Genomic DNA, 57,671 nt, shown 5'->3' with positions numbered 1-57,671 from the left:
CCACTTCCCGCAGATGTATCCGCAGCAGCTCTAGGCCTGCCCGGTTGTCGAGGATGATCTTCAGCCCCGCCTTGACGTCGGTCATGGCCCCGAATTCCAGAACTACGCACAGGTGGTCTGGCAACTGGTCGTCGGTCAACGTCAGGCCGGCCTTCACATAGACCTGTTTGATGCGCAGGAGCGCCAGGCCCCGCTTCCGGGTCTCCCCATTGGAGAAATAGGTCAGGAATAAACACCCCCGACGGCGGGTATCGAAGGTGTCGACATACTCACTCTGGATCTCGCGCAGCGTCCCCTGCTGTAGATGACGGATCGTCTTCTGCAAGCCGGCACCGACCTTGGCGGGCAGGCCGGCGGCCACTTCACTGAGCAGTTCCAGCCGCGAGAACAGTTCCTCATCGGGATAGTCCAACAGGATGGATGCTGACTGCCAGATCCCGGTGAGCTGTTCGGCGGAATATTTGAGTGCTGGGGCCTTGGGCGGTGTCATGACGAGGTTCCTCCCTGCGTGGAAGCCGCCGAACCCGACGGTGTTTCGGGGAACAAGCCCTCGGGTGTGCCTTGACCGTCCCAGTTCAACAGATTGATCCGCACTCCTTCGGGACGTCCCGGTACGTCGGGGGAACCGATGCCTGGATCCTTGCCCTGATCTGGGTCTTGGGCGAAAGAACCGTCCATGCCGCCCATGCCCGGACCGCCGTCGACGTCGAGCGAGCACTCGGTGGCGATGTTCTCCAATTTATGGGCGTCTTCGTAGTGGGCTGACGGGATGACATAGCGTTCTTCGTATTTCGCGATGGCCAGCAGACGGTACATGTCCTGGATTTCCTGGCCGGTCATGCCCACCGATTCGGCAATGGACTCCTTGGGTTCCCATCCCATGTTGATATCGCGCATATAGGAGCGCATGGCCGCCAACTTATGCAGCACCAGATCCACCGGTTGGGTGTCCCCGGCCGTGAAGAGACCCGCGAGATATTCGACGGGAATCCTGAGCTTGTCGATGGCCGCGAACAGGTTGTCCTGCTTTTCGGCGTCTTCGCCGGTGTCGCTGACCGCGTCCACCACCGGTGAGAGCGGCGGGATGTACCAGACCATCGGCATGGTGCGGTACTCCGGGTGCAACGGCAGGGCCACCTTGTACTTATTGATCAGCGCGTAGATCGGAGAACGTTGGGCGGCCTCGATCCAGTCCTCCGGAATCCCGGCCAGCGCCGCCTCGCGCATGACCTCGGGATCGTTCGGATCCAGGAACACCTCGCGTTGGGCTTCATATAGGCCGTGCTCGTCCGGGGTCGACGCGGCTTCGAGCACGCGATCGGCGTCGTAGAGCATCAGGCCGAGGTAGCGCAGGCGCCCAACACAGGTTTCCGAGCAGATCGTGGGTTGGCCGATCTCGATGCGCGGATAGCAGAACGTACACTTCTCGACCTTGCCGGTCTTGTGGTTGAAGTACATCTTCTTATATGGGCAACCACCCACGCACTGCCGCCAACCGCGGCAACGATCCTGGTCCACCAGCACGATACCGTCCTCTTCACGCTTATAGATGGCGCCGGTGGGGCAGGAGGAAACGCAGGAGGGGTTCAGACAGTGTTCACAGATGCGGGGCAGGTAGAACATGAACGTCTGTTCATATTCGAATTTGATCTTGTCCCCGACCTTCTGCAGGATCGGGTCGTTATGCGTGTTCTCCACCGAACCTGCCAAGTCGTCGTCCCAGTTGGACGACCACGTGACGGTGGTGTCCTGCCCGGTGAGTAACGATTTGGGCCGTGCCACCGGCATATGGTCCTGGGCGGGAGCCGTGGTCAGGTTCTCGTAGTCGTAGGTCCACGGCTCGTAGTAGTCCTTGATGCCTGGCAGATTGGGTGCGGCGAAGATGGTCATCAGGTTCTTCAGCCGGCCTCCAGCCTTGAGCTTGAGCCGACCACGTTTGGTCAGCGTCCAGCCGCCTTTCCACTTTTCCTGGTCCTCGTAGGTGCGTGGATACCCCTGACCGGGCCGGGTTTCGACGTTGTTGAACCAGATGTGCTCGGCTCCCGAGCGGTTCGTCCAGACCTGCTTGCACGTGACCGAACACGTGTGGCATCCGATGCACTTATCGAGGTTCATCACCATTGCCATTTGGGCCATGACACGCACTAGTACGTCACCTCCTGGTTGCGGCGACGAATGACCGTGACTTCGTCGCGTTGGTTTCCCGTCGGCCCCATGTAGTTGAAGGCGTAGGTCTGCTGGGCGTAGCCGCCGATCATATGTGTGGGCTTGATCATCAGACGGGTCAGCGAGTTGTGGTTGCCGCCGCGCTGGCCGCTGGTCTCGGAGATGGGCATATCGATCAGCCGGTCCTGCGAGTGATACATGAACACGGTGCCCTCGGGCATCCGGTGCGAGACGATGGCTCGTGCGGTGGTGGTGCCGTTGCGGTTGACGGCCTCGATCCATTCGTTGTCCCTGACACCGATCTTCTCGGCATCCAGCGGACTCATCCAGATTCCGGGGCCGCCCCTGAACAGCGAGAGCATGAACAGGTTGTCCTGGTATTCGGAGTGGATGGACCACTTATTATGCGGGGTCAGGTATCTGACGGACACGCCCTTGGAGGAGGTGGAACCGATGGCCGGTTCATCGAATAGCGCCGTCATGTCCAGCGGTGGCCGGAAGATCGGCAATCCCTCCCCCAGTTCGGTCATCCAGTCGTGATCCAGATAAAAGTGCATCCGGCCGGTCAGGGTATGCCACGGTTTGAGCCGTTCAACGTTGATGGTGAACGGGGAGTACCGCCGGCCGCCGGTTTCAGAACCTGACCATTCGGGTGAGGTGATCACCGGCGCCGGACCGTTTTGTGTATCGGCGAACGTCACCCGGTGGCCTTCGTTCTCCGAGGACAAGTCGTGCAGCAAGGTGCCGGTGCGTTTTTCCAGCGTTTTGAAACCCTGGGTCGCCAAATGTCCGTTGGTGGTGCCGGAGAGGGTCAGGATCATCTCACAGGCCTGGTAGTCCTTGAGGATGTCGGGGCGCCCATGGCCCGCACCTCCCCTCACGGTTCCGTTCTTGATCTTTAGTTCTTCGATTTCCCGGCTCACGTCAAAGGTGATGCCCTTGGTCGTGGCCCCGAGCGTGTCCATCAGGGGTCCGATCGAGCGCATCATGTCGCCGATCTTCGTGTAGTCGCGTTCGACTTCGATGATCTTGGGCATGGTGACCCCGGGCTCGGGCTCACATTCGCCGTATTTCCAGTCCCTGACCTTCCCATGTGGGGAAACCATCGCATCGGGGGTGTCATGGGTCAGCGGCGCCGCGACGACGTCGGTCTGCTTGCCCAGGTGCGGTTCCGCCAGACGGCTGAACACCCGGGAGATTTCCTGCCAGGCGTCCCAGTCCGTACGGGATTGCCACGGCGGGGCGATGGCCGGGTTGAAGGAGTTCACGAACGGGTGCATGTCAGTGGTGGACAGGTCGTACTTCTCATACCAGGTGGCCGCCGGGAGCACGATATCCGAGTGCAGCGTGGAGCTGGTCATTCGGAAGTCCAGCGTGGTGAGCAGGTCGAGTTTCCCCGTCGGAGCCTTCTCCCGCCACTTCACGTCCTTGGGGCGGAAGCGTTCTGCGGTCTCCTCGGCACTGATGGTGTGCGAGGCCCCGAGCAGGTGGTTCAGGAAGTATTCGTTGCCCTTGGCCGAGGAACCGATCAGGTTCGAGCGCCACAGCGAGAGCACCCGGGGGTAGTTATCGGGGGCATCCGGGTCCTCGGCGGCGAAGTTCAGCCGACCCGCCTTGATCTCGTCAACCACGTAGTCCTTGGCCGACTGCCCCTTTTCCCGAGCCTGGGCCCCGATGACCAGCGGGTTGCGGTCGAAGGTCGGGTAGGAAGGCATCCAGCCCAGCCGTGCCGATTGGGCGATGATATCCGCCGTCGTCTTTCCGGCGAGCTGCCCCTTGCCGGTTTGGGCGGTCAGGGCATCGGCACCGAACTGGTCATAGCGAAACTGGTCGGTGTGGAGGTACCAGTAGGCCGTCTGCACCATGTTGCGGGGAGGACGCAGCCAGTCCAGTCCGTTTGCGAGTTGGTTGTATCCGGTCAGTGGACGGACCTTTTCCTGTCCGACGTAGTGCGCCCAGCCGCCACCGTTCACGCCCTGGCAACCGGTGACGGTCGTCAAGGTCAGGAAGGTGCGGTAGATGGTGTCCGAGTGGAACCAGTGGTTGGTGCCGGCTCCCATCAGGATCATCGAGCGGCCCTTGGAATCCTCGGCGTTCTGCGCGAATTCCCGACCGATGCGTTCGCAGGCCTCGGCCGTGACGCCGGTGATATTGGCCTGCCAGGCGGGGGTGTTCGGCGATTCGGCGTCGTCGTAGCCCGTGGGCCACTCCCCCGGCAGCCCGGGGCGCCCCACACCATATTGGGCCAGCATCAGGTCAAAGACCGTGGTAACCAGCCGTCCGGCCACTCGACGGGCCGGGACGCCGCGGCGGATGACACCGATATTGCCCTGGCCGGCGTCGAAGCGTGGCATGTCGATGGAGACGTTTTCGTCGGCACCATCGATCAGGGTCAGCTTGGGGTCGATATCCCCGAGGTCCAGGTTCCATTTGCCCTCACCGGTTTCGCCGTAGCGGTGCCCGAGGGTGCCCGGGGGCACCACCAGGCGGTCGGTGGCCGCATCAACCAGGACCGTCTTGAATTCGGGGTTCTCAGCCTCCGGCTCGATCTCTCCGTCCAGGTCGGCGGCGGTCAGGAACTTGCCGGCAGTAAACATCCGTTCTCCGTCGGCGTCCTGCGCTTCGTCGAGGGTGACCAGGAACGGCAGGTCGGTGTACTTCTTCACGTACTGGGTGAAGTAGGGGGTCTGCCGGTCCACGTGGAATTCCTTGAGGATGACGTGCCCCATGGCCATGGCCAAGGCACCGTCGGTTCCCGGTTCGGCGGGCATCCATTCATCGGCGAATTTGGTGCTGTCGGCGAAGTCGGGGGAAACGACAACCACTTTTTGTCCCCGGTAGCGGGCTTCGATCATCCAGTGGGCATCGGGGGTCCGCGTCACCGGGACGTTGGTGCCCCAGATGACCAGGTAGCCGGCATCCCACCAGTCCCCGGATTCGGGTACGTCGGTCTGGTCGCCGAAAACCTGGGGGGAAGCGACCGGCATATCGGCGTACCAGTCGTAGAAGCTGAGCATGGACCCGCCGATGAGGTTCACGAACCGGGCACCTGAGGAGTGCGAGACCATCGACATGGCCGGGATGGGCGAGAACCCTGCCACTCGGTCGGGACCGTATTTGCGGATGGTGTGCACATGAGCCGCCGCGACGATCTCGACCGCTTCGTCCCATGACGCGCGCACCAGACCGCCCTTGCCCCGGGCGCTCTTATACTTCACGGCCCGCTCCGGGTCCTCGGTCAGATCGGCCCACGCCAGGACCGGGTCCTTCAGCCGGGCTTTGGCCTCCCGGTACATCTCCAGCAGGACGCCGCGGATGTATGGGTAGCGGGTTCGGGTTGGCGAATAGGTGTACCAGGAAAAAGAAGCGCCGCGCGGGCAACCGCGCGGCTCGTATTCCGGCTTATCGGGGCCGGTGGTGGGGTAATCGGTGGCCTGGGTTTCCCAGGTGATGATGCCGTCCTTGACGTAGACATTCCAGGAGCACGACCCCGTGCAGTTCACCCCGTGGGTCGATCTGACCACCTTGTCGTGGCTCCAACGATCCCGGTAGAAGGAATCACCGGACCGACCACCGACCTTGAGTAGCGTGCGCCCATCGGGCGAGACGACTTCCTTCGGTTTGAAAAACCTCCGGGTCCTGATCAGCGCATCTTGTAGTCCGCTATTCATGGTCGTGCTCATGTCGGCCCTCCCGCATTCGCCGTATACGGCCCGCCATGAGGCCGTATGCCTCCTCGGACAGGGGGTTTCCGAAGCCGGTGGAATCAAAGACCCCGCGTCGATGAAACTCACAGTAGCAGGGAAAAAATGAGACCACCATCACATAGTCGCAATCAACAAAACTGCAGGTGACAGGGGAAATTCTTCACGCTCTCAGGTTCCGGCCCGCGGAGGGAACGACGAAGGCCGCCCCCGCGGGAGCGGCCTTCGAAGAGCTGATCGGCGCGGACGCGGCTCAAGGGGAACCGGAACCATCACGCTCGCGGGTCGCAGGTCAGCCACCGTGGGCTAGGCGAAAGGCAGCACCAGTTCGGCGTAGCGTTCCTTCACGGTGGCCAGCACCTCGTGGCCGTCGGCATCCCAGATCTGCTGGTTGAAGATCTCCACCTCGATGTCACCGGTGTAGCCGGCATCGCGGACCCAGGAGCCGATGGTGGCGAAGTCGATGACCCCGTCGCCCATCATGCCGCGGGAGAGCAGTGCGTCGGCGGCGATGGGCAGGTTGAAATCGCAGATTTGGTAGGAGGCGATCCGCTGTTCGCGGCCGGCCCGCTCAATCTGCGCCTTCAGATCAGGGTCCCACCAGACGTGGAAGGTGTCCACGGCGACGCCGACGGCTGCCGGATCGTAGGGTGCCGCCAGGTCCAGGGATTGGCCTAGCGTGGAGATCAGGGCCCGGTCTGCCGCATACATCGGATGTAGCGGTTCAAGGACCAGTCGCACCCCGTGTTCGACGGCGAAAGGCACCAAGTCCTTCAGGCGGTCGGCCACGCGTTGGCGGGCCGCGATGACGTCCTTCTCCCCCGGGGCTAGACCGCCGACCACCAGGAACAACTCGGTGGTGCCCAGCGCCACGGCCTCTTCGATTGCCGCGCGGTTATCGGCCAGCGCCGCGGCCTGGCCTTCGGCATCGGCTGCCGTCAGGAATCCTCCCCGGCACAGCGAGGAGACCCTCAGGCCGGCGTCGCGGATCAGCTGCGCCGATTCCGCGAGACCGTGGTCCGCGACGATGTCCCGCCAGGGGCCGATCGCGGGGATGCCGGCGCGGACGCAGCCGTCCACGACCTCGGGCAGGGTCCACTTCTTGGTGGTGGCGCTGTTCAGGGCCAACCGCGAATAATCGCTCATGCGCCCACCCCATTGGCTTGCAGGAACGTAGACATCCGGGCCGCTGAGCGCTCAGGATCCAGGAGCAGCCCGGCGGCGTCGGCGAGTTCGAACGTCCGGCTCAGGTGCATCAGCGACCGGCCAGAATGCAGGCCGCCCACCATCTGGAAGCCAGGCTGCTGCGCGTTGATCCACGAGAGGAACGCAATGCCCGTCTTGTAGTAGAACGTGGGGGCGCTAAAGATGTGCTTTCCCAGTTCCCGGGTCGAGTCCAGGGTGGCTCGTGCCGCCACCGGATCACCGGCGTCGTAGCTTTGCAGCGCTGCGGAGGCCGCCGGATAGATGGCTGCGAAGATGCCCAGCAGTGCATCGGAGTGGTGACTGCCGTCCCCGTCGATGAGTTCGGGATAGTTGAAGTCATCCCCGGTGTAGAGCCTGACCCCTGCAGGCAGTGAGGCCCGTAGTGCGACCTCGTGGCCGGCGTCGAGCAGGGAGACCTTGACCCCGTCGATCTTCTCCGCATGACCGCTGACCAGCGAGGAGAACGTATCGGTCGCCGTGGCGACGTCATCGGAGCCCCAGTAGCCGGCCAAGGCCGGATCGAACATGGTGCCCAGCCAGTGCAGGATCACCGGTTGCTTGGCCTCACGCAGCAACGTCGAATAGACGTGCAGGTAGTCCTCGGCGTCGGTGGCCACGGCGGCCAGCGCACGGGAGGCCATCAGGATGGTCTTCGCTCCGGCCTCCTCCACCAGGGCCATCTGCTCGCGGTAGGCCTCGAGCACGACGTTCAGCCCGGCAGGGCCCGAGGGGACGGTGGCCAGGTCCAGCTGGTCGGTTCCCGCGCCGCAGGCGAGCAGATCGCGCACCGATTTGCCGGCGGTGGCGGAGGCCTTTGAGGAGACCACTGCCGCGGCTTCGGCGGCACTGCGGCGGATCAGTTCTCCGGTCGCGGCCCAGTCCAGACCCATGCCGCGCTGGGCGGTGTCCATCGCATCGGCGACACCCAGGCCGTAAGACCACAGTTCGTGGCGGTAGGCCAGGGTGGTATCCCAGTCCAGTTGCGCCGGGGCGCCGGGCACGTTCTCGGCGCGCACGTCGGGGATGACGTGGGCCGCGGCGTAGGCGTGCCGGGAGGTGATCGGGGTGCTGGGTTTGAGCCAGGTCCGCGCCTCGGCGAGCTGGTGCCTTCGGGTTCCACCGCCGGTAGCGGGAAGGATCAGCGAGGCCATCAGAGCGTGATTTCCGGGATGTCGATGGTGCGGCGCTCGTCATTGGACTGCAGCCCCAGTTCGGCGAGCTGGACGCCGCGTGCTGCGGACAGCAAACCGAAGCGGTGTTCACGTCCGGCGACGATATCGCGCAGGAACTCTTCCCACTGCAGCTTGAAGCCGTTGTCCAGCTCGGCGTTGGCCGGGACTTCCTGCCACTGGTCGCGGAAGGATTCGGTGACCGGCAGGTCGGGGTTCCAGACCGGCTTGGGGGTGTGGGCGCGCTGCTGGGCGACGCACTTATTCAGGCCGGCCACTGCCGAGCCGAGGGTTCCATCGATCTGGAATTCGACGAGTTCGTCGCGGTAGACCCGCACGGCCCAGGAGGAGTTGATCTGCCCGACGACCTCGTCGCCGGCGGGGGTCTCGAGTTCGAAGATGCCGTAGGAGGCGTCATCGGCGGTCGCGACGTATTCCTGGTCCTGCTCGTCCCAGCGGGCCGGGATGTGGGTGGCGGTCTTGGCGTTGACGCTTTTGACCTTCCCGATGATCCCCTCGAGGACGTAGTTCCAATGGCAGAACATGTCGGTGGTCATGCCCCCGCCGTCTTCCTTGCGGTAGTTCCAGGACGGACGCTGCGCCGACTGCACATCGCCTTCGAAGACCCAGTAGCCGAATTCGCCGCGGATGGACAGGATGCGGCCAAAGAATCCCTCATCGACGAGGCGGCGCAGCTTCACCAGCCCGGGCAGGTAGAGCTTGTCATGCACGACGCCGGCGGTCACCCCGGACTCGGTGCCGATGCGGGCGAGCTCGATGGCTTCGTCGAGGGTTTCGGCGGTGGGCTTCTCGGTGAAGATGTGTTTGCCGGCCTGCATGGCCTTCTTCAGCGTCGCGGCGCGCAGGCTGGTCATCGAGGCGTCGAAGACGACGTCGACGGTCGGGTCGTTGATGACCGCGTCCAGATCGGTGCTCCATTCGGCTACCCCATGCAGTTCTGCAAGTTCGCGGACCTTGGCTTCGTTGCGCCCGATGAGGATCGGCTCGACCTGGACGCGGCTGCCATCGGCCAGGGTGAAGCCTCCGGCGTCGCGGATCGGCAGGATGGATCGCAGCAGGTGCTGGCGGTAGCCCATCCGGCCGGTAATGCCGTTCATGGCGATACGGATGGTGCGTGGTGTCGAGCCCATGGGACCTCTTTGCTAGGGGTGGATGGTATGAAATCTGATCGGGAAAGCGCATTCCCGTTGTGTCCATCATGCCCATCCAAACAATGCTTGGCAAGCGCTTTCCCAAACTTTTCTGTCATGCGATACTGGAACTCTTGTCCACCATGTGAGCCGTGACGGCCGGCGAAGGGGTAGCGATGTCCGCAACGACACTGGCCGAGGTGGCCCGCAAGGCAGGAGTCTCCGCCGCCACCGCGTCCCGGGTGCTCAATGGTTCGGCGCGGATCCCCGGACCGGAGATTGCCGCAAACGTCCGGCGGGCGGCCCTCGAACTGGGGTACGTGCCCAATGCGCAAGCTCAGGGGCTGGCGAAATCCAGCTCGGGGGTCATCGGCCTCATCGTCCACGACATCGCCGACCCGTACTTCGCGGCCATCGCCCACGGCGTCCAGGAAGCTGCCCGGGAACGCAATAAACTCGTCATGCTCGCCACCACCGGCGGCACCCCTGCAGAGGAGGCCACCGCAGTCTCCGCCTTCGCCGCCCACCGGGCTGATGCCATCATCCTGGCGGGCTCGCGGACCACCGCTGCTGCGGACCGTGAAGCCAACAGCACCTTGGCCAACGAGCTGGACCTCTACTGCCGTAATGATGGCCAGGTGGCCGTCATCGGTCGCCCCGTGGAGGGGACCGGTTCCCCCGAACACCACCACGTCATCGCCATTCCCAACGAAGACCTGGCGTGTCAGCTGGCGGGCGCATTGGCCGCCAACCATCGCGGCCCCTTCCTGATTGTGGCGGGCCCCGAGGGCTTGGCCACCTCGGACGATAGGGTCCGTGGATTCCAACATGGTCTACACGCCGCGGGTGTTCCGGCGGCCGAGGTCTTGCATACCGGATTGGACCGAGCTGGCGGCCATGCCACCGGCGCCGAGCTGGCACCACGGGTCGCCGCGGCTCACCGGGAAGGGGCCCCTGTCTGCCTTTTTGCGGTCAGTGACGTGATGGCCATCGGGCTGGTCGCCGGGCTGCGTGAGGGCGGGGTCCAGGTTCCGCGCGACGCCGCCGTCGCGGGATTCGACGATATCGAAACGCTGCGGGATTTCCATCCCGGATTGACCACCGTGCGGCTACCGTTGCTGCACATCGGACGGATCGCCGTCGAAAGCACCGTGGCACTCCCTGGAGGTGCCGCCGGAGCCGAGCCCACCGTCACCGGCGAGCTCGTGCTCCGACGCAGCACCACCGCGGCGGGGCAGGGCTAACGCGGTATTAGTGCCGCGCCAGGCTGAACTGCACCGGCAGCCCGTCCCGGGTGCGGACCGCGATCTCGGTATGCCCCTGCCGGCCATGATCATGGCCGTGGCGTCCTCCATGATGGTCGTGGCCGCCGTGGCCCTTGCGGGAAGTGACCTTCACGCCGTCGACCTTTTCGGCTAGCTTCCAGGAGCCCTTGACCTTCACGGTCAGGGTGTGGGCCTGGCTCGCGTTTTCCCTCCAGGACACCACGTAGGGAAGGACTCCGCCGACGAAACGGCCCTTGGCATCGTATTGGTCCGGGTCTTTGCCCGAATACAGGCGGAGATCCGGATCCGTCACCGACATGACCAGACGGTTCTTTTCACGCCGGGTCATCAACAGCGAAGGAGTATCCACCCCTTCGATATCGCCCTCGAACCCGTGCCCCGCCTCGAAGACCGCGTAGCCGGTGATACCGGTCTCCCGATCGCGGACTGCATGCCGGTCGGAGCGCGCCTCCAACACCTCATAGGGGGCTCGCCGGCCGCCCATGGCTTTCGCGAAGGCCGCCGTTTGTTGTGGAGTCCGCCCGATCAACATCGCGTATTCATAGGAGCCGTTCCTCGGTTTGGTCCCATGGCTCAGCCACGCCGTGGCGAAGTCCCCACTGGTGGGTTCTCCGGAGCTCTGGTCCTTCGACTTCTGCGTGGAACGCTCGATCCCCAGGTGCTGCTTGGCCGGGATGTAGTAGCCATTGCCCTTCCCGTCGGCCAGCCATTGTGCATGCTTGGATTTCTTGCGCGATTTGCGCTCGAGCGGGAAGTCGGCGACGGGCCGGGTGGAGTCGATGTAGGTGGGCTCCGACGTCGCCGCCAGGTGGCTCTGGAACAGGGTCGTCCCCGTTTCGTTTCGGCGGTCATTGTTTTCGATCCCCGTACCCACCGCGATGACCCGCTCGTCGAAGAGGAACACCGATTTGCGGGCCCGGTGGCTGGGATCCCAGGAAGGGATCTCGTGCAGGTCCATGGCAAAGAGGCCGTGCCGGCCATCGATGTTGGTGGCCCCGCCGAAGCGCGAATCCGAGAGCGGCATGATTTCCACTCCGAGCCCGAGGTCGATGAACAGGTCATCAACCGGCTTATGGATCGCCGTCGTGCCCGGGAACCGCCCCCAATCCCAGCCTTCCTGGGAGAACCCGCTATCCAGCAGGGTGATCGGGTCGCCCGTGGACTGAACGTTGATCTGCCCGTAGGTGCCGTAGCGGCCATAGATATTGGCGTTTTCGTAGGTCTCCGAGCTCCACAGGTAGCGGTTGTGTCCGCGAACGGTCACCGACCAGTCCTCGCGGCGGTGCACTCCGAGGGCGCCGTAGTTGTAGGTCCAGTGGCCCGTCGGGGAATCTTCCACGGTGACCCCGGTAGCAGCCAATTTGGCGGCCAACCGCTGGTGGATCGAAGACTGCTTTTCCGGCAGCAGGCGTAGGAAGGCAGCCCCCAGTTCGGGGTCCAGGGCCTTCTTCCCGTCGGGCGTGCCAGCCTGGAACAGCCACTGGAAGGGATCGAGCTTGAGTGTTTGGCCCGCCTTCGGATGGCGGTTACACACGGTCAGCGACCATTCGAATTTATTGGCAAAGGTGCGCATCCCCAGCACCGCCTTTTTCAACAGGGAGTGCGCCGCCTCGGACAGACGGAACGACGTGCCACCCAGGACCATGACCATTGGCGCCAGTCCGGAGAGGCCATCAGCGCTGTAGGCGGGGTAGAACCCGACATGGTGGAATCCCGAGCCATCGGCCTTGATTCCGCCCTGCAAACCGTCACTTGGCTGCAGGGTGATATCGAGGAAGTCGCGGACGGCTGAGAGCCAAGCCGCCTGTTCGCCAGGAGTCTCCCGCAGCATGGCCGCTGCCACAAGGCCCCTGACATTCGTGTTGTAGATGTCCATGATGCCATCGCGTCGCAGCGGGCGTTCGAGAACGCGCCCCAGGCCGACGAACCAGTCGATATCGGCCCGGGCTTCCTCCAGCAATCCTTCATCCTGGAGGACGTCCTTCATGATAAAGACGGAGTCGTAGTACCCACGAATGTTGTATCCGAGATGGTGGACACTGCCCTGGCTACTGCCCTTGGCCCAACCCACGCGGCGAAGATGCAAGACGGCCCGGACGTACAGCTCGGCCACCAGCGGCCTGCGGGTGGCATCGGCACGTTCCCAGGCCCGGGCGATCTTCTGCATCAGATCCGTGAGCGTGCGCAGTTTGGCGCTTCCAGCCAGCGCAGCCAGTTCGGGGGCGATCTGAGGCGGGAAGATGGCCTGCTGGTTCAAGAAGACCGGTGTCGCCGGCCCACTGGTGGACCGCTCGGGAATGCCGAGCTTGGCCAGTTGCGCCGTCAGATCGGCCACCTGCGCGCCCGTGGTCGCGCCGCCACCGGTGAGGTAGGCCTCAAGGTATCTTGACTTCACCGTCGACACATCGGCCAGCAACGTCGCATCTGTGACCGGTGCCGGCGCCTGGGCATCCTGTAGTTCCTGGAACTTCAGCAGGGCGAGCCAATGCGCATTTTGCGCCGTATCGGCTTCCGGATTGACGAATGGGGCCTGCTCGCTCCGCATCGGATGGTCGGTGCGCATGGACATGTTCAGGACCAGCTGGTCCAGGAAGAGCGTCCCGGAACCCGAAGACGGGGCGACGAACCGCAGGGTATCCATGTCGCGGCGCGGTTTGCCTTTCAGGTCCTGGGCCAGGCGGATCCAGACGGTTCGCCAGCCGGTGAAGTCCAGATGGAGGTCGCACCAGGCGTCTTTGCTTCCCTGCCGGCCGAATTCCAGGCGCAGGGTGCCCTGGCGGGCCGTGGAATTGTAGATCCACAGGCCGAAGGTGCTGCACGATCCGAGCTTCGTCTCGTCGTCCTCCGGGATTCTGGAGTCCTCGGCGTCCAGTGCCGCATCGATCTGCAGGATGGAGCCGGCGGAGTAGTCCCAGCGGAGGGAGTGCTTGCCGATGATGGCCTGCTCGTCACTGATCGCGGGCTCCGCCCCCGAGACCGCAGTGACCTGCTCGGGCACCTTCGTTTCGAAGAGGAAGGTCGGCGGCTGCAGGGCCAGGGCCTTCGCTTCGACGTCACCGGGAACCGCGGGGGCCATCGGGGCCCGGGCACCGGCGGCTTGGGCGGGTGCGGCGCTGAGCGCGAACGCAGCCCCCGCGCTGGCGACGCTGCCGACCTTGATGAGGGTGCGTCGGTTAAATTCGAGGTTGGTCCAGTTCATTGTTTTCCAATCTTCTCCGGTACGCGAACGGGCGACCGGAAGGGCTTTCCATGAGCTCAATCTGGTAGACACCTCCGGCATTTCACCGGGTGCCTCCAGCTGGGACACGGTCAGTCAAGGTGACGTACACCATAGGAATAAATGAGCACCCCGAAGTTCTGTCCGGCCGCGCGGGCCTCAAGCCGGACGGCGGATTAGCTCGAGGACAGCGAGTCGAGGATCTTCCGGGTGGCGGCCAGCGCCTCGCCCAGCTCCGGCAAATCGGGGTTCCAGGCCTTCTCCCATTCCAAGGACACCCAGGGATCGACTCCGGTCGGCGCCTGTTCCCCGTACAGCCGGAGCATCTTCTCCAACGGGATGTCCCCCTCCCCTGGCAGGGTCAGGATCGGGGCATCGGCGGTGGAGCCACGGCGGGCATCCTTGAGCTGGAGGTACTCGATGCGCCCGGCGAGCGCCTTCACGGTCGCTTCGGGTTCCTCCCCGCGTTTCCACGGGTGCAGGACATCCCAAATGGTGCGCACCGCGCCCTGCGGCCCCAGGGGGAACAGGATGCGTGCGGCGTCGACCCCGCGTGGATGCGAATCATGAGTCTCCAATAAGAGCTGGACCCCATGCATGGCCGCCGGCCCTTCGGCCGCCGTCAGCCTCCGGACTGCATTTTCCTCCAGCTCAAAGGCCTCCTCGCGGTCGGCCTCGGAGGTTGAATCCAGTCCGGCACCGGGAAAGACCCTCACGGCCTTCGCCCCGATGTCTGCCGCGAGCCGCAGCGCGGCCTCGAGTTCCCGAAAGACGTCGATGTCCTTTCCGGGAGCGCAGATCTTGACATAGCTCCCCACCGCCAAGATGGTGATCCCGGCATCGGCGAAGGCGGTCTTGACCTTCCCACGCTCGGCGTCGTCCATGCTGGCGGAGATAATTCCACCCTCGTGCATCCGCAGTTCGACGCCGGTGGCCCCGTGCTCGCCGGCGAGCGCCAGCACTTCGTCGACATCGGCGTCTGGGCATCCCAACGTGGAGAAGGAAAGTTGCATGGGGCGTGGTGCTCCTTGGTATCGCTGACGGTGGTGTGCTCCATTGTTGGCCATGTTCCGTTCAGGCGCTACTGCTTTATTCCTTACCTTGACGTGCCGTTGAGTTCCCATCCAACAGGGCACCGGCACTCAGGGCCGGCCCCGTCACGGACATCAGGAGCGAAGTCATGGACCAGGAACTATCCCGCAGGACCGCGCTTAAGGGCGCCGGAGGGGTGGCCGTGACCGGCCTGCTCCTGAGCTTCATCAGCCAAACCGCCCAGCCCGCCCGGGCCGCGGAAACCCCGGCCTTGACCAGCGCCGATTTCGCCACACTGCGCTCCACCTGGGTGGACCAGCTCACCGGCCGGAGGGAATTCATTGCCGGCGACCGGGATTTCGCCAACGCCTTGGCCACTCTGGACCACGCCGCCGCATCGGCCGTGGCCACCTTGGACTCCTCCACGGCCAGAACCCGGATCTTCACGGACTTGGACCTGGCCGCAGCCGGGGACCTGCGCTATACGTATGTGCGCTTATCCCAGATGGCCACTGCCTGGGCCACCCCCGGGGCGGCTTCCTTCGGCCAGGGCACCTTGTTGAAGCAGATCCGTGCCGGGCTGTCCGACGCCCACCGGCTGCGCTACAACGACACCACTGACGAGGAGGGCAACTGGTGGGCCTGGGAAATCGGGGTTCCCCGGGCCCTGGCGGACACGCTGGTACTGCTCTTCGACGAGCTGGACGAGGACGAGCGGGCCGCGCACTGCGCAGCGATCGACCACTTCGTGCCGGACCCGTGGCAGCAGTTCCCGCCCTCGCGCGGGAAGATCACCTCGGTCGGGGCGAACCGCGTGGACCTGTGCCAGGGCATCATCGTCCGCTCACTGGTCGACGGGAACGAAGAGAAGCTCCACCATGCCGTCGCCGGACTCTCCGAGGTGTGGCAGTACGTCACCAGCGGCAACGGCTTCTTTGCCGACGGCTCCTTCATCCAGCACAGCACCACCCCCTATACCGGCTCCTACGGGGTGGTTCTGCTCAGTGGTCTCGCCAAGCTCTTCGCACTGCTCGGCGGAACCGATGCCGCGGTCTCCGATCCGAGCCGGGACATCCTCTTCACAACCGTTGAGGACTCCTTTGCCCCCTGCCTGATGGCCGGGGCCATGGCCGATTCGGTGCGCGGGCGCAGCGTCTCCCGCGAGGAAAACACCGGTTTCGATTTGGGGGCCAGCACCATCGAGGCCGTGCTGCTGCTGGCACGTGCCGTCGACGCACCCACCGCCAAGCGCTGGCGCCGGCGCGCGTTGCAATGGATCACCGATAACGACCACGCCCCCATTCTGGACGGAGCCAGCGTCGCGCGCACGGCACTGGTGAAGGAACTCCTGTCGCTGGGCCTGTCGCCGGCGGCCCCACTGGCCGGCCATTTCCTGTTCCCGGCGATGGACCGCACCATGCACCGCGGCCCCCAGTGGTCACTGTCCACGGCGATGTGCAGCAACCGGATCTCCTGGTACGAATGCGGCAACGGCGAAAATGACCGGGGCTACCATTCCGGCTCGGGCATGACCTATGTCCATGACGCCGATCTGGGCCAGTACGACGACGCCTTCTGGGCCACCGCAAACCATGTCAGGCTGCCCGGGACCACCGTGGACACCACGTCCCTGCCGGATCAGGTCGAGGGCCAGTGGGGGGCCGGGACACCGGACAACGAATGGACCGGCTCGAGCGCCAACGAGGAGATCGCCGCCGTCGGACAGCACCTCATCGGCCCCGGAGGCACCGGACTCAGTGCCCGGAAGTCATGGTTCGTCAGCGAGGACGTCATCGTGTGTCTGGGCTCCGACATCCACACCGGTTCCTTGGCGCCGGTGGAAACCATCGTGGACCACCGCAACCTGCACCAGGGCTCCAACGCCTTGGTCACCGCTTCGGGGCGCGTCGCAGCTACGACTGATGCTGAGTCAGTCCTCTCATCGGACCGCTGGGTCCATCTAGAGGGCTTCGGCGCTTACGTCGCGCTGGACGAAGCGCCACTTCACGTACTGCGCGAACGCCGGTCGGGGTCCTGGTCAGATGTCAACGCCAAGGGCAGCACCGAGGTGCAGCAACGCAACTACGCCACGCTCTATTTCGATCACGGCACCTCACCGGAGCAGGCCGGCTACGCGTACCTGATCGCCCCGGGCGCCTCGATCCAGGGGGCTGCGAAACTCGCCCGACGGAAGCAGCACACGGTGCTGCGTAATGACGCGGTCGCCCAGGCGGTCTCCTTCGCCCACGAGAAGACGCTGGCCGCCACGTTCTGGGGGCAGGGCACGGTCGCCGACCTCGAACTGTCGGGCCCGGCCTGCGTCGTCCAGCGCGAGGACGGAAACCGGCTTCAGTTGTCGCTCAGCGAACCCACCCAGGGCGCTTCCTCGCTCTCGTTGACCTTCAGGACCAGGCGGCGCTACCGGCTCCTCGAGGGTGATAGAGCCAGGCTGACCCGCAACGCCGACGGGTCGACGACGCTAGAGGTCGATACCCGCGGCCTGGCTGGGGCCACGGTGCACCTCGCCGTTCAGGCCAAGGGCCCGCGGACCTTCACGCCGTCGGGCCCGCGGTAGCGGCCGGGGCCCGGCGGTCCGTCGGGCCCGCGGTAGCGGCCTCCGGCACGGTGGCACAGGATTCGCGCACCACAATGCGCGGTCGCAGACGGATCTGGTAGATCGGGCAGGCATCGCCTTCTTTCAGCCGGCGCAGCAGGATCTCTGCGGCCATCATGCCCAAACGGTGCTTCGCGGGCGAGATCGCCGTCAACGGGATCGGGGCGATATCGGCCATCTCATCGTCATAGGAGACCAGGGATAGTTCCTCGGGCACGTTCACCCCACGCCTCAGGGCGGCGGTCTGCAGCAGTGTCGCTTCGCGGTCCCCGAACACCAAGGCCGCCGTCGCACCGCTGTCCCGTAGCCGGGTATACATGGCCTCGGCCTGATCCTGCTCCCATTCGGGTTTTGTCGAACTGAAAATCGGCAGTTCCTCCCCGTCGGCAAAAAGTCCGAGGTCGGCGACGGCACTGCGGTACCCGGCGACGACGGCCGATTGGGTGGGGTTGGCGCTCTTGCCCGCCACATTGGACCTCGTCAGCACGGCGATGCGTTCGTGCCCCAGTCCGGCCAGGTGCTTCACCGCGTCGTAGGCCCCGCCCTGGTGGTCCGAGCAGATGTGTTCGGTCCGATCCGCAGCCCCGAGGTCCTCGAGGCTGCGCTCGAGCAGCACCACCGGGACCGGCAGGGCCGCCAGTTCGGCGACCCTCCGCTCCGGATCGGGAATGCCGGTCAGGGTCGGTACGAGCAGCAGCCCGTCGACGCCGGCGTCGAGCAGGAACTGGATGCTGGAGTTCTCCCGGCTCAGATCGTAATGGTAGGTCGACAACTGCAGGCTGGCCCCCTGCGCCGTGAGGTGCTCCTCGATCCCCTGCAGGACTTTCGGATAGTACAGCTGGGTATCCGGCAGCAGAACACCGATGGTGTAGCGCGGTTTCTTCAAGGCCCGCGAGGGTGGGGTGGCGACGAAGCTGCCGGCGCCCTGCCGCCTGATGACGAGCCCTTTCTCGACCAGATCCTCGTAGGCACGCCGGACCGTGGTCAGGGACAGGCCGGTTTCCCGGGCGAGTTGGGCCTCCGTGGGTAGCTTGCTGCCCACGGCCCAAGTGCCCGCGAGGATCTCCCGGCGAAGGTCTTCACTGAGTTCCTGAAATTTCAGGGGCTGCTTGCGGACGTTACGCAGTTCCCCCTGGTCGGCGACGAGCCGTCGGTAGTCTGGCACGGATACTCCCTTGGTCATTCCTTCCATAATGCACGATCATTGAAGGAGTTTTAAGGGATGATTCGTCAATGATTTCTGAAATCGTTGGATTTTAGCCGTTTTTTCTCGCCAGGCGGACGCTGATGCCACCTAGTCATTCTTTATTCCTCTCGACAATGCCGGGTATGAAGTAAGGAACACCCGCCATATCCCGTGTAGGACTAGGAGTGCCCGTGAATCGGAACCCACCCAACATCTTGATGATCCTCAGCGACGATCAGGGCGCCTGGGCCATGGGATGCGCGGGCAACGAGGACATCCAGACACCCACCTTGGACGCGTTGGCTGCCGAAGGCACCAGGTTGGAGAACTTCTTTTGTGCCTCACCCGTGTGTTCCCCGGCCCGAGCGAGCCTCATGACCGGCCAACCACCCTCCCGGCATGGAGTCCACGACTATCTGCACGGCGTCGAGGCCGGCCCCAACGCCACGGACTTCCTCTCCGGCCAACCACTCTTCACCGATGAGTTGGCGGCCGCTGGCTACTACATGGGCCTGTCGGGCAAATGGCATCTTGGCGCCAATGACGAGGCCCGCCATGGCTTCGACCATTGGTACGCCTTGGAGGGTGGCGGATGCCCCTACGACCACGCCACCATATACCGCAACGGTGAGAAGGAATTGGTCACCGACTACCTGACGGACGCGATCACCAACGACTCTGTGGGGTTCATCGAGCAGGCTGCACGCCAGGATGCCCCGTTCTTCTTGGCGCTGAACTACACGGCCCCACATATGCCGTGGAAGGACCAGCACCCCGAAGAGTTCACGCGACTTTACGAGGACACGGCCTTCGCCTCCTGCCCGCAGGAACCCATGCACCCGTGGACCACCACCGTGGGCGGGGTCCCGCTGGGCGGCGAGGCCGATACCCGTGCGGCCTTGGTGGGCTACTTCGCGGCGGTCAGCGCCATGGACGCCGGCATCGGGCGCGTATTGCACCGGCTCGAGGAACTCGGACTGCGTGAGGACACGATCGTGGTCTTCTCCAGCGACAACGGCTTCAACTGTGGTCATCACGGCATCTGGGGCAAGGGTAACGGCACCTTCCCGCAGAACCTCTACGACTCCTCGGTGAAGGTTCCCGCCATCTTCTCCCACCGCGGCAGCATCCAGACCGGCCGGGTAGCGCAGGAGCTACTCTCCGCCTATGACGTCGCCGCCACCCTGCTGGAACTAGCCGGTCTCGAGGCGAGTGAATTCGAGACGGGGCCCGGTCGCTCCTTCGCCTCAGTGTTGACTGGCCAGGAAACGGAGGCGGCGGCCGTTCCCCGGCCCGTAGTGGTCTTCGACGAATACGGCCCCTCCCGCATGATCCGCAATCGCTTCTGGAAGTACAACCACCGTTACCCCCACGGCCCACACGAGCTCTACGATCTGGAGAACGACCCGGAGGAACGGGAGAACCTGGTTGATAACCCGGCCCATGCCGACCGGGTCGCCGAGATGCGCGCCGAACTGCAGGAGTGGTTCGACACCTACGGATCTGAGGACTTCGACGGCAGTTCCCTGCCAGTGGCCGGCGCCGGACAACTGCATCCGCTCACCGGGAACCCGTTGGGCGCCTTCACTGCCCCGAATTGGGACGGAACCCCGATCGGGGACGCAGCACGGAAGGAACACCATGATGCCTGAGCAACCGAACCTGCTGTTCATCATGGCGGACCAGTTCCGCGATGCGGCGCTGGGGTTCCGCGATGCCGACCCCACCTACACGCCCAATCTCGACGGCCTGGCCAGGGAATCAGCCGATGTCGCCCATGCCGTGAGCAGCTACCCGGTGTGCAGCCCGCATCGGGCGATGCTGATGACCGGCCAACACCCGCACCGCAACGGGGTGCCGGTGAACATCAACTCCAACACCGGTGCCGGGCTTCCACCAGACATCGACACCTGGTCCAGGGTTCTCCAGGAATCCGGCTACCAGACCGGGTACATCGGCAAATGGCATCTGGAGGCCGTGACCGCCGAGGACGCCATCTGGGGCGAGGGCTTCCGCGAAGGCGCCGTCTGGGACGCCTATTCCCCACCGGATCGCCGGCACGGCTTCTCCTTCTGGTATTCCTACGGCGCCGCCGACAATCATCTGCGTCCGCACTACTGGATGGGTGACGCGCCGCGCGAGGAAAAGACGATCGTCGAACAGTGGTCGGTCGAACACGAAACGGACGTCGCGGTCGATTTCCTGCGAACCGTGGACACGTCCGAGGGTCCTTTCGCCTTGGTGGTCTCGCATAATCCCCCACACCAACCCTTCGACCAGGCCCCGACCACGTTCCGGGATCGCTATACCGCCCTGGCACCCGAGGAACTGTTGACCCGGCCCAACGTCGACCTTGGGACGCCGGCCGGCCGGGAGGCCGTGGAGAAGGCCCCCGACTATTTTTCCGCCGTCTCTGCCGTAGATGAACAGATTGGCCGCCTCCTGGCGTCCTTGGAGGAAACCGGACAGCGGGAGAACACGATCGTCATCTTCACCTCCGACCACGGGATGCAACTGGGCAGCCACGGTCTGATGTACAAGAACGTTCCGTGGGAGGAGTCGATGTCTCTGCCGTTCCTCATCCGCTGGCCCGGACATATTGCCGCCGGTCGTAACGAACGGACGCTGATCGGTTCGGTGGATGTTGCCCCGACCCTGCTCGGTTTGACCGGACTGTCCGACAAGATCCCCGACGCCATGCAGGGCACCGACGTTTCCGCCGATCTGGTGGACCGGACGCCTTCCGGCTCCAACGGAGCCGGATCGGCCATCTACTACGGCCCACCAGCGCCCGACTGCGGCCCGGGAATCCGCGGTTTGCGCACCGCCGATTCCAAGCTCCTGGTCGATTGCCGTGCTGATCCCAGCCGGCCGGGCCGGTACCTGCTCACACCGCGGCTCTTCGATCTGCGGGCAGACCCCTACGAAATGCGTCATCTGGCAGCAATGGAGGACGCGCGCGGCAAAGAATACTGCGTACAGTTGCTTCATGAGCTCGAAGTCGCCGGCGACACCTGGCCGGCCTTGGAGGACCTCCGGGCGATGGTCGCGGACCTGGACCGTTGGTCACCCTGATTCCGCATCGGCCCAAGCCGCCCCGGCCAGCCTGCCCCCATCCCCTGAAGAGGACGCCATGAAACTCGAGATCGCCGTCGTCGACCTTCCCGGAGCACTGATTGCCGCCGAGGAGGGCGCCAACCGGGTCGAGCTGTGCGCGGATCTGGAGGTCGGCGGGCTCACCCCTTCCACTGCCCTGCTCGAATCGTGCCGCGGCCCGTTGGCCGGCACCACCGAGATCCATCCGATCATCCGTTGCCGTCCCGGGAACTTCGTCTACTCCGGTGAAGAGCTGGGCACCATGGCGGAACAAATCGCCTCCTGTGCCGCCCGAGGCGCCGACGGCGTCGTCTTCGGGGCGCTCACCCCCGATGGCTGGATCGACCGGGCGGGAACCCGCGCTCTTCTCGATGCGGCCCGCTGGGCCAACCCCGCCATGGAAATCACGTTCCATCGAGCCATCGACGAATGCCGCGACCCGCTGGAAGCCATCGATCTGCTGGCCGGCCTCGGCTTTACCCGGGTGTTGACCTCGGGGGCCGAGGACTCCGTGGGGGCGGGCCTGGACCTGCTCGCCCGTCTGGTCCAGCGTGCCGCCGGACGGCTTCAGGTCATGGCTGGTGGCGGGCTCGTCGTCGAGGATATCCCGGCGTTGAAGGCCGCGGGTCTGGACGCCGTACACCTCTCCGCCAGAAGGAAGCCCGCTCCGGTGCCGGCCGGCGCAGCAGCTGCAAGCCCCGGGGTTCGCACGAGCACCGGGACCATGCCGATGGTGCTGACCCCGTCGCAGGAAACCGCAACCGACCGAGAACTGGTCAAGGAAGCCCGCGCCGCTTCGCGCTAACCCATCGGCTTCAGGCCCCGAAGACTCCCTGATTGATCGCGTCGGCCGGCCATCGTTCATGGCGAATCCACGACAGATTCGCGGTGATGGCCCCGTCCGACGCCTGCAGCCCGTCGGGCGTCCAGTTCAGAACGAGGCGCCTGGCCACCGCCTCCAGATCGATGTTCCGCCGGGTGAAGCAGACCAGCCAGGACCATCGCGTCTCCGCGCCAGCGGCCGGATCCACCGTGATCACCGGTACGGCAACCCGTTCACCAAGGATCGATCCGGAGGCTTCGCGGATGCGGGGAGTGGCCGCTACCGTGTCATCTTCCGGGGCACCGACGAACTGGATGGCGGAGCGCAACCCGTCCGCACCGGCGGCCAGGGCTCCCGCGGCGGTGAGCACGGATTCCGGCTCGGTATCACCAGCCAAGGCATAGCCGCTGGCTTCGAGGGGCATGGCCACGGCACCACGGATACGCGCGGCACGCAGCTCCACGCCGTCGGGCAGCAGCGCCGTCGCATAGTCGACCTCGACATCACGTCCCGCGGCGTCCAGCCGGAATCTGCTGCTGCCACCTCCCGGACGGGCCACCCCGGCCACCGGTCCGCGGTGCACACTCGTTGAGTCGCCCAACGGCACATAGAGGTCGTTATCGCGCAGGCTGCCCTGCTGGACCGGGGCACTGGCCGTGCTGAAGGCTAGTCGTCGATACAGGGCCGAATCGTGGCGCGGGTGGCCCCCGGTGCCGAAGTTGGCGACTTTCACGATGTCGTCACGGTGGTCCCCCCGGACCAGCCACTGCGGTCCGGACAGGACCCGATTCACATCGGCCCCCTCGATCTCCAGGGCCGCCTCCGGCGCGGTCCAGGCCGGATGGTCGGCCGGGAGCAGCAACCCCAAAAACCCCTTGGCCGCCCACAACGGGGAGCCCGGGGCGTTATAGGACTGCAGGATGGAGGATCGCGGCCCCCACCATCCCAGCGGGAGCACCCCGTCGTCCCCGACGCCCCGATCCGTGAAATGCCGGGCCACCCCGGAAGCGAGCCGCCGGGTCCGCCCCGGAGGCAATGCCTCCACCCCTTGGAGCTCGCCCATCCAAAAAGGTGCGACAACGCCCCAGCGATAGATCAGCGACCGCCCCTGGATCAACGGGCTCCCTCCGGCAGCGAAGAGGTGCTGGTAGCCCCGAAGGAACATCTCCAGGCGCTCCCGGTAGAGCCGCAGGCGTTCGGCCGACGCCGTGGCCGCCGCCACGGTTCCGGAGAGCATCTCCAGGATGAAGAACGGGTAAAGCTGGAAGGTCCAGGCGTTGTAGTGGTCGAATCGGCGTCCCTCGCCGTCGGAATACCAGCCGTCCCCGGCGTACCAATCCTCGATGCGGTCCAACGCGGCCTCAATGCCGAACCGGTCGCAGGGCGCGCCGATCGAGGCCAGGAAGGCCTGGATGGTGGCCCCGAAAAGGACATGGTTGTTATCGGCAGAGGCCTGGCCGGTGGCTCCGGAGAGCCAGTGGATGATCCGGGCTTGCACCCCGTCATCGAGTCCGTCCCACAGCCAGGGGCGGGAGAAATGCAGGCCGAGGACGATCGCGGTGGCTTCCACCGTGGGTTGGCCGTGGTCGGTTAATCCCGGCCATTGTTCGGCATCGCCGCACCGGGTTCCTGCCGCCAGCGCGTCGGCGTACCACTGCACCAGGGCAGGATCTGAACCTGCCGAACCGGCGATGCGCAGCGCAGCCAGCAAGAACGACCGCGCGAAACCCTCCAACTGGTCGGTGGCATTTTGTCCCGCTGCCGGCGGAAAGACCACGCGTGCTCCCGCGGGAGAGGAATGGCGGTGGGCCCCGGCGATCAACCGGTCGGCCAACCGTTCCCACTCGACGCGGCCCCATCCGGTGAAGGTCCGGGCTTTCTCCATGTCCTGCTCTTTTTCCGTCGGTCCCACCTGCTGTCGCTACAGTGCCTGTTGCAGATCCGCTACGGTTTCTGCACGGACGGGTTCGGTCTTCCGTGAGCTGGCGGAACGGTAGGAAGCGAGGATGGTTTCCACGATGCTGCGGGCATGGTTGTTGCTCACCTGTGGTGAGGCCCCGTTGACCGTAGCTAGGAAGTCGGCCAGCTGGGCGGTGAACCCCGTCTGGATGTTATCCGCCGAGGGGACGTGGAGCGTACTGCTTTGTCCGTGGTGCCGAATGATGGTCCCGTGGTCGGGGGTGCAGGAGATCGTGCCTTCCTCACAGATCAACAGGATCTCGTCCAGCCGCTGCGGTGGATCCGAGACGATGACGATGTTGATCTCCACCCCGTTGCGCAGGTGCAAATTCAGGTAGCCGTCGGTCTCGACCTCGACACCGAAACGTTCCAGGGTCCGGGAGTCGACGGTTTCGGCCACCGAATCAGCAAGCCAGAGTGAACGGTCGATGCAATGCCCGCCGATGTTCATGAACGCACCGCCGCCGGCCATCACCGGGTCGAAGAACCATGCCGGCCGGGTGCCGGGGCGGTAGTTCGTACTGCGGAAATCACGGATCATCAGCAGCTTTCCCAGCTTCCCGGAGGCCAAGGCCTCATGGGCGGCAACCTTTTCAGGCAGGAAATGCTGGATATGCCCGACGACGAGTGTCACCCCTGCTTGTTCGCAGGCGCGCATCATGACATCGCAGTCCGCCAGGCCGATGGCCATGGGCTTTTCCACCAGCACATGCAGGCCTGCGTCCGCGGCGTCGAGCACCATTTGCAGATGCAGGGCATGCGGGGTGTTCACGATGACCGCATCCAGTTCCGCCTCAGCGTACATCTTCAGATAGTCGGTATAGACGGCTGCCCCGGTCAACACGGCGACGTCGGAGGCCGTATCGGGCCGAAGGTCACAGACGGCGACCAGTTCGACGTCGGGCAGCGTGGTGGCTGCCTGTGCATGCAACGGGGCGACGGCACCTGCCCCGATGATTCCTAGACGGATCAATTGCTTACCTCTTAATATGCGTCGTGGACCGTGGTTGATGCGTGGTCCTGATCGTGGGTCGTGACCTTGGGTCGGCACGGCCGGTCCTTAAGAGATGATTATTCAAGCCAATAAAGAATGATTCCAGACGTAATCGTCGACGATTATGATCTGCATTGCTTTCACGGGTCGACGGAATGCGGATAAAACCATGAAAGACCATGTTTTGTCACAGGACTTCTTCAAGTACCACTTGAATCCTTCTTTTTGACGCTGTGATAGTCGTCTCAACCGAACCGCAGTATCCGCGGTTCACCCTCACGAAAGGTGAATGCCATGGGCAAAACAGCCCGCTATTTTCGCCCCACGGCCCTCCTCCTCGGATCGGCTTTGGTCTTCTCGGTCACCGGTTGCGGCGGCCCCGCCTCCTCCTCGAGCGCCGAAGCACAGGCAGATGACATGACGACTTCCATCGACGGCCAGACGCTGACGTACTGGTCCATGTGGAAGGAAGGCGAAGCCCAGCAGAAGGTCATCGCCTCGGCCATCAAGGACTTCGAGAAGGACACCGGCGCCAAGGTGGACGTGCAGTGGCAAGGTCGCAGCAACACGCAGAAGCTGGTGCCGGCACTGAACACCAACAACGTCCCTGACCTGGTGGACGGGGCCTACGGCAAGTTGGCGACCTCGGTCGGCGACACCGGCCAGGCCCTCGGCCTCGGCAGCACGTACGACGCCGATGTCGACGGCAAGACAGTTTCCGAACTGATTCCGGAGAAGTACCTCAAGAACGCAGACATCTCCGACGAGAACGACCAGCCCTGGATGCTGCCCTACAACTTCAGCTCCGAAGCGTTCTGGTTCAATAAGAAGGACCACCCGGAGATCGCCGCCAACCCACCCAAGACGTGGGACGATTTCATGGCCACCTTGAAGAAGCTCGAGAAGGGCAAGGCCGCGCCGCTGGCAGCGGACGGCGACATCGGCGGTTACAACTCGGCATGGATCATCAACCTGGTCCTGCGACACGGCGGGCCCGGCTCCTTCAAGAAGCTGGCCGCCGACACGTCCGGGGAGGCCTGGTCCTCCCCCGAGGTCCTGGATTCGGCGAAGAAGGTCGAGGAAATCGCCAAGAGCGGTTACCTGATCAGCGGTTACGACGCCAGCAAGTTCCCCGCCCAGCAGCAGAAATGGGCCACCGGCAAGGCAGACCTGCTGTTGAACGGTTCGTGGATCCCGGCCGAAACCTCCCCCTACGCCTCGAAGGGCTTCGACTACGCCTCTTTCCAGTTCCCCTCTGTTGACGGCAACCCGACCAGCGTCCGCGCCGACTTCGTTGGATTCTCGATCCCACGCAAGGCCGAGCACGCAGCCGCTGCCGAACAGCTCGCAGTGACCCTGCTGGACAAGAAATACCAGGACCAGTTCGGCGCCAAGGCCAAGGTCTTGCCGATCCGCACCGACGCCACCATCGCCCCGGAAATGCAGGACATCAAGGATGCGGTCGATGAGACCGAGAGCATCAACCTCGCCTTCGACGGCGTGGTCTTCCCCGGCTACCAGGAGAAGATCCTCTGGCCCAATACCGACCAGCTCTTCCTGGGCAAGATCACCGCTGAAGAGTACGTCAAGAAGATGCAGCAGGATCAGAAGCAGTACTGGAAGGACAATGGCTAATGACCTTGACCCCAGTCCAAGAGGTCGGCACTGAACCGGCCAAGCAGCCCCGAGGCGCACCACGGGGGCGCAAGAAGAAGCAGGAATCCGGCAGTTCCATCGACCGGCAGCGGCGTAAGCTCCTGATCCCGTTCGTCGGGCCAGCGTTCCTGTTCTACACCATCCTGTTCATCGTCCCGTCCATCGGCGCCTTCTGGATCAGCCTGCATAAGTGGTCCGGTTCGGGGCCCATGAAGTTCGTGGGTCTGAAGAACTACTCCCAGGTCTTCCGCGACGACCTGTTCCTCACGTCGTTCGGCAACACCCTGCTCCTGCTCTTCGTCGTCGGCATCGCGATCTTCGTGATCGCCTTCGGGCTGAGCCTGGTGCTGCGGGACATGATGGGCAAGAAGATCGCCCGCTCGGTGATCTTCTTCCCCCACCTGATCAACGCGTTGGTCTTTGGCGTTCTGGCCGGGTTCATCTTCAATCCGGGCGGGCTGGTCAACAAGCTGCTCGAGCCACTGGGGGTCACCGACCCGCCCAAATGGCTCGCCGCGGACAACCTCTTCCCGCTGATCATGGTGACCATGGTGGCCACCACCACCGGCTACTTCACCACCATCTTGATGGCCGGAGTGGACCGCATCCCCCCGTATTTCTATGAGGACTGCGCTCTCGCCGGGGCGACCCCGTTCCAGCGGCTGCGCTACGTGATCCTGCCGCTGACCTGGGATGTCTTCGGGACGTGTGCGGTGTTGTGGACGATTTCATCGATCAAGATCTTCGAGATCATCTGGGTGTTCGGCGGCAGCAGTGGCGCCGGACTCCCTCCGACCCAAACCTGGACGACGGCGGTCTACACCTACGTCACCGCGTTCTCGGGCCAGTCCACGCCGGCCTACGGTGCGGCGACCGCCTCGGCGATCATCTCGCTGGCCCTGATCTCCGTCCTCGTCATCATCCTGCGTCGTGCCATGCGCCGTGACGCCGTCGAATTCTAGGAGGAAGCATGTCTGAAAACCTGGACGTCGCCGTCGTCACTCCCATCCGCAGGAAACGCAATCGTGCCGCAAGCCCCGCCATGGCGGGGGAACGCACCTTCCTGCGCGGTCTGGGGATCACGGTCCTCTGGATCGCCGTCGCCGTCATGATCCTCATGCTGGTGTGGATGGTCGCCCAGTCCTTCCGTGGCACCAGGGAAATCCTGAGCGACCCGTGGGGCATCCCGGCCTCGATGGACTTCACCAACTACGTGAATGCCTGGACCGTGGGCAATTTCGCCCAGGCCACGTGGAACAGCTTCATGACCACCGTGGTCTCCTCCGTGGTGGCCGTGGTGGTGGCGGCACCCGCTGCCTACTATCTGGGCCGCGTCGAGAACAAGCTGACCAATGCGTTGAGCCTGTACTTCATCCTGGGTCTGGGCATTCCCGCCCAGGTGATCCTCATTCCGCTATTCGTCATGCTCAACAAGGTGTACCTGACCGATAGCCTGCTCGGGCTGAACCTGGTGTATATCGGCATCTCGATGCCGTTCACCGTATTCCTGCTCACGGCCTTCTTCAGGTCGCTGCCGATCGAGATGGAGGAAGCTGCGGCCCTGGACGGTTCCAATGCGTTTGGAACGTTCTTCCGCATCACCCTCCCACTGGCCAAGGGTGGCATTTTGACCGCCTTCGTCCTGCAGGTGATCGCGCACTGGAATGAAACCCTGCTGTCGCTGACGCTGATGCAGTCCACCGAGAACTACACCCTCCCGGTGGCGCTCATTTCCTTCATCCAGCAGCAGACCTACTCGGGTGCCGACTGGGGCGGGTTGTTCGCCGGGCTGGTGATCGTCGTCATTCCCATGCTGGTGGTCTACCTCTGGCTGGGGCGCCGCCTGACCGAGGGGTTGACCCTGGGCATGGGCAAGTAGTGAACGTCCCCACTGGCGGCCGGCCGAATATCGTGATCATCATGGCCGACCAGTGGGCCGCCCACGCGCTGGGTTGTGCCGGCTCCGAAATCGTCCAGACTCCTTGTTTGGACGCACTTTCCGGGGCCGGCCTTCGCTTTAACCGCGCATACACCACCTTTCCGCTCTGCGTTCCGGCCCGCAGTTCGCTGGTCGCCGGGCGGTACCCCCACGAACTGGGCATCTCCGGCAATGCCGGCGTCTCCGGGAAGACCCCGGGCCGCTCCCCCGAAAGCCTGGGGCATTGGTTCACTTCCGCAGGCTATGACTGCGCGTACGCCGGCAAATGGCATGCCCCGGGGGCCAGTGCCGTCGAGGCCGATGGGTTCGACGTGGTCCACCCCTTCGGTGATCTGGGGCTTCCCGAGGCCGCCGACGCCTGGTTGGGGACCCGGCAGCAGCAGGAGAAGCCGTTCTTGCTCTTCGCCTCCTTCGATAACCCCCACACCATTTGCGAATACGCCCGCGGACAGCATCTGCCCTATGGTGATGTCCCCCCGCCGGCTTCCGTCCGCGATGCTCCTCCCCTGCCGGCGAACTTCGCGACACCGCCAGCTAGTCCCCAGGCGTTGACGTACGAACGCACTCAGGCCGAGCCGTCCTACGGGACCTCCGAGTTCACCGCCGATGATTGGCGCCTGTATCGACACACCTATGCCCGACTCATCGAGTGGGCGGATGGACAGATCGGTTCGATCTTGGACTCGCTGGAGGCGCACGGACTGGCCGATGACACCGTAGTGCTCTTCACCAGCGACCACGGAGACGGTGACGCCTCCCACGGCTGGAACCAGAAGACCTCCCTGCAGGAAGAGACCGTCAGGATCCCGCTGCTCATGCGTGGCCCCGGTATCGGCGCTTCACAGGTCTCCGAGCAGCTCGTTTCCCTCGGGGTGGATCTGATCCCCACCCTGTGCGGGGTGGCCGGCATTAATGCACCGCCGGGGGCCACCGGGCACGATGTCCTGGCGCAGCCGCGCACCAGCGACGACGGAGTCGCGATCGAAACGGCTTTCGGGACCGGCGACAAAGGCTCCACCTTGGGCCGGGCCTTCATCGGGGAACGGTATAAGTATTCGGTCTATAGTTGGGGAAAATACCGCGAACAGCTCGTGGATCTGATCGCGGATCCGGGCGAAATGCGCAATCTGGCCGCCGAATCGGCCTTCGACGAGGTATTGGAGGACTTCCGCGCCCGGCTGCTCGCCTGGTGCCTGGAGACCGGCGACGCGGCCTTCCTGAAGAAGCTCGTGCTGCCCACCGGGGTGGACCCTGCAGTGCGTGCGGGGATCTACGCGATCCCCTACTGATCCGGGAACGGCGAAGGCCCGGGTTCCTTCCCTGCTGGGAGGAACCCGGGCCTTCTGCACACCCTAGGCGTCGATGAAGCGTTCGACGGCGGTCTCCGGACGAAGCCGATCGGCGGGATCGATGTCCCCGGCAAAGGCCAGCCACTGGTAGAAACGGTCCCCCCGCCTGATCAGCTCCTGGTACAGGCGCAGGCGCAGGTCCTTGAGCACCGGGCGGTAGACCGGGACGTCCACGACGTTGTTCAGCTCGTCGGGGTCGGCCTCCAGATCGTAGAGCTCATCGATCCCCTCCGGATTCGCGATGTATTTATACCGGTAGTCCCGGATCATCCGCTGGGCGTAGGGGAAGTGGTGGCCGTGGAACTCGCAGACGATTTCGGTCCTCCACTCCTGTCCCAGGGGTGCGGTGCAGGCCGGCATCAGCGATTCGCCGCGGATGCCTTCTGCGTTGCCGCCGGCAATGTCGATGAACGACGCCGTGAAATCCTGCAACGAGACGAACTTCTCCTCGCGCCGTCCTTCTTGCCCGGGCTCCGCCACGATCGCGGGGATCCGGTAGATGTCCTCATACATGGCCGGGCCCTTGTCATTCAGGCGATGGGCCCCGGTGAACTCTCCGTGGTCGGCGGTGAACATGGTGACGGTGTCATCGGCCAGCCCCAGCTCGTCCACCACGGCCAGGATGCGGCCGATCTCGTGGTCGATCATGGCGACATAGCCCCAGTACACGGCGGTGAGCTTCTTCCACTCCTCGGTGCTGAAGGACTCCGTGGACCAGTATTCGGCGTAGGTCTGCTGGACCTGAGGTTTGCCGTGGAAGGTTTCGGCGAAGGAACCGGGCAATTCGATATCGCTCGGGTCCACCAAGTCGTACCACTGGCGTGGGATCAGGTACGGAAGGTGAGGACCGAAAATATGGCAGGACAGGAAGAACGGCGTCCCGTCGTCGTTCCCTTCGGCGCCGGTCCCCGCAGCGAATTCCCGCAGCTTGGCGATGGTCTGGTCGGCCAGCCAGGCCTCGAAGGTCGCTTCGGTCGGCTGCTCGGTGATCCCGGCAATCAGGTGTCCCTGCGAACCGTCGGAGGCCGTGGTGTAGACAGGTTCCACGATCTTGAAGGCCGGATGCCCGTGGTCCTCGAGCCACTGAACGTAGTCCGGGTCGTCGAAGGTGTTCAGTGCCCCGGCCAGGTGCTTGCCCTCGAAACCGTAGTATTCCGGTCCGCGATGGCGGCCCACATGCCATTTGCCGACGTGTCCGAGCCGGTAGCCCTGGCGGTGTAGTTCATCGGCGAACGTGGGAGTTCCGTCGGGCAATTCCTCGCGGGCACCGGAATTCCACTCGTAGTTCGCCAACAGTCCGTGCTCGAACGGATGCTTCCCCGTCAGCAACGAGGACCGTGCCGGAGTGCAGATGGCCGTCGGAGTGTAGGCCCGCTCGAACACGGTGCCGCGTTCGGCCATCGCATCCAGATGCGGGGTGTGTTCCGAACTGTTCCCGTAGCAGCCCAGCGTGTCGATGCGCTGCTGATCCGTCATCAGGAACAGGATGTTGCGCTTCTTCTGTGTCGGTTCCAACTCTATTGACCTATGCCTTCTTCGTTTCGACGTACAAGTCGCCGGTGTAGAACGTCTTCGGATCGGCGATCTTGTCGATCTTGTCGTCGGCGAGGAACTGCTCCTCCAAGCCCTTGAGCCATTTGCCGATGGTTCCGTCCTTGGTTTTCTCCTCCAGCTCGGCACTGGTGAAGGTGATCGCGACGTCGACCTGCGGCTTGAGCGTTTCCTCCCCGACCTTCAGGAACTTCGCCGAAGCCGAGAGGCTCTTTTCCGTGTTCTCCTGCCGGAAGTCGTTGGAGGCCTTGACCACGGAAATGAACTTTTGCGCGAGCTCCTTGTCCTTCTCCGCCCGGCCCGCTGCCGCAACGAAGGAGCTGGGGAAGGTCAGGTCGTCCAGGTAGTCCTTATTGGCCGCCAGTTCGACGACGTCCGGGACGCGCTCCTTGATGTTGTCGATCAACGGGTACCACAGGGCCGCTCCGTCGATTTGTCCCGAGGCGAAGGCCGAAACAGCCGTCGAGGGATCCATGGTGACGATGTCGAAGTCCTCGCGCTTCAGGCCCTCCTTCTTGAGGACCAGGTTCAGCAGCTGATCCCCCGACGTCCCCTCGGGGACACCGACCTTCTTGCCCTTCAGGTCCTCCATCGAGGAGATCCCCGGCTGGGCGATGACCCGGTCGGCGTTGGACACGGTGTTCAGCGCCCAGATCTCTGCCTTGCCCGATGCCGGAAGCCACAGGGCTCCCGACCCGATGTACGCGACATCCACATTATTGGTTCCCAGCGCCTGGATCGCCAACGGTCCATTGGTGAAGGGCACGAAGTCGGGCTTCAGCCCGGCCTGGTCCCAATACCCTTCTTCGTTGGCCAGGGCGAGCAGGGCGGCGCCGTTATAGTCGGCGATGTAGCCCACCTTGATGGGCATCTTTTCCGCCCCGCCGGACGAGCCGCTGGATTCGGAGCCGGCACAGGCCGTCAGCGCGGCGATGGTGGCGAGGCCGAGACCACCGGCGAGAAAATCCCGGCGTTTGGTGTTGTTCAGGTTCATGATGCCCTCCAGAGGTGTGCTGAGTGGATGTCGGTGGTGCGGAACGAAAACGAGGCTGGTGCCTTATCCGCTGTTTTCGGTATCGGAGTCCGGCTGGTTGTAGACCGCGTCCCAGACCTGTGAGCGGAGCTCGGAGAATTCGGGGGTCATGCGCAGGTCGTTGTCCCGCGGGTAGGGAAGGCCGACGTCAACCACCTTGTAGATCCTGCCGGGCCGGGCCGCCATGACGATGACCTTCGAGGCCAGATATACGGCTTCGTCGACGTCGTGGGTCACGAACAGGACGGTGCGCCGTTCCCGCCCCCACGTCTCGAGGAGTTGTTCCTGCATATGCACGCGGGTGAGGGCGTCCAGAGCTCCGAAGGGTTCGTCCATGAGCAGGATCTCCGGGTTGACCGCATAGGCGCGGGCAATGGCGCACCGTTGCTTCATCCCGCCGGACAGCTCCTTGGGAAGTGCCTCGGCGAACGCCGTGAGCCCCACCAGTTCCAGATAGTGGTCGACGGTGTGGCGTCGCTGCTTCGCGGGGACTTTCTGTAGTTCCAAACCGAACTCGACGTTCTTGCGTACGGTCAGCCAGGGAAACAGTGCGTATTGCTGGAAGATCACCCCGGTGCGGGGGCTCGGACCGGTGACCTCCTCTTCGTCGACGAGGACCCGTCCGCTGGTGGGTTCCAACAGTCCGGCTGCTGCGTTGAGGATGGTGGACTTCCCGCATCCCGAGGGGCCGACGACGGTGACGAACTCCCCGTCGGCGACGTCCAGTGACACGTCTTCTACGGCGGTGAAGATCTCTCCGCCGAGCATGAATTCCTGGTGGATGTTTTCGAACTGGATCATCGGCTTGGTGGTCGCACGAGGCATGATCGTCTTCTCTCTATCGTCGTTCTTGCCAGCGCGTGAGGCGGGCCTCAAGCAGCAGGAGGATGCGGTCCATGATCAGCCCCAGCAGACCGATCGCAATCAGGTCCACGAAGATGGTGGGGAGGTCGTAGTACAGCTGCGCCTGTTGCATGCGGAAGCCCAATCCACTGGGTGCGGCGATGAGCTCGGCGGCCACCACGGTGGCCCATGAAGCACCCAAACCCACGCGCATGCCGACGAGGATGAACGGGCTCGACGCCGGCACCACGACTCGTCGGAACACGACGAAGCTGGAAGCTCCCAGAACCCGGGCCGCGTTGATCAGCGTCTTTTCAACGGTCACGACCCCCTGGAACGTCGAGACCACGCAGGTAAGGAACGAGGCCAGAAAGATCACGAAAATCTTCGGTGTCTCGCCGATGCCCATCAGGACGATCGCCAACGGGATGATGGCCAGCGGCGGGACGGTGCGGAAGAACTGGACGTATGGCTCCAGGATGGACCGGAATAACGGGTACCAGCCCATCAGGAAGCCCACGGGGATGGCCAAGAGAACGCCCAGCAGGAAACCGCTCAGCACACGGGCCAGGCTGGCTGCGATATCCGAGATCAAAACCCCTGACTGACCCATTTCCACGGCCTTCGCCGCCACGGCGACGGGCCCGGGGATCACGACCAGACCGCTGGCCGAGACGAGCCACCAGACAGCGATGCCACCGATAACTGCTAGAACGCTGATGATCCGCAAGGTCTGCGTGGACATGGGCTGGCGGGCTTCTTTTCGCGGTGGCCGCGGTCCCGGGGTTCCCTGTGAAGGAATAGTGCTCCGCCCGCTGTCGGCGGGAGCTGTTTGCGATGTCATACAGGTCACACTATCCACTGACGCTACTTACGACAAGCACATTTACCTAAGTCATTTCTGTGCAACAAAAATTCTGGTCGATTCTTATGAAGTTCCGCTAGGCTCCAAGGTATGAATGCCCAGGGTGAACTCTCGACTACCGATAAACGGGTTGTCCAAACACTGCTTCAGGATGGCCCCACGAGTCGTTCTGGTTTGCAGCAGCAGCTGGGTTTTTCGCGTCCCACCATCTCTTCCGCGGTCACTCGTCTCATCGAGCGGGGCCTGTTGGAGGAGGCCGGTCTGGCTGCCTATGGGGCCGGACGCAACGGCAGGCCGCAGGTCCTGTTGCGCCCGCGCAGCACCATTGGAGCCGCGCTGGGAATCGAAGTGGGGCGGGCGCGCGTGGCCGTCACCGTCGCCGCTCTGGACGGAACAGTCCTCGCCCAGAAACTCACCACCTTCGAGGCCGGACCCAGTTTGGCTCACCGGCTAGGTATCGCCCTGCGTTCGGTCCGTGCCCTGATCAGCTCCGGGACCATCACCGCGGATTCGATCATCGGAACGGGTGTGGCGATCTCCGGAAGGCATCTGCCCGCCGCCGATGATCCGGACGCCACCGGCGCAGACCCCGCAGGTTTCCCCCTGGAACGGCTGCGTCGACTCATCCCCGCCCCGGTCCTCTGGGATAACAACACCCGGTTGGCAGCCCTCCGCCATCTGCGGGAGGCCCCTGCCGCGGCCACGACCGGCCTGCTCTACGTCGTCCTCTCGGACGGGATCAGCGCCGGACTGATCGACGGGACCGAGATCTTCCGCGGAGGGCACGGGGCCGCCGGGGAGCTGGGGCACCTGTGCATGGATCCGGCAGGGCCCCTGTGTTGGTGTGGCTCCCGAGGGTGCCTGGAGGCTCTGATCGGCATGGGGGCGATCCTGCGCCGCGCTACCGATCACGGGCTGGAGGTCACCGATCTGGCGGAGCTGTCCGCCCTGGCCGGCGACGGAGAGCAGCGCGCCGTCGAGCTGGTCTCTTGGGCCGGGACGCTGCTGGGTGTGGCATTGTCCAGCGCGACGATGCTCATCGACCCCCGCCGGATCATCCTCAGTGGCCAGCTGGCGCATTTGGGGGTTTCGCTCCACGAAGCTGCCCTCCAGGAACTAACCCGTCGACGCACCGCCGTCTCGCTCCCGGTCCCCGAACTCGTCCTCCACGAAGGCACTCAATACGAGGCCAGCCATGGGGCCGCCCTGCAGGCGCTGCAGCGGTGGGGCACCGATTTCATGGTCGCGATACAGTGACCGCATCCGATCCGAAGGAGAACTCCTTGTCCTGCTGCCATGGTCCGGCCCGCTCCGAGCCAGCCCACACCACCGAGGCTGCTGCTGCCGCCTCTGCCGCACCTGCCGCCGGGCCAGCAACGAAAGAGCATCGCCTGCTCGACACGGTCGAGTTGACCGGCGGAACCTTCAGCATGGGCGACGCCTTTGACGAGGGATACCCCCACGACGGGGAACTTCCGGTCCATGACGTGTCACTCTCGCCCTATTCCATCGATTCCACGACGGTCACCAACGCCGAATTCAACCGTTTCGTTCAGGCCACAGGATTCCGCACGGAGTCCGAGGAGTACGGCTACTCTGCGGTCTTCCATCTGCTGGTCGACGCCGACGACCGCGACATCCTCGGCCGCTCCAGTGATGTGCCCTGGTGGATCACCGTCCGCGGCTCCGACTGGGCCCATCCGCACGGGCCCCGTTCCTCCTGGCGGCAGGAACCGCAGTCGCCGGTGGTCCAGGTCTCGTGGAACGACGCCGTGGCCTACTGCCGGTGGGCCGGAAGGTCCCTGCCCACCGAAGCACAGTGGGAACATGCGGCACGCGGGGGCCTGGAATCTCGCCGCTACGCGTGGGGGGATGAGCTGTTGGCCACCGACGGCGGGCACCTGTGCAATATCTGGCAGGGAAGGTTCCCGGTGCAGAACACCCTCGACGACGGCTATCTCGGACCTGCTCCTACGGGCACGTTCGCCCCCAACGGGTTCGGCCTCTACGAGATGGCGGGGAACGTCTGGGAATGGTGCGCCGATTGGTTCGACCCCAACTACTACAGCAACTCCCCGCTGAAGGACCCTACCGGCCCAGCTGCCGGCCCCGGGCGGGTGATGCGGGGAGGCTCGTTCCTCTGCCACGATTCCTATTGCAATCGGTATCGGGTCTCAGCACGGTCGGCCAACACCCCGGATTCGGCCAGCAGCAATCTCGGCTTCCGGACCGTTGCACCGGTGGCGCAGCAGCCCCGCTAGACCAGCGGGTTGGCGGCCCGCCCCTCGGTATTGACCAGTACGACGACGGAGTCTTCCGTGACGCCCAGTTCCCGGCGTCGTGCGGTCACGGCCAGGGCGTTCCGGGTCCCTGCCAGTGCTGCGGCCCCACAGGGTCCAGCATCCTGAGCCAGCTCCTCGAGATCCTGAACCGCCCGGCGACATTGGCCTTCGGTGACCCCGACGGCGGCGTCCATTCCGGCGGAGAGCAGCGGCCAGCCCAGTGAGGAAACGCTCCCGCAGTTCAGCCCCGCCATCAGGGTGGGAACCGAGGTATCCACGGTGATGGGCGCCCCGGCCTGCAACGATCGGGTCAGGCAGGCCGCGGAGTCCGGTTCCACCCCGAGCAGGGCCGGCCCTGGGCCTGGGCGGCTTCGATAATGTTCCACGAGCGCCTGGGCCAAGGAACCCACCCCCACCGGGCAGGCCAGCAGATCCGGGCTGCCCCCCTGAACCTGAAGGGCGTCGTCGATCTCGCGGAACAGGGTGGTGTATCCGTCGACGATCCACTGTGGGACCTGGGTGTACCCCTCCCAGGCGGTGTCCTGGATCAGCACATCGCTCTCGCTGCCCTCGACCGAAGCGGCGGCCCTGGCCACGACGTCGTCGTACACTGCCTCCTCTTCCACGAGGCGGGCGCCTTCGCCCCTGATCCCCTCCAGCGCGGCGACTCCGAGTCCAGCGGGAACATGGATTCGGGCCTCCACCCCGAGCAGCCGGGCCATCCGGGCGATGGCCCGGCCATGATTGCCATCCGTTGCCGTGACGAGCACCGGCAGCTTTCCCGGCGCGCCCTCTTGGCGCAAGAGTCCGGCCAGCCGAGGCACGGTCATCCTCTCGGGGTCCTGGCCCAGACGCTGGCAGAGCGCCCGGCACACGGCCCAGGAGGCGCCAAGGATCTTGAAGGCCGGCAGCCCCAACCTGCTGGATTCGTCCTTGAGCAGGACGCGCCCCACCCGCAGTTCGGCGGCCAGGGACGGCAGCTCAACCAGCGGCGTGGGCGCATAGCCGGCCAAGCTGCGGTGGTAGTCCAACCCCGATCCCGGTGCTGTAGTCCGCCACCTCTTGGCGGCTGGACGGGAATACCAGGTGCTGGGTTCGCCCATGGTCATGCCTCCCTTGTGGAACGGGACACCGGTCCCGGCATCCCTGACGCGGTGTGGTGCTAGACGGCGGTGTTCTCCTCGATGACGGCGGCGATGGCGTCGATCTCAATACGCTTCTCGCCGCGGAACCGGGCGACCTGGACGGTCGTCCGTGGCGGGAGGGCATACCCTTCCAGACGGAACAGGTAGGCCTCGTTGAACTCGTCGAATTCATCGAAATCCGCCACGAAGACGGTCAGCTTCAGCAGGCTCGTCAGCGAGGCCCCAGCCTGGTCTAGGACACCTTCGAGGTGGTCGAAAACGGCGGCCACCTGATCGGTCATCGTGGCCGGGGTGCTGCCATCCGCGCGCGTCGGTACCTGCCCGCAGGCGTAGACGACACCCCCGAAGACCGCAGCCGCGGAATAGGGACGGACCTTCTCGTCCTGGTGCCAGTGGCGTTCGATCTCAGGCATTCGTGTCTCCTACCAGATAGTCCTCTGCGGAGGCCTTGATGGTCTTCCACAGTCGTCCGTCCACCGGCAATCCGATGGCCCACGCATTTTCACGGCGTTGGGCCAGCTCCTCCGGTGTGTGCAGTGCGAAGTTGTCATCGGGAACCTCGTCCAAGGTACGGATGAGGGTTCCGGTGTCGATGCTCCCGGCGGGATCGAAGGCATCGGAGGCCACGCGCGCCTGGCCCACGTAGCCGGCCGGGGTGGCGATACGGGTGCCGTGGAGGCTCGCCGTGCCACGGGTCAGCCGGGCCACCATCACCGTCTTGCCGGAGCGCAGGGCAGCGGCGAGCAGCGGGGCGTCCAGGAGGCCGGCCTCCAGATCCAGTTCGGGAGCGATGACCGCGTTGCCGGTCTCCGCCGTCGCCAATTCGATCAGCATGGTGCCATGGACCAAGGCCGCGCAATCACTGTCGCGGTCCACGGCGTAGAGCCAGCCGGCGTCGTGCTCCCTGCGCTCATAGGCCAAGGCGGGATTGCTCCAGTCGAGCTGCTTCAGGCAGTCCAGCAGCTCGGCGAAGCCGGTTCCATAGTGGACTTGGGCGAAGAGGACCTGGTGGGCTGCAGCATGCGCCACCGAGGTGCAGGCCCCGTGAGCCACGATCGCCCGGAAGGCGTACTCCCTGATTTCACGCACCGCAATACGTACGATGCGGTCTTCGGCGCCCTTGCCGTTCATCGGTCCCCTCGTTTCGGTGTGTTCCTGGATCTCTTCCACCATCATGACTCCGTTCCGGCGAAGACCTTGTCGAAGAGGTCCAGCCAGTTTTCGCCGAGCACCCCGCGGATGGCAGACTCGTCGAGTCCCACCTGCTGCAGCCCCTCGGTCAGTTGCGGGAAGTCCTCCGGTCCGGCGAACCAGTGCGGCCACGCCGGCCATTCGGGGGCTGGGTGCGTGGGCGGCTGCCAGCGTCCGTTGCGCAGGTATCCCACGTAGTCCTGGCCCCAGTTCCGGGTGCAATCGCTACCCAGGCCCACCCGGCCCGGCCCGTGTTCGTCGACCAGGCGGGCGACCATGGTGCAGAACTGCTCCAGGCTCGCCTTCTCCCCACCGAGCACGATCGGGTACAGGCAGGCGCCGATCATTCCGCCACGGTCGGTGACGGCGCGGATGACCTCATCGGGTTTGTTCCGCGGGTTGTCCACGAACCAGGTGGGGTTCGAATGCGTGATGGCGATCGGCATCGCCGAGGCCTCCACGGCATCCAGCGACGTGCGGTTCCCGACGTGGGAAAGGTCCACCAGCATCCCGACCCGGTTCATCTCGTCGATGACGTTGGCCCCGAAGCGGGTCAGCCCGGAGTCGGAGGGCTCGTAGCAGGAGCCGCCGACCAGGTTCTGGATGTTGTAGGTCAGCTGCGCGATGCGCACCCCCAGCTTGTGGAAGACCTCGACCATCCGGAAGTCATCGCCGAAGGAGCTGGTGTTCTGCAGCCCCATCAAGACCGCCACCCGCCCTTCGGTCTTCGCCCTGCGGATGTCCGCTGCGTCGTTGGCCAGGAAGGCCAGGTCGGAATTGCTGGCGGCCAGCTGGTACCAGTCGGCGATTTCCCGAAGGGTCTCCATCGGCCCGTGATAGACGGCGCAGGTGGCGTTGACGCCGCTGACGCCGCCGGCGAGCAGTTCCTGCAGGACCGGACGGTCCCAGTTGTTGATTTGCAGACCGTCGACCACGGTGGCTTGTTCGTGAAGGGTGCTCATGCCTGCACCTCGGCCGTCGGGCGCTGGGTGAAGAGCCAGTCATCGGTGATGCTGCCGTCCTTCAGATCCGCGATCCGCGGGCCTCCGGAGAGCAGTGTCACGCGCAGCCAGTCGGTGGACTGCGGGGTGTAGTTCTCCATCCCGTAGACCGAGAGCTGATAGCGCTGGACGTTCAGTGGCAGGAATTCGGCACCGCGCAGGTTGTCATGAACCTCGCCGTAGGGAAGTGGTCCGATGTTCTGGATGCGGGCGGTGAACTGGCGGTGCCACGGGTGGCTCAGCAGGAACTCGGCGATGCTGGTCTCGGCCTCGGCCGCCAGGAGGTCGCGGCGTAGGTCGGAAACCGCGCGGGCGATGTCGACACCATGCTGCACGTTCTCACCGGGATCCTGCCCGCGCCGTCCCCGACGGGGCTCCTCGTTGTCGGCCGAGGAGAACCAGAAGAAACGGTTCTGCTGCGGATCGGCGAAGTCGTGGTCTGCGACCCAGGCATACTCGGAGTCGATGAGCTGCGCCAGTTCCAGGCAGGTCATGCCCGGGGTCAGCGGCCGGGATTCATCGCAGCGCAGCCGGGCTTCGACGTCGTCGTCGAGGTCGGCCGTCAGTTCGGTGAGGATCGTGGCGACCAGGCCGCGCTCCTCCGGGCCGGTGGCCGCTGCGGCATCGTGCAGGGCCTGCCAGATCCGGTTCGTCTCGGTGCCGCGGAAGCTCCCGGTCGAGGACCAGTCGCGCAGGTCCGCCAGCAGCGGACGTACCCGGTCGGCGAGTTCAGGGCCGGGCAAATACGGTTGGGACACCCCCAGATCCTGCTCCGCGAGGTAGTCCATGGCCCGGTCGAAGAGCTCGAGCACCCGGGCGACCTCCGCATCGTCCGTTTCGGTGGTGCGGCCGGTGACGGCGGCCAATGGCAGTTCGCGCAGTTCGGCCCAGGCGTTGAGCACCTCCGGGTGGTTGATGGCGTAGGGCACCATCCCCAGCCCGGTCGCATTGCCCATGCCCAGGTAGTGGCGCCAGCTCCCGGTCAGGGTGGCCGCCTCGGGGTTGCGGTGGGCCGCGACCGCCTCGACCAGGTCGTAGCTGAATTCACGAAGCAACCATGCCGAGAGCATATGTGCCCGGTACGGGGCGGCGAAGGGGTGGTCGTCGGTCAGGTGCTCGTAGTCGGCCAGCCCGCATTTGCCGTTGCTGTAGAAGGCGGTGCTGCGGATGACATAGGGCGAGCCGCTGAATCTCGCGCTGTCGGGGTGTCTGCCGTTGGCGAGCCCGTCGGCGACGTATTCGAAGAAGCGTTCGCTGCGGTTGGCACGGGTCCAGATGATCGAGCCGGGCTCGGCACGCCCGCGCTCCTGCAACGGGACCTGGCCCTGCAGGCGGGCCAGCCGCTCCTCGTCGATGGTGCCTTCCACCAGGGCCGCGGTGATGTCCCAGGCCTTGGCGATCACCCGGTCGGTGTGCTCACCGGTGTTCTGCGAGAAGATGGCGAAACTGAAGACCCTGGATTCGGCCCGGACCCGGTACACCGCGGTTCCGCAGCCGGCCGGATCGATATCGAAGTGGGTGCGCTTGATCTTCCACCCCTTCGCCGTGGCCCGGCGGATCATGGTGCGAATGAAACTGTGCCGGGTCGCGCGGGCGCCGCCCATATCGTCAGGGTCCATGACCTCGCGTGCCGGGCGCAATGGCGACTCCGCAGGGAGCCGGGTTCCCGGTTCGCTGATCGATGCGGACATTTTATGCTCCTTCCGGTGCCAGACGCAGGTAGGCCGTCTTGGTGAGGGTGAAGAAATCGGCTGCGGCGTCGCTGTTCTGTTCGCGGGGACCGGGCTGCGAGGAATCCCGCAGGCCGCCGAACGGGGCGTGGACCTCGGAGCCGGTGGAGGGGCCGTTGACCTTGATCAGGCCGGCGACCAGGTCGTTGAGGCAGCGGCGGATGGAGCGCTCATCGCTGGTGAATACGGAGGCGGTCAGACCGAACTCGGTGTCGTTGGCCAATTCGATGGCTTCCTCCAACGAATCCGCACGCAGCAGGGTCGTCACCGGACCAAAGACCTCTTCGTGGCAGATGGTCAGTTCGCGGGTGCCACCCAGCAGGGTCGGGGCCACGAAATGTCCCTCGGCGTCGGGGATCGGGGCCCGCGCCAGGACCTGTGCGCCTTCGGTCTCGGCCTGCTTGACGGCCTCGTCGATATCGCGGCGGGCTCGGTCGTTGACGACGGGGCCGATCCCGGCGCCTTCCTCGGTGCCGGCGCCGACACTGAGGGCGTTGAAGCGAGTGATGAGTTCGTCCCGCAGTTGGTCGTGGACGGCTCCGACGGCGATGACGCGGCGGGTGGCAGTGCACTTCTGCCCGGTACTCCCGGTGGCCGCTGCGGTGATGAAATCGGCGGCGCTGGGAAGATCGGCGTCGGGCAGCACGATGGCGGCGTTATGTCCGCCGAGTTCCATCTGCAGCTTCGCGCCACGCAGGACAGTCTTTTCGCGGATGAGGTGCCCGACCTCCACGGAGCCGGTGAACGTGACCGCCTCGGCCCGCGGATCAGCCACGAGCTCCGAGCCCAAGGCTCCGGGGCCGAGCAGCAGGTTGAGGACCCCTGCCGGGACTCCTGCTTCTTCGAGGATTTCGGCAAACACCACGGCGGTCGCCGGGGTGTCGCTGGCGGTCTTCCAGACGATCGTGTTGCCCCAGAGTAGTGCCGGTGCGATCTTCCAAGCGGGAATCTGCAGCGGGAAGTTCCAGGGGGTGATCACCGCAACGCAGCCCAAGGGCCGGCGGATCGTCCGGACCACTTCGTCCGGGTTGGCCGAGGGGTAGACCGCCGCGTTGGAACGGCGTGCCGAACCGGCGTTGTAGTAGAGGGTTTCAATGGTGGCGCCGACTTCGCCCCGGGAGTCACCGAGGACCTTGCCCTGTTCGCGGGTCATGAGTTGTGCGACTTCTTCGGCCCGGCGGCCGAGGATTTCGGCGGCGCGGCGCAGGATGTTCCCGCGGGCGATGATACCCAGTCGATCCCAGCCGGCAGCGGCGGCGGTGGCCGCATTCAGGGCACGGTCGAGGTCGCCGGACGTGGCCGTGGCGTACTGCGCCACAGCTTCCTCCGGCAACGCCGGGTTGGAGCTGGTGGCGGCCGGGCCGCTTCCTTCCACCCACTGGCCGTTGATGAGTTGCTTCAGGCCAAGGGTCTGCTGTCCGGGGTTGTTCACGCTGGTGCTCCTTCGTGCTGCGGTGGTACTCGTCATATATCTGAGGCTACGGCCCTATTTGATCGGCGTGAAGTATCTATTGCTTATGTATTGATCATCAATAACACTTAGTTCACATGGAGATTCGTCAGTTGCGCTATTTCATCGCGGTAGCCGAGGAAATGCATTTCAACCGGGCGGCAGCACGCCTGCACATCGCCCAACCGGCGCTGAGCCAGCAGATTCAACGGCTGGAGCGTGAACTGAAAACCACGCTCTTCGCTCGCACCACACGTTCCGTTGAACTGACCGAGACGGGCAAGGTCCTGCTGGTCGCCGCCCGCAGGGTGATCATGGAGTCCGAGGACGCGCTGCGCAGCATCGAACAGGCGGTAGAGGGCCGCACCGGCACACTGCGGGTCGGCTTCGTCGGATCCGCGGCACTGAACCTCATCCCCCGGATCGTTCCCCCGTTGCGCCAGATGTATCCGGATCTCGAGCTCGAGCTACACGAGCTGACCACCGAACAGCAGCTCAGTTCACTGGAAGCGGGAAACCTCGACGTGGGCATCGTGCGCGACGTCGAGTCCCGCCCTGGCATCGCGGCCCGCGAGCTGACCCGGGAACCGCTGGTCGTCGCCCTTCCCGAAGACCACCCGCTGGCCGGCCAAACCACGTTGGCACTCACCGACCTTTCCGAGGCGGGGTTCGTGGTCTTCCCCCGCCAACAGGTCTCACGTCTCTACGACGTCATCTCAGCCCTCTGCCTGCAGGCCGGCTTCCGGATGCGCGTGGCCCAGGAAGCCGTCCAGTTCCCCACGATTCTGGGATTGGTGGCAGCCAAAACGGGCATCGCCGTCGTTCCGGAAGGAATGCGGGCCCTGCAGCTTCAGGGGCTCGGTTACGTACCGTTGGCCGATGAGGCGGCCACCTCGACCATTTCGTTGATCGTCACCACGGAACGCTCCGGGACGCCGCTGATCCGCCGATTCATTGAGGCGGCGACCGAATTCGCCAGCATGGAGCCCCCGACGCACTGAGCCGGCGTCCTACTTCTTGGGGGCTGCGGCCCTTCCCTCCGCTGGGGAGCCCTGGTCATCCTCCGGCGCCTGCGCAGCGTCGTGGTGCGGACGGGCACTCTTCGGGTGGATGATGCCCTGCTCAATGGCCATGCGTCGGGCGAAGATCGGCGCGGCAAACACCGACGGCAACATCAGGAAGCCCACGGGCACCGCGGTGATCACGATGAAGGACTGCAGACCGGAGATACCGCCGTCGCCGATGGCGATCAACACGGCGGCCGCGATGCCCATCATCACGGCCCAGGTGGCGCGCAACTTCGTCGACGGTTCCCCGGAGATCGTGCAGGACTGGGCGATGGCGAAGGACATCGAGTCGGTCGTGGTGGCCACGAAGGTCACCGTCAGCAGCAGGAACGCGCCACCGATGAGGCCGGACAGTGGAAGCTGGGCGGCAATCGACATCACCACGGCCGGCAAACCGTCCGATTCGTAGGCCCCACCCACGCTGCCGGGGTTCTGCTGCTCGAACATGATGCCGGTTCCGCCCAGGACGCTGAACCAGATGGTGGTCAGGACCGGCGGGATCACCGCGGTGCAGATGATCAGGTCGCGGATGGTCCGGCCGCGGGAAATCCGGGCCACGAAGATGGCCATCAGCGGCCCGTAGCCGAGGAACCACCCGAAGAAGAAGACCGTCCAGCCCGAGAGCCAGCTCGGATCACCCTGGTAAACGGTCATCCCCACGAAGTTGCTCGCGTAGGTGCCGAAACCGCCCAGGAACGCTTTGAAGACGTACCCGGCAGAACCCAGGAGGACGACGACGGCCATCAGAGCGATCGCCAGCCAGACGTTGACCCGGCTCAGCAGCTGGATGCCCTTATTCAAACCGGAGGAGACCGATATGGCGGCAATGCCGGTCAGCACGGCGATGACAATCAGCTGGGTTGCGTAGTTATTCGGAATGCCGGTCAGTTCCGCCAAACCGTAGGAAACCTGCAGCCCGAGGAACCCGATGGGCCCCACGGTGCCTGCGACGACGGCGATGATCGCCACGATGTCCGCCACGGTGCCGATCCAACTGTGGAGAACCTTCTTGCCCATGATCGGGTAGAGCAGCGTGCGCGGGCGAAGCGGCATGCCCTTGGAGTGGGCGTGCGTGATCACGATGGCACCGAGCGTGCCCAGAATGGCCCAGGCCAGGAAACCCCAGTCAACGAAGCTCTGCGCCAGGGCCGCATTGGCCTTCGCACCCTCCGAGTCCAGGTTGTCCCCGTAGTACGGCGGGGAGGAGATGTAGTGCGCGATCGGCTCGGCAGCTGCCCAGAACACGCCACCGCCGGCCAGCAGGGTGCACATGATCATCGCGATCCATTTGAACCTGCTGAACTCCGGCTTTTCGAACCCGAGCCGCACCTTGGCGTAGGGGGTGAAGGCCAACACGATCGCGACCACGAACGTGGCCAGCAGTAGATACTGCCAGTAGGCACCGAACCATGTGGCTGCCCCGCTGAAACCGGAGTTGATCAGGTTGGCGGTCGTGCCGGGGAAGATCATGCTGGAGGCAACGAAGACGGCAATGACCCCGATGCTGACGCCGGCCACGGTCCGGTCAAGGACCGAGGTGTGCTCGGTAGGGTGTGCCGTGGTGCTGGGAAGCTCGGACATCTGGTCTCTCTTACCTGGTGGTTCACCGTAAGCGTGGCAGCAACGACCCGCATACGTCCCGAAGTGATCTGGGCCACTTCGCTCTCTTTGAGCATAGAGTCACAGATTAGTTCGCGTCCAAGTCCCAACTGGACACCATTGATAGTGAATACCTATCAAAGCCCCGAGTCAGCGCCAACCACCCCGCGACGGCCTGAGTCAGATTCTGCCGTGACCGGCACACGAAACAGGGGCGGCTGCGTGGCAGCCGCCCCTGTTCGTACCCATGATGACTGGGCTGTTCGACCTAGCGCCGGGCCGAAACTCCCACTTCGTCGTCATCGGATACTGCGGGCTGAGCCGAGTCGGCGTCGCCAGCGGGCGTGGAGCCCTTCGGGTGGATGATGCCCTGCTCGATCGCCATGCGCCGCGCAAAGATCGGCGCAGCAAACACCGAAGGCAACATCAGGAAGCCCACGGGCACCGCGGTGATCACGATGAAGGACTGCAGCCCGGAGATGCCGCCGTCGCCGATGGCGATCAGCACGGCTGCCGCGATGCCCATCAGCACGGCCCAGGTCGCCCGCAGCTTGGTCGATGGCGCGCCCGAAACGGTGCAGGACTGGGCGATGGCGTAAGACATCGAGTCGGTTGTCGTGGCCACGAAGGTCACCGTCAGCAGCAGGAAGGCGCCGCCGACCAGACCGGAGAGCGGAAGCTGGCCGGCAATCGACATCACCACGGCCGGCAGGCCATCCGATTCGTAGGCGGCGCCGACGCTGTCAGGGTTCTTCTGCTCGAGCATGATGGCGGTTCCGCCCAGGACGCTGAACCAGACGGTGGTCAGGACCGGAGGGATCACCGCGGTGCAGATGATGAGGTCGCGGATGGTCCGGCCGCGGGAAATCCGGGCCACGAAGATGGCCATCAGCGGCCCGTAGCCGAGGAACCAGCCGAAGAAGAAGACCGTCCACCCCGAGAGCCACGTGGAATCACCCTGATAGACGGACATGCCCACGAAGTTGCTGATGTAGGTACCGAAGCTGCCCAGAAATGCCTTGAAAACGTAGGCAGCCGAGCCCAGGATGACGACGACGGCCATCAGGGCGATCGCCAGCCAGACGTTGGCGCGGCTGAGGATCTGGATGCCCTTATTCAGACCTGAGGAAACGGACAGTGCCGCGATACCGGTCAGCACGGCGATGACGATCAGTTGGGTCGCGTAGTTATTCGGGATGGCGGTCAGTTCGGCCAAACCGTAGGAAACCTGCAGGCCCAGGAACCCGACGGGGCCCACGGTGCCTGCGACGACGGCGATGATCGCGACGACGTCGGCCACGGTGCCGATCCAGCTATGCAGAACCTTCTTGCCCATGATCGGGTAGAGCAACGTGCGCGGGCGCAAGGGCATGCCCTTGGAGTGGGCATGGGTGAGCACGATGGCACCGAGCGTGCCCAGGATGGCCCAGGCCAGGAAGCCCCAGTCCACGAAGCTCTGCGCCAGGGCCGCATTGGCCTTGGCGCCCTCGGATTCGAGGCTGTCCCCGTAGTAGGGCGGGGAGGAGATGTAGTGCGCGATCGGCTCGGCAGCGGCCCAGAACACGCCGCCGCCGGCCAGCAGGGTGCACATGATCATGGAGACCCATTTGAACCTGCTGAACTCCGGCTTCTCGAATCCTAGGCGCGCCTTGGCGTACGGGGTGAAGGCCAGCACGATCGCCACGAAGAAGGTGATCAGCAGCAGGTACTGCCAGTAGGCGCCGAACCATTTGGCTGCCCCGCTGAAGCCCGAGTTGATGACGTTGGCGGTCCACTCGGGGAAACCGAGGCTCGCCGCGACGAAGATGACGACGATGCCGATGCTGATGCCGGCGACCTTGCGGTCAAGCCCCGCAGCCAGAGCGGAGGGAGGCGCATCAGCCTCGGGGGTGGTCAGATGGGTGGGCTCAGGCATGTGTGTCTCACTTAGCTGATTGGACGAAGCCGGGTGCGAAGCGACTACCGAATAATGTTCTTGGAGACCCGCGCCATGGTGCGCGTTCTGCACGCGGGCTGCGACACAGTTCTGCCACCCGGGTCAGGAAGGAAATTCCCGGGAATGCTCCCGGAAAATGGCGAACCTATACGTTAGCATTTTTTCGTCGGTTCGAACTAATCGGCCCCTCGTCACAGCCTCTCGCCCAACGACAAAACGCCCCCGACGACCCCCGAGTACAAGGGCCGCCGAAGGCGTTGTGGTGAGCCGGAGGAGACTAGCTCCAGATATCGTCTCCGCGCAGGGAGGCGTCGGCGCCGCCGTCGGCGTAGATCGTCTGACCGGTGACGTGCGTATTTTCCTCGCTCGTCAACCAGGCCAGCAGGCGGGCCAGCACGATCGATTCCGAGTGGTAATTCAACGGCATCGGCACGTGCTGATCCACCATGGCCCGGCCTTCGGGGGTGGAGAGCAGCTCAGTGGTCATCGGGGAGATGACGGTGCCCGGTGCGATCGCGTTCAGCGGGATGCCGGCGCCGGCGTACCGCTCGGTGATGCAGGCCCGACGCACCCAGCGGGAGAGGGCCCGCTTGCTGGAGGGGTAGTTCAGGTAGCCCTGCTCGGGGCCGGCCTCGGCCAGGGCGGTACCGATTTCCACGGCACGATCCTCATCCCCGGAGAGTAGTGCTTCGACGAGCTCGGGCGAGTTGGGCTGCAGCGAGGCCATGGAGCTGACGACGACGGCTCGGGGGGATTCGCTTTTGGCCAGGGTCGGTGCCAGCTGGTCGAGGAACTCGGTAACCCCGAAGTAGTTGACCTTCACGGTGAGCGGTTTGGGCATGGAGATCCCGGCGCAGGCGATGACGGCGTCGATGCGGCCTTCGGCCAGGTCTATGGCGCGTTCGACGCCCGAGGTGCGGCCTTCGGGGGTGCTGAGATCGGCATCGATCTCGGCGCCTCTCAGGTCCACGCCGATCACGGTTTCTCCGCGTTCGCGGAGCAATTGCGCGGTGGCGGCCCCGATGCCCGATCCTGCTCCGGTGATGACATAAGTGCGGCTCATGATATTTCTCCTGTGGTGGTTGGTTCGGTGGTTCCGAGCGTTCCTGCGAAGGATGTTGAGGCGACGGCAAAACGTTCGAGCAAGGTCACGAACGTCCGCCGGTCGGCTTCGCTCCATCCTTCAAGTAATTCGTCGACCATCCCGTCTCCGGCTTTCACGAAAGCCGCGGCGACGTGCTCTCCTGCGGGCGTCAGCTGCACTCGCTGAGCCCGGGCATCGTCGGGGTCGGTGGCCCTGACGACCAGCCCGGCCTCGGAGAGGCGCCGGATGATCTTGCTGATGTTGGAGGGTCCGGTCACCAGGTGGGCGGCGAGCGCCGAGGGGCGTTGGGGGCCCTTCTGGGCGATCACGGTGACCATGACGATCGCCGGCGGGTCCAGATGGACTCCTTCACGGGCGGCGACCCCTGTGAGGAATCCTGGCGCCGTCCATTCGCCCAGGATGCGGGTCAGGGCGGCAATCAGTGCCGGCCGGTAGTCCGTCTCGTTAGTCGTCATGGACGGTTCCACCATCGACGGGCAGCACGACGCCGGTCACGAAACTGGCTTCGTCGCTGAGGAGCCAGGCCACGGCGTTGGCGATCTCCTCGGGCTGGCCCAGGCGTTTCATCGGGATCTTGGAGCTGTGCTCCGCCTTGGCCTCCGCCGGCAAGGAGGCCAGCGAGGCCGTTTCGATGGCGCCGGGGGCGACGGCATTGACCCGGATGCCAGCTGGCGCATTTTCCATGGCGACGCTGCGGGTCAGGCTGACCACTCCGTGCTTGGAGGCGCCGTAGGGGGTCAGCATGGGCGTGGACTGCACTCCGGCGATCGAGGCGACGTTGACGATGGAGCCACTCCCCTGAGAGCGGAAGTGTCCGATCTGGGATTTCATCGCCAGGAAGGTACCGCGCAGAGTGACTGACATGACGCGGTCGAAGTCGGAGTTCTCGGTCTCTTCGATCCGGCGTGGCATGACGCCGATGCCTGCGTTGTTTACCGCGAGGTGAAGCCCGCCAAAGGTCTTCACGGCGACGTCGATCAGGCCTGCGACTTCCTCCGGATCGGCAACGTTGGCCCGCTGGTAGGCGGCCCGTCCTCCGGCTTCGACGATCTCGGCGACCACCGCTTCACCGGCCTCGTCGTTGATATCCGAAACGACGACCGCGGCGCCCTCGGCGGCCAGGCGGACCGCAATGGCCTTGCCAATTCCCGCACCGGCGGCCGTCACCAGTGCCACGCTGTCTTCGAAAAGCATGTTCATCCCCTACTTCCCGGTCGCTGCCTGTTTGCAGTGGCCTTTTTTATGTCCTAAAGACACAATATCATGATTGCTGTCTAGAGGACAGTAAGTGCGACCAGGGGTTTACCGCTTTTGGGCCGGCCGCGACTTGCATGGTGCTCTCCGTGGCCAGGAACACCCCGTCACACGTCGTCCAGAATCCCGCGCTTGACAGGCAGCGGCGATAGCATCGGCCCATGCCCGAGAGCCGATCCACCGCAGTCGAGGGGCGCTCGTTCAGGTTCCCGGCACTGTTGCTCACCGCGCTGGCGTTGTTGTCGATGGCAGGTCCGGTAGCCACCGACCTCTACTTACCGGCCTTCCCCGAGATGGCCCGCGAGTTCGGAGTCAGCGCCTCGGCCATCCAGCTGACCCTGACCGGCTTCCTGCTGGGCATGGGCGCCGGTCAGCTGCTCTTCGGCCCGCTCTCTGACAGGTTCGGGCGGGTCCGCCCCCTGCTGATCGGCTCCTCCGTTTTCGTCCTGTCCTCCGTCGCGGTGGCCTTGGCCCCCACCATTGAAACCCTCACGGCATTCAGGTTCCTGCAGGGGCTCAGTGCGGCAGCCGGCGTCGTCCTCTCCCGCGCAGTGATCTCCGACCGCGCCGTGGGCGGGCAGGCAGCCCGACTGTTTTCCATCATGATGACCATCAGCGGGGTGGCCCCGGCGGTGGCCCCCTCGGTGGGCAGCCTGATATTCACGACCTCAGGTTGGCGGGCCGTCCTCTGGGCGATCGCCGTGATGTCGGTGGTGATGCTGCTCGGCGCCCTGTGGCAGGTGCGCGAGACGCTGCCGGTGGCCCACCGGCGCACCGGACCGCTGTTCGGGGGCCTGGCCGAAGCCATGAGGCATCGCCGATTCGTGGGCTACATCGTCCTCTTCGGGGCGGCGTTCGGGATCCTCATGGGGTACATCTCGGCCTCCCCGTTCCTCTACCAGGGGGTCCTCGGTTTGAGCCCCGGAACGTTCGCCCTGCTCTTCGGCGCCAACGCCCTGGGCATGATGAGCACCGGGTTGGTCTCCGCCCGGCTCGCCACCCGGATCCCCCTGCGCAGCACCGTCACCGTCGCCGTCTCCACCTTGGTCACCGTCACCGTGGCCTTCACCCTCTGCGCGCTACTCGCCTCGCCCGGCTGGATACTCGCAGCACTGATTTTCGCCACCACCTGCAGCATCGGGTTCGTCATGGGCAACACCACCTCGCTGGCCTTGGCCGAGGTCAGGCAGATATCCGGCAGCGGTTCGGCCTGGCTCGGTGGCGCCCAATTCACCCTGGGGGCGATCGTCTCCCCGTTGGGCGGCCTCGGCGGTTCAACGAGCGCACTCCCCCTCGGGCTCGTCCTGCTCGGGTGTTCCCTGCTGGCCGCCGGTGCCCTCGTCGCCACGTCGGACCGTTTCCATACCGAGGCCACCCGATGAGCCCGCCGACCGCCGTCCGGCCCTCCCTGCCGTGGGTCATCGCCGGGATCGTCATGGTCGCGTTGAGCCTGCGCGCCCCGATCATTGCCCCCACGGCGGTGATCGCCGATATTCGGGAAGGCACCGGGCTCAGCGCCGCCGGGGCCGGGCTGCTGACCGGGTTGCCGGTGCTGCTCTTCGCGCTGGCCACCCCACTGGCTTCACGGGTGATCCGCCGCTTCGGCCCCGAAACCACCATCGTGCTGTGCCTGGCAGGCATCATGACCGGAACCCTCATCCGCTCCTCAGGTCCGGCCTGGGTGGTGCTCGGCGGTACGGCGATCATCGGTGCCGCCATGACGCTGGGCAATATCGCGGTCCCGGTGCTGATTCGCCGCGACGTGCCCTGGAATAAGGTCTCCTCGGCAACTGCCGCCTATTCGGCCGCGATGAATGTCGGTTCGATGGCGACCCTGCTCGGGACAGCCCCGTTGGCCGGGTTCGCCGGCTGGAGATGGGCGATCGCCGCCTGGTCGATCGTCACCGCCGCCGGACTCATCTATTGGGTCCTGCGGAGGCGCAACGCCCCGGGTACACCGGTCTCCCCCGCGACGGCCCGCAGGCTTGCTAGGACGACGGCGGCCGGCACCTCGGTGGCCCCGGCCCGCACCCCGGAACAGCGGGCCCACACCAAACGCATCGTGGCGCTGCTGGTCTTCGCGTTCTGTGGACAGTCGGCGGCCTACTACGCCACCACTGCCTGGCTCCCGTTGCTGCTCACCGAAACCCGGGGGCTGGCACCTGCCTCCTCGGGGGCCTCGGCCTCGCTGTTCCAGGTCGCCGCGATTCTCGGCGCCTTCGGGGTTCCGTTATTGGCAAACCGGACCCGGCTCTCGGTGGCCGCCATCGTCGTGGCAGTCTTCTGGATCATCCTGCCGGTGGGGCTGTTGGCAGCCCCGCAGGCCTTCGTTCTCTGGTCGATAATCGGCGGCATCGCCCAGGGCGGCGGGTTCACCGTGATCTTCTCCGTCATCCCGCGGATCTCGCATTCCGACGCCGAAGCCGCCTCGGTGTCGGCCCGCGTCCAAGGCGGAGGGTATCTCGCAGCGACGGCAGCCCCGCCGTTGGCCGGTTGGCTGAACACTCTCACCGGAGGCTGGACGGCCCCGCTGGTGTTGGTTCTGGTGGCCACACTGACCTATACGTTGGGTGCCGTGACGGCTGCACGACTCTCCGACCGGGACTAAGAAGCCGGCTACCTACTGTTGAAGGCCAAAGTGGCACCAAACCCGAGCAGGGCAACCCCCGCCACCCGGTCCGTCCACCGGATGAAACCCGGCTTCTGGAAGGTTCCGCGGGCCAGATGGGTCCCGTTGATCAGCAGCGAGAACCAGATCAGCGCCAACAGGTTATGCACCCCGGCCAGCGCAATGCCCATCAGCAGTGTCGAGGTTCCTGCGGGGATGAACTGCGGGATCATCGCAATGTAGAAAACCCCGACCTTGGGGTTGAGCAGGTTCGTGCCCGCACCCTTGGCCCAGGAGAACAGCAGCCCTCGGCTGGCCCGCGCGCCGGGTTGATCGGCAACGACCGTGGGTGGGGTGCGGCCCAGCGAACGCCAGAGCATGGTCGCGCCCAGCCAGGCCATATACAGGGCACCGACCAGTTTGAGGATCGTGAACGCCGTTTCGGAGGCGGCCAGCAAGGCCGATGCCCCGACGGCAGCGGCAATGCCCCAGAGCATGGCACCCGAGTTGACGCCCAACGCGGTCGCGTAGCCATGGCGGCGTCCTTGGCTGATCGAAGCGCGCAGCACCAGCACGGTGTCCAACCCCGGGATGATGGTCAACAGGGCGGCCACGACGGCGAAGGACAGCAGGGCCGATTCGATGCTCACGACTGCCATGCTAGGGCCACCGCAGCCAGGACCGCATCCGGCACGTCGCCGGGCGGGCCATCTGGAAGCAGACTACCTAGAAACCGCGCCCCGGCGTCGTGCTGTGGTCTTCGGAGAGATCATCGAACTCGGCGTCGATGGCGTTGGCGTTGGCGTTCCGATCTTTTTTGATCACCGCGAACACCACCCCCGCGACCATTGCTAGACCAAGAATGTTCATGACGATCGTAAAGACCATGGCCGACGCCCTCCCCAGTTGTTGATACGTTCTCGCAGGCGACAGAATTCATCCAAGAACCTGTCTTAAGCCCCAAGGTACAGTCTCGACCCGCCCGGCAGGGGAGGCAAGGCCGCCAGATGTCGAACCGTGACCAAGGCAACCCTGCAGGTACCGCCTTAGCGCAGAATCTGGACGGCAGCAGGCACAACGTCGATCAGTACCGCCCCGCTGCCGACCATTCCCTCGGTTTCGCCGTCTCCCCCGTAGAGAATCGCCGGCTCGGCCGAGAGTGTGATGGATCTGCCGCGGAAGGTGTGCACCGTGGGCAAGTCGACGTGGGTACCTCCGTAGACCTTCGGCAAGGCCCGGATCATGTCCAGCCGGCCGAAGGCCTCAATCACCACGATGTCCAAGTGCCCATCGTCGATGCTGGCTTCCGGGGCAATGCGCATGCCCGAGCCGTAGTAGGCCGAATTGGCGACGGTCACGCAGGCCGCCTTGAAAGTGCGTTCGGTTCCGTCGATGACGACGGTCAATCGTGTGGGACGGAAGGTGGCCAGGGCATATAAACCATTCATCGGGTACTGCCAGGAACGCGGCAGCCAGTGTCCGCGGGCGACGCGATCGGCGACCACCGCGTCGATGCCCGCATAGATCGAACCGGCCACCACCCGCGATGTGCCATCGGGCGCGGTGGTGCTGATGAGATCGGTTTCCGCGGGTTCCTCGTCGAGCAGGATGGTTGCCACGGCGTGAGGATCCGTGGGCAATCCCAGCATCCTGGCGAAGTCGTTGCCCCGTCCGGCGGGGATGACCCCCAGGATCCCGCCGAGCCGGGCCACTTCTCCGGCGAGCGCCGAGACGGTCCCGTCACCTCCGACAGCGACCACCACATCGCCGCGGATGACGGCCTGGGCAAGGGCTCTTTTGCCCTCCGCCGGCCCCGAGGGGGCCACGGTTTCGACCCGGGCCCCGGACTCGCGTAGGATCCGCTCCACGCGGGCGGCCGCGGCCAGAGGGTCGCCGCTGCCGGCAGCCCGGTTGACCAGGAGGGTAAAGGATCGATTCACGCGGACCAGACTACGGTGCCGCGGGCGGCCCGCCGCTTTTCGCGTGCCGCGGTTGCTGTCGCCTCAGTCGGCGGTTCCGGGGAGTGCTGGTGCTTGCGAGCGGTAGACGTGTCCTGTCGGCGTTGTGGTTTCCACCGTGTGCCGGGCTCCGGCGACCTTGCGGGAGTGCCAGTTCAGCGCTTCCTTCGTGTGGTTGCAGCGGACACAGGTTCCCTGCCCGTTTTCCGCGACGGTCGCCCCGCCTCCGGCCCAGGCCAGGATGTGATCCATATGCCGGATGGGAGCATCGCACCACGGGCGGGTGCAGGTCTGGTCCCGTACTTCGATGAAGCGCCGCAAGCCGCGCGGGAACAGTCTGGCCCGCGAATCCAGGCCCACGAGTTCCCCCGTGGCAGGCGCCGTATAGAGCCGTCGGATCCAGGCCAGGGAGTCGGGCCCGGGCGGCGCGTTGGACTCTTGCCCGTCGGTGGGTTCCTGGGGTGTCGCTGTCGACAGACGGGCAGCCCGAGTCGCTTCGCGGATCATGTCCCGGGCGACCTGCGCCGGAACGACCCCATAGCCCTGCAGGTGTGCCGGTTCCGTATCGCCCTGGAACAGCGTCCGGTCCGTCATCACCAGCTGGATCTCCACGCGCATACCCTCGGCCCGCTGCTGCCCGGTGACCCGTTCCACCAACGTGTCGGCCATGATCTGGCCGCGGCTGCGCGCATCCCCGGTTGCCGTCGCGAGATCCGCGGCCCGGGTCAGTGCCTTCAGCACCGCGACCCCCTGGCCCACGGGCAGGGACCCGGTCAGGATGGCCATGGTGTCCGGGGCCGGACGTAGGCTCACATGCCGGTCCCCCACGGCCCGGCGGGCGCGTTCGACCGCTGCTTTCGGGCTGGCCTGCTCGGCCAGATGCCGTGCCATGGCCTTCAGCTTCCGATTGCCGACCCCCTCGATGGTGCGTGGATCGGCCATCAAGGCCGCATCGACCTTTTTCCGGTCCTCCAACTCCAGGCAGGCGGTCTCACCCACCAGCAACGTGGCGCGCCATTCGCTGATCTCCCCGGCGCGGAACGCCTCATGGGTATGGGGCATTTCATCCACCATGGCCCGGGCGAAGCCCAGGAGCCGGGAGCCCTCATGCGGGGACTCACGCCGGGCCAATGCCACCTGCGCGCCGACCCCCTGTCCACGCTTTTCGGGGTCGACACCGGCGGCCGCTTCGCGTCTGACCGCCCGCTCACGCAGGGCCACGGCCGCCCGCGCCTGATAGGCGCCGGCAGCCGACTTCACCGCTTCCAACCCGGAAAGCAGATCCACCAGACCCGCTTCGCCCAACCGGGTTCCCCCGAGCGCCAGGGCCGCCCTGACCGCCTCGATCCGGGCGAGCGCGGGCTCCACAACCGCCGCGGCGTCGGGCACCCCCGGGAAACCCGGGGCTCCGCCGGCATCTTCTCCTACATCATATTCGAACATGTATTCGAGTTTAGTTTTCTTCCTCCGACCCCATCCCGACAGGATCCCCCCTGTGCACAGCCATCACCGGCACGGATCCTGTGGAGGGGACGAGCAGGGCTCCTGTACTTCACCGGGAGCTTATGCGTACGTTGGCTGGAAGGGGATGCCACCCCACCCATCCGACCAGGAAGAGGATGATTTCCATGCCACAGATCACCGGAGCCGACGGAAACACGCTGAACTACCAGGACACGGCGGGCGAAGGCCGTCCGGTCGTCCTGATCCACGGCTGGCCGCTCGATGGCACCTCCTGGGCCAACCAGGTGGGCCCGCTGGCCGAGAAGGGCCATCGCGTCATCACCTACGACCGTCGCGGTTTCGGCGCCTCCGAGCCGGCCGCACGCTACGACTACGACGCGCTGGCGGCCGACGTCGCGGCACTACTGGAGGGGCTTGACCTCAAGGACGTCACCCTCGTCGGGTTCTCCATGGGTGGCGGCGAGGTCGCCCGCTACGTCTCGGCCCACGGCGAGCAACGCCTCCACTCGATCATCTTCGCCGCGGGGGTGCCGCCCTTCCTGCTCAAGACCGACGGGAACCCGGACGGTCCGCTGGAGGAGGCGCAAGCCAACGAGATGAAGTCCCAACTGACAGCGGACCGCAACGCCTTCTTCGAGGGGTTCACCCCCGGCTTCTACTCGGCCGGGGACCAGTTGTGCGTCAGCGAGGACCAGCTGAAGGAAACCATCGCCGTGTCCTGCCGGTCCAACGAGGCGGCCGCAGTGGCCTGCATGGATGCCTTCGGCACCACCGACTTCCGCGAGGACCTGCCCAGCATCACGGTGCCTACACTCGTGATCCACGGCGATAGCGACGGCGTCGTACCCTTCGAAGGCTCTGGCCAGCGCACCCACGAAGCCATCGGCCACAGCGAGCTCGTCGTCATCGAGGGAGCACCCCACGGACTCATCGTGTCCCACGCCGGGGAATTCAACTCCGCGCTGCTGGACTTCCTCGATCGCTAGCTGTATTGACCACGGACGTTGGTAACGCTCCGGGGTAGTTGAAATAGGGAAGACCT

Annotated in this window: 45 protein-coding genes (1 of these 45 running past the window's edge); 15 read left to right on the top strand and 30 right to left on the bottom strand. The window is 65.1% G+C overall.

The genetic code is table 11. The features are described from left to right. The 6 genes from narJ to FM101_RS01385 form a co-directional block, all read right to left on the bottom strand. Positions 1–490, bottom strand: partial view of a nitrate reductase molybdenum cofactor assembly chaperone gene (gene narJ, locus FM101_RS01410; RefSeq protein WP_086994383.1) — the 5' portion only. The gene continues 170 nt to the left of window position 1, outside the view; only the first 490 of its 660 coding nucleotides appear in the window; its start codon is at positions 488–490; its stop codon lies off the left edge, out of view. After that, positions 487–2,145 (bottom strand): nitrate reductase subunit beta, encoded by a 1,659-nt coding sequence (gene narH, locus FM101_RS01405; protein ID WP_086994380.1) that lies wholly within the window; start codon positions 2,143–2,145, stop codon positions 487–489. Before narH ends, narJ begins: the two co-directional genes overlap by 4 nt. After that, entirely contained in the window at positions 2,145–5,849 is a 3,705-nt protein-coding gene (locus tag FM101_RS01400) for a nitrate reductase subunit alpha (protein WP_086994377.1), read from the bottom strand. The genes narH and FM101_RS01400 overlap by 1 nt, the downstream gene beginning before the upstream one ends. A 327-nt stretch (positions 5,850–6,176) precedes the next feature. After that, positions 6,177–7,016, bottom strand: a complete 840-nt coding sequence (locus FM101_RS01395; protein WP_086994374.1) for a sugar phosphate isomerase/epimerase family protein — start codon at positions 7,014–7,016, stop codon at positions 6,177–6,179. After that, the gene (locus tag FM101_RS01390; RefSeq protein ID WP_086994372.1) at positions 7,013–8,227 is read right to left on the bottom strand and encodes a dihydrodipicolinate synthase family protein; all 1,215 of its coding nucleotides are present in this window, start codon (positions 8,225–8,227) and stop codon (positions 7,013–7,015) included. Before FM101_RS01390 ends, FM101_RS01395 begins: the two co-directional genes overlap by 4 nt. Next, positions 8,227–9,396, bottom strand: a complete 1,170-nt coding sequence (locus tag FM101_RS01385) for a Gfo/Idh/MocA family protein (RefSeq protein ID WP_086994369.1) — start codon at positions 9,394–9,396, stop codon at positions 8,227–8,229. The genes FM101_RS01390 and FM101_RS01385 overlap by 1 nt, the downstream gene beginning before the upstream one ends. A 176-nt stretch (positions 9,397–9,572) precedes the next feature. On the opposite strand from FM101_RS01385, the gene FM101_RS01380 reads away from it, so the two are divergent. Next, positions 9,573–10,640 (top strand): LacI family DNA-binding transcriptional regulator, encoded by a 1,068-nt coding sequence (locus FM101_RS01380; RefSeq protein ID WP_086994366.1) that lies wholly within the window; start codon positions 9,573–9,575, stop codon positions 10,638–10,640. Between the two features lie 7 nt (positions 10,641–10,647). Here the strand turns inward: FM101_RS01380 and FM101_RS01375 are convergent, their stop codons facing one another. Next, the gene (locus FM101_RS01375) at positions 10,648–13,881 is read right to left on the bottom strand and encodes a chondroitinase family polysaccharide lyase (protein WP_158225983.1); all 3,234 of its coding nucleotides are present in this window, start codon (positions 13,879–13,881) and stop codon (positions 10,648–10,650) included. 194 nt (positions 13,882–14,075) lie between these two features. Next, entirely contained in the window at positions 14,076–14,912 is an 837-nt protein-coding gene (locus FM101_RS01370) for a sugar phosphate isomerase/epimerase family protein (protein ID WP_158225984.1), read from the bottom strand. A gap of 167 nt (positions 14,913–15,079) precedes the next feature. Here FM101_RS01370 and FM101_RS01365 point away from each other — a divergent pair, with 167 nt between their 5' ends. Further along, a complete protein-coding gene (locus tag FM101_RS01365; RefSeq protein ID WP_086994357.1) occupies positions 15,080–17,506 on the top strand; it encodes a polysaccharide lyase 8 family protein in 2,427 nt (808 codons plus the stop codon). On the opposite strand, the gene FM101_RS01360 is transcribed toward FM101_RS01365, so the two are convergent. Then, positions 17,484–18,710: a GntR family transcriptional regulator gene (locus FM101_RS01360; protein WP_241895506.1), complete on the bottom strand. Its 1,227-nt coding sequence runs from the start codon at positions 18,708–18,710 to the stop codon at positions 17,484–17,486. The genes FM101_RS01365 and FM101_RS01360 overlap by 23 nt on opposite strands. A gap of 212 nt (positions 18,711–18,922) precedes the next feature. On the opposite strand from FM101_RS01360, the gene FM101_RS01355 reads away from it, so the two are divergent. From FM101_RS01355 to FM101_RS01345, 3 genes are read left to right on the top strand one after another with little or no spacing between them, the layout of a single operon-like run. After that, positions 18,923–20,383 (top strand): sulfatase-like hydrolase/transferase, encoded by a 1,461-nt coding sequence (locus FM101_RS01355; protein ID WP_086994351.1) that lies wholly within the window; start codon positions 18,923–18,925, stop codon positions 20,381–20,383. Beyond that, on the top strand, positions 20,376–21,806 hold the full coding sequence (locus FM101_RS01350) for a sulfatase family protein (protein ID WP_158225985.1): 1,431 nt from the start codon (positions 20,376–20,378) through the stop codon (positions 21,804–21,806). Before FM101_RS01355 ends, FM101_RS01350 begins: the two co-directional genes overlap by 8 nt. A gap of 58 nt (positions 21,807–21,864) precedes the next feature. Next, the gene (locus tag FM101_RS01345; RefSeq protein WP_086994345.1) at positions 21,865–22,632 is read left to right on the top strand and encodes a copper homeostasis protein CutC; all 768 of its coding nucleotides are present in this window, start codon (positions 21,865–21,867) and stop codon (positions 22,630–22,632) included. A 10-nt stretch (positions 22,633–22,642) separates the two neighbouring features. Here FM101_RS01345 and FM101_RS01340 read toward each other — a convergent pair whose 3' ends face one another. Then, positions 22,643–24,535 (bottom strand): DUF2264 domain-containing protein, encoded by a 1,893-nt coding sequence (locus FM101_RS01340; RefSeq protein WP_086994342.1) that lies wholly within the window; start codon positions 24,533–24,535, stop codon positions 22,643–22,645. Positions 24,536–24,571: 36 nt separating this feature from the next. Continuing rightward, positions 24,572–25,582 carry a Gfo/Idh/MocA family protein gene (locus tag FM101_RS01335; protein ID WP_086994339.1) on the bottom strand — a complete coding sequence of 337 codons (1,011 nt, stop codon included), beginning with the start codon at positions 25,580–25,582 and terminating at the stop codon, positions 24,572–24,574. Positions 25,583–25,897: 315 nt separating this feature from the next. Between FM101_RS01335 and FM101_RS01330 the strand changes: the two genes are divergently transcribed. From FM101_RS01330 to FM101_RS01315, 4 genes are read left to right on the top strand one after another with little or no spacing between them, the layout of a single operon-like run. Beyond that, a complete protein-coding gene (locus FM101_RS01330) occupies positions 25,898–27,238 on the top strand; it encodes an ABC transporter substrate-binding protein (RefSeq protein ID WP_086994336.1) in 1,341 nt (446 codons plus the stop codon). Next, a complete protein-coding gene (locus tag FM101_RS01325; RefSeq protein ID WP_086994333.1) occupies positions 27,238–28,221 on the top strand; it encodes a carbohydrate ABC transporter permease in 984 nt (327 codons plus the stop codon). The genes FM101_RS01330 and FM101_RS01325 overlap by 1 nt, the downstream gene beginning before the upstream one ends. A gap of 8 nt (positions 28,222–28,229) precedes the next feature. Beyond that, positions 28,230–29,138, top strand: coding sequence for a carbohydrate ABC transporter permease (locus tag FM101_RS01320; RefSeq protein WP_086994330.1), 909 nt, complete (start codon positions 28,230–28,232; stop codon positions 29,136–29,138). Continuing rightward, a complete protein-coding gene (locus FM101_RS01315; protein ID WP_086994327.1) occupies positions 29,138–30,487 on the top strand; it encodes a sulfatase family protein in 1,350 nt (449 codons plus the stop codon). Before FM101_RS01320 ends, FM101_RS01315 begins: the two co-directional genes overlap by 1 nt. 63 nt (positions 30,488–30,550) lie before the next feature. Here the strand turns inward: FM101_RS01315 and FM101_RS01310 are convergent, their stop codons facing one another. The 4 genes from FM101_RS01310 to FM101_RS01295 all read right to left on the bottom strand — a co-directional run bounded on the left by FM101_RS01310 (position 30,551) and on the right by FM101_RS01295 (position 34,719). Next, positions 30,551–32,062, bottom strand: a complete 1,512-nt coding sequence (locus tag FM101_RS01310; protein WP_241895507.1) for a sulfatase-like hydrolase/transferase — start codon at positions 32,060–32,062, stop codon at positions 30,551–30,553. A 10-nt stretch (positions 32,063–32,072) separates the two neighbouring features. After that, a complete protein-coding gene (locus FM101_RS01305) occupies positions 32,073–33,092 on the bottom strand; it encodes an aliphatic sulfonate ABC transporter substrate-binding protein (protein ID WP_086994324.1) in 1,020 nt (339 codons plus the stop codon). A 63-nt stretch (positions 33,093–33,155) separates the two neighbouring features. Then, complete coding sequence (locus FM101_RS01300) at positions 33,156–33,956, bottom strand: ABC transporter ATP-binding protein (RefSeq protein WP_086994322.1); 801 nt, start codon at positions 33,954–33,956, stop codon at positions 33,156–33,158. 13 nt (positions 33,957–33,969) lie between these two features. Further along, positions 33,970–34,719, bottom strand: a complete 750-nt coding sequence (locus FM101_RS01295) for an ABC transporter permease (RefSeq protein ID WP_086994319.1) — start codon at positions 34,717–34,719, stop codon at positions 33,970–33,972. Positions 34,720–34,929: 210 nt separating this feature from the next. Here FM101_RS01295 and FM101_RS01290 point away from each other — a divergent pair, with 210 nt between their 5' ends. Both FM101_RS01290 and FM101_RS01285 read left to right on the top strand, forming a co-directional pair. Beyond that, the gene (locus FM101_RS01290; protein WP_086994316.1) at positions 34,930–36,096 is read left to right on the top strand and encodes an ROK family transcriptional regulator; all 1,167 of its coding nucleotides are present in this window, start codon (positions 34,930–34,932) and stop codon (positions 36,094–36,096) included. Next, the gene (locus FM101_RS01285) at positions 36,093–37,100 is read left to right on the top strand and encodes a formylglycine-generating enzyme family protein (RefSeq protein ID WP_428844130.1); all 1,008 of its coding nucleotides are present in this window, start codon (positions 36,093–36,095) and stop codon (positions 37,098–37,100) included. Before FM101_RS01290 ends, FM101_RS01285 begins: the two co-directional genes overlap by 4 nt. Here FM101_RS01285 and FM101_RS01280 read toward each other — a convergent pair. The 6 genes from FM101_RS01280 to FM101_RS01255 are packed head-to-tail and all read right to left on the bottom strand — an operon-like array spanning position 37,097 to position 43,656. After that, positions 37,097–38,224, bottom strand: a complete 1,128-nt coding sequence (locus tag FM101_RS01280) for a diaminopropionate ammonia-lyase (protein ID WP_241895508.1) — start codon at positions 38,222–38,224, stop codon at positions 37,097–37,099. The two genes, FM101_RS01285 and FM101_RS01280, sit on opposite strands and share 4 nt — an antisense overlap. A gap of 59 nt (positions 38,225–38,283) precedes the next feature. Further along, a complete protein-coding gene (locus FM101_RS01275; protein ID WP_086994310.1) occupies positions 38,284–38,679 on the bottom strand; it encodes a RidA family protein in 396 nt (131 codons plus the stop codon). Continuing rightward, the gene (locus FM101_RS01270) at positions 38,672–39,442 is read right to left on the bottom strand and encodes a hypothetical protein (RefSeq protein ID WP_143269156.1); all 771 of its coding nucleotides are present in this window, start codon (positions 39,440–39,442) and stop codon (positions 38,672–38,674) included. The genes FM101_RS01275 and FM101_RS01270 overlap by 8 nt, the downstream gene beginning before the upstream one ends. Continuing rightward, positions 39,439–40,419 carry a membrane dipeptidase gene (locus tag FM101_RS01265; protein WP_086994304.1) on the bottom strand — a complete coding sequence of 327 codons (981 nt, stop codon included), beginning with the start codon at positions 40,417–40,419 and terminating at the stop codon, positions 39,439–39,441. The genes FM101_RS01270 and FM101_RS01265 overlap by 4 nt, the downstream gene beginning before the upstream one ends. Next, entirely contained in the window at positions 40,416–42,149 is a 1,734-nt protein-coding gene (locus FM101_RS01260; protein ID WP_198962465.1) for a hypothetical protein, read from the bottom strand. The genes FM101_RS01265 and FM101_RS01260 overlap by 4 nt, the downstream gene beginning before the upstream one ends. Position 42,150: 1 nt before the next feature. Continuing rightward, a complete protein-coding gene (locus tag FM101_RS01255; protein WP_086994300.1) occupies positions 42,151–43,656 on the bottom strand; it encodes an aldehyde dehydrogenase family protein in 1,506 nt (501 codons plus the stop codon). Between the two features lie 80 nt (positions 43,657–43,736). Here FM101_RS01255 and FM101_RS01250 point away from each other — a divergent pair, with 80 nt between their 5' ends. Continuing rightward, positions 43,737–44,639 (top strand): LysR family transcriptional regulator, encoded by a 903-nt coding sequence (locus tag FM101_RS01250; protein WP_086994298.1) that lies wholly within the window; start codon positions 43,737–43,739, stop codon positions 44,637–44,639. 9 nt (positions 44,640–44,648) lie between these two features. On the opposite strand, the gene FM101_RS01245 is transcribed toward FM101_RS01250, so the two are convergent. The 5 genes from FM101_RS01245 to FM101_RS01225 form a co-directional block, all read right to left on the bottom strand. Next, complete coding sequence (locus FM101_RS01245) at positions 44,649–46,286, bottom strand: BCCT family transporter (RefSeq protein ID WP_086994295.1); 1,638 nt, start codon at positions 46,284–46,286, stop codon at positions 44,649–44,651. A gap of 286 nt (positions 46,287–46,572) precedes the next feature. Further along, positions 46,573–48,219 carry a BCCT family transporter gene (locus FM101_RS01240; RefSeq protein WP_086994292.1) on the bottom strand — a complete coding sequence of 549 codons (1,647 nt, stop codon included), beginning with the start codon at positions 48,217–48,219 and terminating at the stop codon, positions 46,573–46,575. Positions 48,220–48,517: 298 nt separating this feature from the next. Further along, on the bottom strand, positions 48,518–49,303 hold the full coding sequence (locus FM101_RS01235; RefSeq protein ID WP_086994288.1) for an SDR family oxidoreductase: 786 nt from the start codon (positions 49,301–49,303) through the stop codon (positions 48,518–48,520). Then, positions 49,300–49,800 carry a MarR family winged helix-turn-helix transcriptional regulator gene (locus FM101_RS01230; RefSeq protein WP_158225986.1) on the bottom strand — a complete coding sequence of 167 codons (501 nt, stop codon included), beginning with the start codon at positions 49,798–49,800 and terminating at the stop codon, positions 49,300–49,302. The genes FM101_RS01235 and FM101_RS01230 overlap by 4 nt, the downstream gene beginning before the upstream one ends. Then, entirely contained in the window at positions 49,790–50,539 is a 750-nt protein-coding gene (locus tag FM101_RS01225; protein WP_198962466.1) for an SDR family NAD(P)-dependent oxidoreductase, read from the bottom strand. Before FM101_RS01225 ends, FM101_RS01230 begins: the two co-directional genes overlap by 11 nt. Before the next feature lie 221 nt (positions 50,540–50,760). Here FM101_RS01225 and FM101_RS01220 point away from each other — a divergent pair, with 221 nt between their 5' ends. Together FM101_RS01220 and FM101_RS01215 are read left to right on the top strand one after the other, a co-directional pair. Continuing rightward, positions 50,761–51,981: a multidrug effflux MFS transporter gene (locus tag FM101_RS01220; protein WP_086994281.1), complete on the top strand. Its 1,221-nt coding sequence runs from the start codon at positions 50,761–50,763 to the stop codon at positions 51,979–51,981. Further along, positions 51,978–53,207, top strand: coding sequence for a CynX/NimT family MFS transporter (locus tag FM101_RS01215; RefSeq protein ID WP_086994278.1), 1,230 nt, complete (start codon positions 51,978–51,980; stop codon positions 53,205–53,207). Before FM101_RS01220 ends, FM101_RS01215 begins: the two co-directional genes overlap by 4 nt. 8 nt (positions 53,208–53,215) lie before the next feature. On the opposite strand, the gene FM101_RS01210 is transcribed toward FM101_RS01215, so the two are convergent. From FM101_RS01210 to FM101_RS01200, 4 genes are all read right to left on the bottom strand, one after another. After that, a complete protein-coding gene (locus FM101_RS01210; RefSeq protein WP_241895509.1) occupies positions 53,216–53,866 on the bottom strand; it encodes a LysE family translocator in 651 nt (216 codons plus the stop codon). Between the two features lie 67 nt (positions 53,867–53,933). Then, complete coding sequence (locus tag FM101_RS15660) at positions 53,934–54,095, bottom strand: hypothetical protein (protein WP_158225987.1); 162 nt, start codon at positions 54,093–54,095, stop codon at positions 53,934–53,936. A 158-nt stretch (positions 54,096–54,253) separates the two neighbouring features. Next, entirely contained in the window at positions 54,254–55,147 is an 894-nt protein-coding gene (locus FM101_RS01205; RefSeq protein WP_198962467.1) for a diacylglycerol/lipid kinase family protein, read from the bottom strand. A 63-nt stretch (positions 55,148–55,210) separates the two neighbouring features. Beyond that, the gene (locus FM101_RS01200) at positions 55,211–56,608 is read right to left on the bottom strand and encodes an HNH endonuclease (RefSeq protein WP_086994273.1); all 1,398 of its coding nucleotides are present in this window, start codon (positions 56,606–56,608) and stop codon (positions 55,211–55,213) included. A 185-nt stretch (positions 56,609–56,793) separates the two neighbouring features. Between FM101_RS01200 and FM101_RS01195 the strand changes: the two genes are divergently transcribed. Continuing rightward, positions 56,794–57,615: an alpha/beta fold hydrolase gene (locus FM101_RS01195; RefSeq protein ID WP_086994457.1), complete on the top strand. Its 822-nt coding sequence runs from the start codon at positions 56,794–56,796 to the stop codon at positions 57,613–57,615. Positions 57,616–57,671 lie beyond the last annotated feature (56 nt).

It is taken from the genome of Arthrobacter rhombi (assembly GCF_900163545.1).
In the GTDB taxonomy this organism is placed as follows: Bacteria; Actinomycetota; Actinomycetes; order Actinomycetales; family Micrococcaceae; genus Arthrobacter_H; species Arthrobacter_H rhombi_A.
The sequence above is the reverse complement of the archived record's forward strand: the minus strand, read 5'-3'. Positions and strand labels throughout refer to the sequence as shown.

Coding starts and splice junctions, on each gene's coding strand:
- FM101_RS01400 (WP_086994377.1), bottom strand. CDS start 5,849: ATGAGCACGACCATGAATAGCGGACTACAAGATGCGCTGATCAGGACC.
- FM101_RS01395 (WP_086994374.1), bottom strand. CDS start 7,016: ATGAGCGATTATTCGCGGTTGGCCCTGAACAGCGCCACCACCAAGAAG.
- FM101_RS01390 (WP_086994372.1), bottom strand. CDS start 8,227: ATGGCCTCGCTGATCCTTCCCGCTACCGGCGGTGGAACCCGAAGGCAC.
- FM101_RS01385 (WP_086994369.1), bottom strand. CDS start 9,396: ATGGGCTCGACACCACGCACCATCCGTATCGCCATGAACGGCATTACC.
- FM101_RS01380 (WP_086994366.1), top strand. CDS start 9,573: ATGTCCGCAACGACACTGGCCGAGGTGGCCCGCAAGGCAGGAGTCTCC.
- FM101_RS01375 (WP_158225983.1), bottom strand. CDS start 13,881: ATGAACTGGACCAACCTCGAATTTAACCGACGCACCCTCATCAAGGTC.
- FM101_RS01370 (WP_158225984.1), bottom strand. CDS start 14,912: ATGCAACTTTCCTTCTCCACGTTGGGATGCCCAGACGCCGATGTCGAC.
- FM101_RS01365 (WP_086994357.1), top strand. CDS start 15,080: ATGGACCAGGAACTATCCCGCAGGACCGCGCTTAAGGGCGCCGGAGGG.
- FM101_RS01350 (WP_158225985.1), top strand. CDS start 20,376: ATGCCTGAGCAACCGAACCTGCTGTTCATCATGGCGGACCAGTTCCGC.
- FM101_RS01345 (WP_086994345.1), top strand. CDS start 21,865: ATGAAACTCGAGATCGCCGTCGTCGACCTTCCCGGAGCACTGATTGCC.
- FM101_RS01340 (WP_086994342.1), bottom strand. CDS start 24,535: ATGGAGAAAGCCCGGACCTTCACCGGATGGGGCCGCGTCGAGTGGGAA.
- FM101_RS01330 (WP_086994336.1), top strand. CDS start 25,898: ATGGGCAAAACAGCCCGCTATTTTCGCCCCACGGCCCTCCTCCTCGGA.
- FM101_RS01325 (WP_086994333.1), top strand. CDS start 27,238: ATGACCTTGACCCCAGTCCAAGAGGTCGGCACTGAACCGGCCAAGCAG.
- FM101_RS01320 (WP_086994330.1), top strand. CDS start 28,230: ATGTCTGAAAACCTGGACGTCGCCGTCGTCACTCCCATCCGCAGGAAA.
- FM101_RS01305 (WP_086994324.1), bottom strand. CDS start 33,092: ATGAACCTGAACAACACCAAACGCCGGGATTTTCTCGCCGGTGGTCTC.
- FM101_RS01300 (WP_086994322.1), bottom strand. CDS start 33,956: ATGCCTCGTGCGACCACCAAGCCGATGATCCAGTTCGAAAACATCCAC.
- FM101_RS01295 (WP_086994319.1), bottom strand. CDS start 34,719: ATGTCCACGCAGACCTTGCGGATCATCAGCGTTCTAGCAGTTATCGGT.
- FM101_RS01290 (WP_086994316.1), top strand. CDS start 34,930: ATGAATGCCCAGGGTGAACTCTCGACTACCGATAAACGGGTTGTCCAA.
- FM101_RS01280 (WP_241895508.1), bottom strand. CDS start 38,224: ATGGGCGAACCCAGCACCTGGTATTCCCGTCCAGCCGCCAAGAGGTGG.
- FM101_RS01275 (WP_086994310.1), bottom strand. CDS start 38,679: ATGCCTGAGATCGAACGCCACTGGCACCAGGACGAGAAGGTCCGTCCC.
- FM101_RS01270 (WP_143269156.1), bottom strand. CDS start 39,442: ATGATGGTGGAAGAGATCCAGGAACACACCGAAACGAGGGGACCGATG.
- FM101_RS01265 (WP_086994304.1), bottom strand. CDS start 40,419: ATGAGCACCCTTCACGAACAAGCCACCGTGGTCGACGGTCTGCAAATC.
- FM101_RS01260 (WP_198962465.1), bottom strand. CDS start 42,149: ATGTCCGCATCGATCAGCGAACCGGGAACCCGGCTCCCTGCGGAGTCG.
- FM101_RS01255 (WP_086994300.1), bottom strand. CDS start 43,656: ATGACGAGTACCACCGCAGCACGAAGGAGCACCAGCGTGAACAACCCC.
- FM101_RS01250 (WP_086994298.1), top strand. CDS start 43,737: ATGGAGATTCGTCAGTTGCGCTATTTCATCGCGGTAGCCGAGGAAATG.
- FM101_RS01245 (WP_086994295.1), bottom strand. CDS start 46,286: ATGTCCGAGCTTCCCAGCACCACGGCACACCCTACCGAGCACACCTCG.
- FM101_RS01240 (WP_086994292.1), bottom strand. CDS start 48,219: ATGCCTGAGCCCACCCATCTGACCACCCCCGAGGCTGATGCGCCTCCC.
- FM101_RS01235 (WP_086994288.1), bottom strand. CDS start 49,303: ATGAGCCGCACTTATGTCATCACCGGAGCAGGATCGGGCATCGGGGCC.
- FM101_RS01230 (WP_158225986.1), bottom strand. CDS start 49,800: ATGACGACTAACGAGACGGACTACCGGCCGGCACTGATTGCCGCCCTG.
- FM101_RS01225 (WP_198962466.1), bottom strand. CDS start 50,539: ATGCTTTTCGAAGACAGCGTGGCACTGGTGACGGCCGCCGGTGCGGGA.
- FM101_RS01220 (WP_086994281.1), top strand. CDS start 50,761: ATGCCCGAGAGCCGATCCACCGCAGTCGAGGGGCGCTCGTTCAGGTTC.
- FM101_RS01215 (WP_086994278.1), top strand. CDS start 51,978: ATGAGCCCGCCGACCGCCGTCCGGCCCTCCCTGCCGTGGGTCATCGCC.
- FM101_RS01210 (WP_241895509.1), bottom strand. CDS start 53,866: ATGGCAGTCGTGAGCATCGAATCGGCCCTGCTGTCCTTCGCCGTCGTG.
- FM101_RS15660 (WP_158225987.1), bottom strand. CDS start 54,095: ATGGTCTTTACGATCGTCATGAACATTCTTGGTCTAGCAATGGTCGCG.
- FM101_RS01200 (WP_086994273.1), bottom strand. CDS start 56,608: ATGTTCGAATATGATGTAGGAGAAGATGCCGGCGGAGCCCCGGGTTTC.
- FM101_RS01195 (WP_086994457.1), top strand. CDS start 56,794: ATGCCACAGATCACCGGAGCCGACGGAAACACGCTGAACTACCAGGAC.